General features: G+C 49.6%; 48 protein-coding genes, 1 tRNA gene and 3 pseudogenes (2 of these 52 only partly in view). 21 read left to right on the top strand and 31 right to left on the bottom strand.

Features of this window, described 5'->3' with window-relative positions:
• Positions 1 to 346: the 5' portion of a UDP-2,3-diacylglucosamine diphosphatase gene (gene lpxH / locus ACE15A_RS16395; RefSeq protein ID WP_053508499.1), read on the bottom strand. The gene continues 377 nt to the left of window position 1, outside the view; only the first 346 of its 723 coding nucleotides appear in the window; it begins with the start codon at positions 344 to 346; its stop codon lies beyond the left edge, outside the window.
• A 2-nt stretch (positions 347 to 348) separates the two neighbouring features.
• A complete protein-coding gene (gene ppiB / locus ACE15A_RS16390) occupies positions 349 to 843 on the bottom strand; it encodes a peptidylprolyl isomerase B (protein WP_023246735.1) in 495 nt (164 codons plus the stop codon).
• 172 nt (positions 844 to 1,015) lie between these two features.
• Here ppiB and cysS point away from each other — a divergent pair, with 172 nt between their 5' ends.
• Positions 1,016 to 2,401 carry a cysteine--tRNA ligase gene (gene cysS / locus ACE15A_RS16385; RefSeq protein WP_023246736.1) on the top strand — a complete coding sequence of 462 codons (1,386 nt, stop codon included), beginning with the start codon at positions 1,016 to 1,018 and terminating at the stop codon, positions 2,399 to 2,401.
• A 109-nt stretch (positions 2,402 to 2,510) separates the two neighbouring features.
• Here the strand turns inward: cysS and ybcJ are convergent, their stop codons facing one another.
• Both ybcJ and folD read right to left on the bottom strand, forming a co-directional pair.
• Positions 2,511 to 2,723, bottom strand: coding sequence for a ribosome-associated protein YbcJ (gene ybcJ / locus ACE15A_RS16380; RefSeq protein WP_000190276.1), 213 nt, complete (start codon positions 2,721 to 2,723; stop codon positions 2,511 to 2,513).
• Between the two features lies 1 nt (position 2,724).
• Positions 2,725 to 3,591, bottom strand: coding sequence for a bifunctional methylenetetrahydrofolate dehydrogenase/methenyltetrahydrofolate cyclohydrolase FolD (gene folD, locus ACE15A_RS16375; protein WP_023246737.1), 867 nt, complete (start codon positions 3,589 to 3,591; stop codon positions 2,725 to 2,727).
• A gap of 546 nt (positions 3,592 to 4,137) precedes the next feature.
• Between folD and fimA the strand changes: the two genes are divergently transcribed.
• The 6 genes from fimA to sfmF all read left to right on the top strand — a co-directional run bounded on the left by fimA (position 4,138) and on the right by sfmF (position 10,231).
• Positions 4,138 to 4,695 carry a type 1 fimbrial protein subunit FimA gene (fimA, locus tag ACE15A_RS16370; protein ID WP_129382464.1) on the top strand — a complete coding sequence of 186 codons (558 nt, stop codon included), beginning with the start codon at positions 4,138 to 4,140 and terminating at the stop codon, positions 4,693 to 4,695.
• 73 nt (positions 4,696 to 4,768) lie between these two features.
• A complete protein-coding gene (gene fimI, locus ACE15A_RS16365) occupies positions 4,769 to 5,302 on the top strand; it encodes a type 1 fimbrial protein subunit FimI (protein ID WP_053508495.1) in 534 nt (177 codons plus the stop codon).
• A gap of 43 nt (positions 5,303 to 5,345) precedes the next feature.
• Complete coding sequence (gene fimC / locus ACE15A_RS16360; RefSeq protein WP_023246740.1) at positions 5,346 to 6,038, top strand: type 1 fimbria chaperone FimC; 693 nt, start codon at positions 5,346 to 5,348, stop codon at positions 6,036 to 6,038.
• A gap of 30 nt (positions 6,039 to 6,068) precedes the next feature.
• Positions 6,069 to 8,681, top strand: a complete 2,613-nt coding sequence (locus ACE15A_RS16355) for a fimbrial biogenesis usher protein (protein ID WP_064055899.1) — start codon at positions 6,069 to 6,071, stop codon at positions 8,679 to 8,681.
• Positions 8,682 to 8,694: 13 nt separating this feature from the next.
• Positions 8,695 to 9,702: a type 1 fimbria D-mannose specific adhesin FimH gene (fimH, locus tag ACE15A_RS16350; RefSeq protein ID WP_064055898.1), complete on the top strand. Its 1,008-nt coding sequence runs from the start codon at positions 8,695 to 8,697 to the stop codon at positions 9,700 to 9,702.
• A 10-nt stretch (positions 9,703 to 9,712) separates the two neighbouring features.
• Positions 9,713 to 10,231, top strand: coding sequence for a fimbria assembly protein (sfmF, locus tag ACE15A_RS16345; protein ID WP_053508489.1), 519 nt, complete (start codon positions 9,713 to 9,715; stop codon positions 10,229 to 10,231).
• 45 nt (positions 10,232 to 10,276) lie between these two features.
• Here the strand turns inward: sfmF and fimZ are convergent, their stop codons facing one another.
• From fimZ to fimW, 4 genes are all read right to left on the bottom strand, one after another.
• Entirely contained in the window at positions 10,277 to 10,909 is a 633-nt protein-coding gene (fimZ, locus tag ACE15A_RS16340; protein ID WP_023246744.1) for a fimbria biosynthesis transcriptional regulator FimZ, read from the bottom strand.
• A 603-nt stretch (positions 10,910 to 11,512) separates the two neighbouring features.
• Positions 11,513 to 12,235 (bottom strand): fimbria biosynthesis regulator FimY, encoded by a 723-nt coding sequence (gene fimY, locus ACE15A_RS16335; protein WP_023246745.1) that lies wholly within the window; start codon positions 12,233 to 12,235, stop codon positions 11,513 to 11,515.
• An 18-nt stretch (positions 12,236 to 12,253) separates the two neighbouring features.
• Positions 12,254 to 12,979 (bottom strand): EAL domain-containing protein, encoded by a 726-nt coding sequence (locus ACE15A_RS16330; protein WP_375138896.1) that lies wholly within the window; start codon positions 12,977 to 12,979, stop codon positions 12,254 to 12,256.
• A gap of 164 nt (positions 12,980 to 13,143) precedes the next feature.
• Positions 13,144 to 13,740 (bottom strand): fimbria biosynthesis transcriptional regulator FimW, encoded by a 597-nt coding sequence (fimW, locus tag ACE15A_RS16325; protein WP_053508488.1) that lies wholly within the window; start codon positions 13,738 to 13,740, stop codon positions 13,144 to 13,146.
• 254 nt (positions 13,741 to 13,994) lie between these two features.
• Between fimW and ACE15A_RS16320 the strand changes: the two genes are divergently transcribed.
• Positions 13,995 to 14,071: transfer RNA gene (locus ACE15A_RS16320), tRNA-Arg, on the top strand.
• 15 nt (positions 14,072 to 14,086) lie between these two features.
• Here the strand turns inward: ACE15A_RS16320 and ACE15A_RS16315 are convergent.
• The 4 genes and pseudogenes from ACE15A_RS16315 to ACE15A_RS16300 all read right to left on the bottom strand — a co-directional run.
• Positions 14,087 to 14,215: pseudogene (locus tag ACE15A_RS16315) on the bottom strand (integrase); the annotation flags it as partial.
• A gap of 590 nt (positions 14,216 to 14,805) precedes the next feature.
• Positions 14,806 to 17,919 carry a chondroitinase family polysaccharide lyase gene (locus tag ACE15A_RS16310; RefSeq protein ID WP_053508487.1) on the bottom strand — a complete coding sequence of 1,038 codons (3,114 nt, stop codon included), beginning with the start codon at positions 17,917 to 17,919 and terminating at the stop codon, positions 14,806 to 14,808.
• 121 nt (positions 17,920 to 18,040) lie between these two features.
• Entirely contained in the window at positions 18,041 to 20,269 is a 2,229-nt protein-coding gene (locus ACE15A_RS16305; protein ID WP_023246750.1) for an autotransporter outer membrane beta-barrel domain-containing protein, read from the bottom strand.
• A 102-nt stretch (positions 20,270 to 20,371) separates the two neighbouring features.
• Positions 20,372 to 21,301 carry an OmpG porin family protein gene (locus ACE15A_RS16300; protein WP_053508486.1) on the bottom strand — a complete coding sequence of 310 codons (930 nt, stop codon included), beginning with the start codon at positions 21,299 to 21,301 and terminating at the stop codon, positions 20,372 to 20,374.
• Positions 21,302 to 22,418: 1,117 nt separating this feature from the next.
• On the opposite strand from ACE15A_RS16300, the pseudogene ACE15A_RS16295 reads away from it, so the two are divergent.
• A pseudogene (locus tag ACE15A_RS16295) lies at positions 22,419 to 22,505 on the top strand (hypothetical protein); the annotation flags it as partial.
• A gap of 20 nt (positions 22,506 to 22,525) precedes the next feature.
• Here the strand turns inward: ACE15A_RS16295 and rclR are convergent.
• Positions 22,526 to 23,380: a reactive chlorine-specific transcriptional regulator RclR gene (gene rclR / locus ACE15A_RS16290; RefSeq protein ID WP_053508485.1), complete on the bottom strand. Its 855-nt coding sequence runs from the start codon at positions 23,378 to 23,380 to the stop codon at positions 22,526 to 22,528.
• A 215-nt stretch (positions 23,381 to 23,595) separates the two neighbouring features.
• Here rclR and rclA point away from each other — a divergent pair, with 215 nt between their 5' ends.
• The 3 genes from rclA (at position 23,596) to rclC (ending at position 25,888) form a co-directional block, all read left to right on the top strand.
• Positions 23,596 to 24,921 (top strand): reactive chlorine resistance oxidoreductase RclA, encoded by a 1,326-nt coding sequence (rclA, locus tag ACE15A_RS16285; protein WP_053508484.1) that lies wholly within the window; start codon positions 23,596 to 23,598, stop codon positions 24,919 to 24,921.
• Positions 24,922 to 25,078: 157 nt separating this feature from the next.
• Complete coding sequence (rclB, locus tag ACE15A_RS16280) at positions 25,079 to 25,315, top strand: reactive chlorine resistance periplasmic protein RclB (RefSeq protein WP_053508483.1); 237 nt, start codon at positions 25,079 to 25,081, stop codon at positions 25,313 to 25,315.
• Between the two features lie 12 nt (positions 25,316 to 25,327).
• Positions 25,328 to 25,888 (top strand): reactive chlorine resistance membrane protein RclC, encoded by a 561-nt coding sequence (gene rclC / locus ACE15A_RS16275; RefSeq protein ID WP_023246757.1) that lies wholly within the window; start codon positions 25,328 to 25,330, stop codon positions 25,886 to 25,888.
• Between the two features lie 80 nt (positions 25,889 to 25,968).
• Here the strand turns inward: rclC and ACE15A_RS16270 are convergent, their stop codons facing one another.
• Entirely contained in the window at positions 25,969 to 27,144 is a 1,176-nt protein-coding gene (locus ACE15A_RS16270; protein WP_053508482.1) for a DNA repair protein, read from the bottom strand.
• A gap of 325 nt (positions 27,145 to 27,469) precedes the next feature.
• Here ACE15A_RS16270 and pheP point away from each other — a divergent pair, with 325 nt between their 5' ends.
• Positions 27,470 to 28,864 (top strand): phenylalanine transporter, encoded by a 1,395-nt coding sequence (pheP, locus tag ACE15A_RS16265; protein WP_053508481.1) that lies wholly within the window; start codon positions 27,470 to 27,472, stop codon positions 28,862 to 28,864.
• Positions 28,865 to 28,905: 41 nt separating this feature from the next.
• On the opposite strand, the gene ACE15A_RS16260 is transcribed toward pheP, so the two are convergent.
• Positions 28,906 to 30,153 carry a mechanosensitive ion channel family protein gene (locus ACE15A_RS16260; RefSeq protein ID WP_023246760.1) on the bottom strand — a complete coding sequence of 416 codons (1,248 nt, stop codon included), beginning with the start codon at positions 30,151 to 30,153 and terminating at the stop codon, positions 28,906 to 28,908.
• A gap of 310 nt (positions 30,154 to 30,463) precedes the next feature.
• Between ACE15A_RS16260 and ACE15A_RS16255 the strand changes: the two genes are divergently transcribed.
• On the top strand, positions 30,464 to 32,434 hold the full coding sequence (locus ACE15A_RS16255; RefSeq protein WP_053508478.1) for an autotransporter domain-containing esterase: 1,971 nt from the start codon (positions 30,464 to 30,466) through the stop codon (positions 32,432 to 32,434).
• 342 nt (positions 32,435 to 32,776) lie between these two features.
• Here ACE15A_RS16255 and ACE15A_RS16250 read toward each other — a convergent pair whose 3' ends face one another.
• From ACE15A_RS16250 to ACE15A_RS16230, 5 genes are all read right to left on the bottom strand, one after another.
• Positions 32,777 to 34,216, bottom strand: a complete 1,440-nt coding sequence (locus tag ACE15A_RS16250) for a 6-phospho-beta-glucosidase (RefSeq protein WP_023246762.1) — start codon at positions 34,214 to 34,216, stop codon at positions 32,777 to 32,779.
• A gap of 29 nt (positions 34,217 to 34,245) precedes the next feature.
• Positions 34,246 to 35,919: a carbohydrate porin gene (locus ACE15A_RS16245; RefSeq protein WP_053508477.1), complete on the bottom strand. Its 1,674-nt coding sequence runs from the start codon at positions 35,917 to 35,919 to the stop codon at positions 34,246 to 34,248.
• A 60-nt stretch (positions 35,920 to 35,979) separates the two neighbouring features.
• On the bottom strand, positions 35,980 to 36,291 hold the full coding sequence (locus ACE15A_RS16240; RefSeq protein ID WP_023246764.1) for a PTS lactose/cellobiose transporter subunit IIA: 312 nt from the start codon (positions 36,289 to 36,291) through the stop codon (positions 35,980 to 35,982).
• Positions 36,292 to 36,322: 31 nt separating this feature from the next.
• On the bottom strand, positions 36,323 to 37,642 hold the full coding sequence (locus ACE15A_RS16235) for a PTS sugar transporter subunit IIC (protein WP_053508474.1): 1,320 nt from the start codon (positions 37,640 to 37,642) through the stop codon (positions 36,323 to 36,325).
• 115 nt (positions 37,643 to 37,757) lie between these two features.
• A complete protein-coding gene (locus ACE15A_RS16230) occupies positions 37,758 to 38,081 on the bottom strand; it encodes a PTS sugar transporter subunit IIB (protein WP_053508472.1) in 324 nt (107 codons plus the stop codon).
• Between the two features lie 198 nt (positions 38,082 to 38,279).
• Here ACE15A_RS16230 and ACE15A_RS16225 point away from each other — a divergent pair, with 198 nt between their 5' ends.
• On the top strand, positions 38,280 to 38,978 hold the full coding sequence (locus ACE15A_RS16225) for a GntR family transcriptional regulator (RefSeq protein ID WP_053508470.1): 699 nt from the start codon (positions 38,280 to 38,282) through the stop codon (positions 38,976 to 38,978).
• A 430-nt stretch (positions 38,979 to 39,408) separates the two neighbouring features.
• On the opposite strand, the gene nfsB is transcribed toward ACE15A_RS16225, so the two are convergent.
• From nfsB to ACE15A_RS16210, 3 genes are all read right to left on the bottom strand, one after another.
• Complete coding sequence (nfsB, locus tag ACE15A_RS16220; protein WP_023246768.1) at positions 39,409 to 40,062, bottom strand: oxygen-insensitive NAD(P)H nitroreductase; 654 nt, start codon at positions 40,060 to 40,062, stop codon at positions 39,409 to 39,411.
• Between the two features lie 107 nt (positions 40,063 to 40,169).
• Positions 40,170 to 40,538: an MmcQ/YjbR family DNA-binding protein gene (locus ACE15A_RS16215; protein WP_023246769.1), complete on the bottom strand. Its 369-nt coding sequence runs from the start codon at positions 40,536 to 40,538 to the stop codon at positions 40,170 to 40,172.
• Positions 40,538 to 41,119 carry a TetR/AcrR family transcriptional regulator gene (locus ACE15A_RS16210; protein ID WP_053508468.1) on the bottom strand — a complete coding sequence of 194 codons (582 nt, stop codon included), beginning with the start codon at positions 41,117 to 41,119 and terminating at the stop codon, positions 40,538 to 40,540. Before ACE15A_RS16210 ends, ACE15A_RS16215 begins: the two co-directional genes overlap by 1 nt.
• A gap of 289 nt (positions 41,120 to 41,408) precedes the next feature.
• Here ACE15A_RS16210 and ACE15A_RS16205 point away from each other — a divergent pair, with 289 nt between their 5' ends.
• The gene (locus ACE15A_RS16205; RefSeq protein ID WP_000155633.1) at positions 41,409 to 41,750 is read left to right on the top strand and encodes a RamA family antibiotic efflux transcriptional regulator; all 342 of its coding nucleotides are present in this window, start codon (positions 41,409 to 41,411) and stop codon (positions 41,748 to 41,750) included.
• A gap of 5 nt (positions 41,751 to 41,755) precedes the next feature.
• On the opposite strand, the gene ACE15A_RS16200 is transcribed toward ACE15A_RS16205, so the two are convergent.
• From ACE15A_RS16200 to ACE15A_RS16185, 4 genes and pseudogenes are all read right to left on the bottom strand, one after another.
• Positions 41,756 to 42,004: a DUF1158 family protein gene (locus tag ACE15A_RS16200; protein ID WP_000682500.1), complete on the bottom strand. Its 249-nt coding sequence runs from the start codon at positions 42,002 to 42,004 to the stop codon at positions 41,756 to 41,758.
• Positions 42,005 to 42,070: 66 nt separating this feature from the next.
• Positions 42,071 to 43,189, bottom strand: a complete 1,119-nt coding sequence (locus ACE15A_RS16195) for a YbdK family carboxylate-amine ligase (protein WP_053508466.1) — start codon at positions 43,187 to 43,189, stop codon at positions 42,071 to 42,073.
• 11 nt (positions 43,190 to 43,200) lie between these two features.
• Positions 43,201 to 43,906, bottom strand: a pseudogene (entD, locus tag ACE15A_RS16190) (enterobactin synthase subunit EntD).
• Between the two features lie 47 nt (positions 43,907 to 43,953).
• Positions 43,954 to 46,209 (bottom strand): TonB-dependent siderophore receptor, encoded by a 2,256-nt coding sequence (locus ACE15A_RS16185; RefSeq protein WP_129382462.1) that lies wholly within the window; start codon positions 46,207 to 46,209, stop codon positions 43,954 to 43,956.
• Positions 46,210 to 46,397: 188 nt separating this feature from the next.
• Here ACE15A_RS16185 and fes point away from each other — a divergent pair, with 188 nt between their 5' ends.
• The 4 genes from fes to wzz(fepE) all read left to right on the top strand — a co-directional run bounded on the left by fes (position 46,398) and on the right by wzz(fepE) (position 53,125).
• On the top strand, positions 46,398 to 47,612 hold the full coding sequence (gene fes, locus ACE15A_RS16180; RefSeq protein WP_053508462.1) for an enterochelin esterase: 1,215 nt from the start codon (positions 46,398 to 46,400) through the stop codon (positions 47,610 to 47,612).
• A 30-nt stretch (positions 47,613 to 47,642) separates the two neighbouring features.
• On the top strand, positions 47,643 to 47,861 hold the full coding sequence (locus ACE15A_RS16175; RefSeq protein ID WP_053508460.1) for an MbtH family protein: 219 nt from the start codon (positions 47,643 to 47,645) through the stop codon (positions 47,859 to 47,861).
• Complete coding sequence (gene entF / locus ACE15A_RS16170) at positions 47,858 to 51,742, top strand: enterobactin non-ribosomal peptide synthetase EntF (protein ID WP_064055897.1); 3,885 nt, start codon at positions 47,858 to 47,860, stop codon at positions 51,740 to 51,742. The genes ACE15A_RS16175 and entF overlap by 4 nt, the downstream gene beginning before the upstream one ends.
• Positions 51,743 to 51,988: 246 nt before the next feature.
• Positions 51,989 to 53,125, top strand: coding sequence for an LPS O-antigen length regulator Wzz(fepE) (wzz(fepE), locus tag ACE15A_RS16165; protein ID WP_053508456.1), 1,137 nt, complete (start codon positions 51,989 to 51,991; stop codon positions 53,123 to 53,125).
• A 54-nt stretch (positions 53,126 to 53,179) separates the two neighbouring features.
• Here the strand turns inward: wzz(fepE) and fepC are convergent, their stop codons facing one another.
• From fepC to fepD, 3 genes are read right to left on the bottom strand one after another with little or no spacing between them, the layout of a single operon-like run.
• A complete protein-coding gene (gene fepC, locus ACE15A_RS16160; RefSeq protein ID WP_000140616.1) occupies positions 53,180 to 53,974 on the bottom strand; it encodes an iron-enterobactin ABC transporter ATP-binding protein in 795 nt (264 codons plus the stop codon).
• Positions 53,971 to 54,960 (bottom strand): iron-enterobactin ABC transporter permease, encoded by a 990-nt coding sequence (gene fepG / locus ACE15A_RS16155; protein WP_072158674.1) that lies wholly within the window; start codon positions 54,958 to 54,960, stop codon positions 53,971 to 53,973. Before fepG ends, fepC begins: the two co-directional genes overlap by 4 nt.
• Positions 54,960 to 55,967, bottom strand: coding sequence for a Fe(3+)-siderophore ABC transporter permease (fepD, locus tag ACE15A_RS16150; protein WP_023246778.1), 1,008 nt, complete (start codon positions 55,965 to 55,967; stop codon positions 54,960 to 54,962). Before fepD ends, fepG begins: the two co-directional genes overlap by 1 nt.
• A gap of 110 nt (positions 55,968 to 56,077) precedes the next feature.
• On the opposite strand from fepD, the gene entS reads away from it, so the two are divergent.
• Positions 56,078 to 57,322: an enterobactin transporter EntS gene (entS, locus tag ACE15A_RS16145; protein ID WP_023246779.1), complete on the top strand. Its 1,245-nt coding sequence runs from the start codon at positions 56,078 to 56,080 to the stop codon at positions 57,320 to 57,322.
• A gap of 62 nt (positions 57,323 to 57,384) precedes the next feature.
• Here the strand turns inward: entS and fepB are convergent, their stop codons facing one another.
• A protein-coding gene (fepB, locus tag ACE15A_RS16140; RefSeq protein ID WP_264165272.1) for a Fe2+-enterobactin ABC transporter substrate-binding protein crosses the window boundary here: on the bottom strand, positions 57,385 to 57,671 show its 3' end. 634 nt of this gene lie beyond the right edge of the window; 287 of the gene's 921 nt are visible here — the last part of the coding sequence; the start codon falls outside the window, past its right edge; it ends in the stop codon at positions 57,385 to 57,387.

Genomic DNA, 57,671 nt, shown 5'->3' with positions numbered 1-57,671 from the left:
CGCCGTGCATGATCAACACGTTGCGGCCATACAGGTCGAGGACCTTTTCCTGCGGCAGTAGCGTCATGCCGCTTTCGCGGGCAAACCGCTTGCCAATCAGGAAGTCGCGATTACCATGAATAAAGAAGCAGGGAACGCCAAAATCCACCACCGCTTTGATGGCGGCGGCTATCTCTTGATGTAACGGATTAGGGGAGTCATCGCCAATCCAGGCCTCGAAGAGATCGCCAAGAATATACAGCGCGTCGGCCTGACGGGCTTCCGCGGCTAAAAAACGCAGAAAACCGGCGACGATCGCCGGTTCTTCCGTTTGCAGATGTAGATCGGCAATAAACAGTGTCGCCACGATTACTCGCTGACGGTCACGTTTTCAATGATGACGTCTTCTTTTGGTACGTCCTGGTGCATACCGCTACGGCCAGTGGCGATGCCTTTGATTTTATCTACCACGTCCATACCCTCTACGACTTCCGCAAAGACGCAGTAGCCCCAGCCTTGCAGACTTTCGCCGGAGAAGTTCAGGAAGTCGTTGTCTGCCACGTTGATGAAGAACTGCGCGGTAGCGGAGTGTGGCGCCTGAGTACGCGCCATTGCCAGCGTACCACGGGTATTTTTCAGACCGTTGTTGGCTTCGTTTTTGATCGCTTCTTTGGTGGCTTTCTGTTTCATGCCCGGCTCAAAGCCGCCGCCCTGAATCATAAAACCGTTAATCACACGGTGGAAAATGGTGTTGTTGTAAAAACCTTCGCGGCAATAGTCCAGGAAGTTTTTAACTGTTTCAGGCGCTTTATCGTCAAAGGTTTTGATTACGATATCGCCGTGATTAGTGTGGAAAGTAACCATTTTTGCATCCTGTTCCAATAGAGTGGTGCTTTAGCCCGCAATGGGGCCCATATAGGGGCTTGTTATAGCATAACCGTAAGCTGCGATCACCTTGCAAAGTGTGCTGCTTCGATTACGAATAATATGTATGATACGGAGATTATTACCCACACACGTCTATACGGAATCTTCGATGTTAAAAATTTTTAATACACTGACGCGCCAAAAAGAGGAATTCAAACCCATTCATGCCGGGGAAGTCGGCATGTACGTGTGTGGTATCACCGTTTACGATCTCTGCCACATTGGCCACGGGCGCACGTTTGTCGCTTTTGACATTGTCGCGCGTTATTTGCGTTTTCTCGGCTATAAGCTGAAGTATGTGCGTAACATTACCGATATCGACGATAAAATCATTAAGCGCGCCAATGAAAATGGCGAAAGTTTTGTCGCGCTGGTCGACAGAATGATTGCGGAAATGCATCAGGACTTCGACGCGCTGAATATTCTGCGTCCGGACAGCGAGCCGCGTGCGACGCACCATATTCAGGAAATTATCGAGATCACCCGAACTTTAATCGAGAAAGGGCACGCCTATGTGGCGGATAACGGCGATGTAATGTTTGATGTACCGACCGATCCGACTTATGGGCAGCTTTCTCGTCAGGATCTTGAGCAGCTTCAGGCGGGCGCGCGCGTGGATGTGGTTGACGTGAAGCGTAACCCGATGGACTTCGTGCTGTGGAAGATGTCGAAAGAGGGCGAGCCGAGCTGGCCGTCGCCGTGGGGCGAAGGGCGTCCGGGCTGGCACATTGAATGTTCGGCGATGAACTGCAAGCAACTGGGCAACCATTTTGATATTCACGGCGGCGGTTCCGATCTGATGTTCCCGCACCATGAAAACGAGATTGCCCAGTCTACCTGCGCGCATGATGGTGAATACGTCAACTACTGGATGCACTCCGGCATGGTGATGGTGGATCGCGAGAAAATGTCCAAATCGCTGGGCAACTTCTTTACCGTGCGCGACGTGCTGAAATACTACGATGCGGAAACCGTGCGCTACTTCCTGATGTCCGGGCATTACCGTAGCCAACTGAACTACAGCGAAGAGAACCTCAAGCAGGCGCGCGCCTCGCTGGAGCGGTTATACACTGCGTTGCGCGGAACGGATAAATCAGCGGCCCCGGCGGGCGGCGAGGCGTTCGAAGCGCGTTTCGTGCAGGCAATGAATGACGATTTCAATACGCCGGAAGCCTACTCCGTCCTGTTTGATATGGCGCGTGAAGTCAACCGTCTCAAGGGTGAAGATATGACCGCTGCGAATGCGATGGCGTCTCATCTGCGGAAGATTTCCGGCGTGCTGGGACTGCTGGAACAGGAGCCGGATGTTTTCCTGCAAAGCGGCGCGCAGGCGGATGACGATGAAGTCGCGGAAATTGAAGCCTTGATTCAACAGCGTCTGGATGCCCGTAAAGCGAAAGACTGGGCGGCGGCGGACGCGGCGCGCGATCGTCTCACTGAAATGGGCATTATTCTGGAAGATGGCCCGCAGGGTACCACCTGGCGACGTAAGTAATTGCCGTATTGCCGGATAGCGACGCAAGGCGTCTTATCCGGCCTACCGTTCATCGTATCGTAGACCGGATAAAGCGTTAGTCGCCATCTGGCGCATTCACCGCCGCAACTCAGGCGGTGACTTTTACACTTTGGCCTTCAAAGCTAACGGTTTGCCCGGCGACAATTTTGCAGCGTTTACGCGTTTCAACCGCACCATCAACCTTAACCAACCCGTCGGCAATAGCGATTTTTGCCTGCGCGCCGCTTTCGCTCCAGCCTTCCAGCTTGAGCAGATCGCACAGTTCAACGTGCGGGTGCTTGCCTAAAGAGAATGTCGCCATGTTATTTTCCTTGTGGATCGTGATATTCAATGCACGCCTGCAGCGTGTTTTCGATAAGCGTGGCGACCGTCATCGGGCCGACGCCGCCCGGAACTGGCGTGATGTATGACGCGCGCGCCGCGGCTTCTTCAAACACGACATCGCCAACGACTTTGCCATTTTCCAGACGGTTAATACCGACATCAATCACAATCGCGCCTTCTTTAATCCATTCGCCGGGAATAAAGCCCGGTTTACCTACGGCGACAATGAGCAAATCAGCATGCTCGACATGATGACGCAGATCTCTGGTAAAGCGGTGCGTGACGGTAGTCGTACAGCCAGCCAGCAGCAGCTCCATGCTCATCGGGCGTCCAACGATATTGGATGCGCCAATGACCACCGCATTCAGGCCGTAGGTATCAATGTTGTAACGCTCAAGCAGGGTCACAATACCGCGGGGCGTACAGGGACGCAGGCGCGGTGCTCGCTGGCACAGACGACCGACGTTATAAGGATGAAAACCGTCTACGTCTTTATCTGGCGCGATACGCTCCAGCACTTTAACGTTGTCGATACCTGCCGGTAAAGGCAACTGCACCAGAATACCGTCGATCGTGTTATCTGTATTCAGAGTATCGATAAGTGCCAGCAGTTCGGCTTCGCTGGTGGTTTCCGGCAGGTCATAGGAGCGGGAGACGAACCCCACTTCGTCGCACGCTTTGCGTTTGCTTGCCACATAAATCTGTGAGGCTGGGTTGCTGCCGACCAGCACCACAGCCAAGCCGGGAGCGCGAAGACCTGCTGCGACGCGTGCCTGAACTTTTTGAGCAACCTCAGATCGCACCTGCTGCGCAATCGTTTTACCGTCAATAATCTTTGCTGCCATCAGAGAGAGGATTCCATCTGTTACTTCAAGTCAAAGGGGATAGCGCTATTTTGTCAGAAGCGAGCCTCGCTGTCAGTTAACGTTTGTGTTTCCGATGCGAATACGACGTCTATCTCCTCCGTTGACGACGGTGATACGTGACCCGTGGGTGCGCCACGATTAACCAAAAAGAAACAATTTATCACCCTGTTCATGGTTAACGTTATCCCTCGTCGTTAATAGCACCAGACGGCATAACGCAATATTTTATACAAAATAAGATTAGACCCTTCTTATATCATAATAAGAATTAGCTTAGGTCATTAAAAGAGTTTGCGGCTATTTTTTATTTATCGAAATGTTTAATTTATTACCATGACAAAATGTCATATTCGCAGAAATTAATTATTGCATCTGATACTCAGGGGAGAAACAGAAAGCTAATTAATTTGCGATATCTATCTTTACAGGATGAAGAGATAACTTTTCTGACATGCTATGTCGATAATAATTCAAACGGAGCCGACAGGATGCCGGAACCGGGTGTGTGTAATTCGAGGGAAATCCATGAAACATAAATTAATGACTTCTACCATTGCGAGTCTGATGTTTGTCGCTGGCGCAGCGGTTGCGGCTGATTCTACTCCAGTGAGCGTGAGCGGCGGTACTATTCATTTCGAAGGTAAACTGGTTAATGCCGCCTGTGCCGTTAGCACTAAATCCGCCGATCAAACGGTGACTCTGGGGCAATACCGTACCGCCAGCTTTACGGCGATTGGCGATACGACCGCACAGGTACCTTTCACCATCGTCCTGAATGACTGCGATCCGAAAGTGGCGGCCACCGCTGCCGTTGCCTTCTCTGGTCAGACAGATAACACCAACAATAATTTGCTGGCTGTCTCCTCTGCGAACAATAGCACCACCGCGACCGGCGTTGGGATTGAGATTCTTGATAATACCTCCTCACCGTTGAAGCCGGACGGCGCGACTTTCTCGGCGAAGCAGTCGTTGGTTGAAGGTACCAATACGCTGCGTTTTACCGCACGCTATAAGGCAACTGCCGCCGACACGACGCCAGGCCAGGCTAATGCCGATGCCACCTTTATCATGAAATACGAATAATCCCGTCAGGAGACGCCAGGGAAGGAAGGCGCCTCAATGGAAGAGGCTATCGGGGATAAAAGAGAACATACAGATGATAAGGAAAGGCGCGGCGCTAGTGGGGCTTATTTTGATGTCGCCCGTCATTGCGCAGCCGGTAATTGTGGAGAGCGGGCATGTTCACCTGCGCGGACAACTGGTCAATGGCGGCTGCGCTGTCGCCACTGAAAGCCAGGATTTGCGCGTATTGATGGGACAGTACCGTACGAATACGTTTACCGGTCCTGGCAGCCTCGCTCCCGTCAGCGTTCCATTTTCGTTACGGTTAATCTCCTGTAGCGCGGAGGTCTGGCGTCATGTCGGCATTGCGTTTGCCGGCGTTACGCCTGCGGAAGATCCCCATGTTTTTCTGGCCAGTGGCGAAGGTATCGGTAATGCCGGAATCGGCCTGGCGTTATTTGATGACCAGCAGCGACAAATCATACCTAACACGTTACCGCTTCATTACGCGCCCATTTTAACGCAAGAAATGACTTTGCATTTTACCGCCCGCTATCGGGCAATTTCAGAAAATATGACGCCGGGACGAATTCATTCAGAAGTGTGGTTTACGCTAGTTTACCCGTGATTTTTCTTGCCGACGTGACTCAATGCAAAAGGTATTTTTTACCATGCTGAATAGTATAAAATTAGGGTTTATTGTTCTTCTCACGCTATTTACCTCACTGAACGTACAGGCGGCGGGGGGGATTGCATTAGGCGCCACGCGCGTTATTTATCCCTCGGCGGCGAAACAGACTTCTCTGGCAATCAGTAATAGCGATACTAAAGAACGTTACCTCGTCAATTCATGGATCGAAAATAGCGCCGGGCAGAAAGAAAAAACGTTTATCGTTACGCCGCCTTTATTCGTCAGCGAACCAAAAAGCGAAAACACGCTGCGTATTATCTACGCCGGGCAACCGCTACCCGTGGATCGGGAGTCGTTATTCTGGATGAACGTGAAAGCCATCCCGTCGGTAGATAAAAGTCATATTGAAGGAAAAAACGTTCTGCAACTGGCGATTCTGTCGCGCATTAAACTGTTCGTGCGTCCGGCGAATTTGCCGCAGACGCCGGAGGACGCGCCGACCTTGCTGAAATTTTCCCGTGTCGGCAACCATCTCAAGATAACCAACCCATCTGCTTATTACCTCACTCTGGTCAATATCAGCATGGGTGCGAAAAAGATCGATAACGTGATGATCGCGCCAAAAAGCGACGTGCAAATTCCCTTACCGGCTGGTGCGCAGGGCAGCGTGACATTTCAGACCGTCAATGATTACGGCGCATTGACGACGGCGACAACGGCCAGTCTCGGTTAAGCAGGATGCGTGAAGCCACACGAGAAAACGATGAAGAAGACAACCTGGTTTGCAGGACGATTTCCTGGCTATGTGTCACCGTTAAGCGGCGTAGCGCTGTCGGTACTGGCGACGCTGTATCCGCTGACGAGCCGCGGCGAAAGTTATTTCAACCCTGCGTTTTTGTCGGCGGATACCGCGTCCGTGGCGGATTTATCTCGCTTTGAAAAAGGTAATCATCAGCCGCCCGGTATCTACCGGGTAGATATCTGGCGTAACGACGAATTCGTAGCGACGCAGGATATTCGTTTTGAGGCTGGCACAGTGGGTACCGGCGATAAATCCGGTGGCCTGATGCCTTGTTTTACACCGGAGTGGATTAAACGGCTGGGCGTAAATACCGCGGCGTTTTCGGTCTCAGATAAAGGCGTCGATACCACATGTATTCACCTTCCTGAGAAAATTCCGGGCGCGGAGATCGCGTTCGATTTCGCGTCGATGCGCTTAAATATTAGCTTGCCGCAGGCGTCAATGCTCAACAGCGCGCGTGGATATATCCCGCCGGAGGAGTGGGATGAAGGGATACCCGCCGCACTCATTAATTACAGTTTTACCGGTAGCCGCGGAACAGACAGCGATAGCTATTTTTTGAGTCTGCTGAGCGGTTTGAACTATGGCCCCTGGCGGCTGCGTAATAACGGAGCCTGGAACTATTCGAAAGGGGATGGCTATCATTCGCAACGCTGGAACAACATTGGCACCTGGGTACAGCGCGCCATCATTCCGCTGAAAAGCGAGCTGGTCATGGGGGACAGCAATACCGGGAACGATGTTTTCGACAGCGTCGGCTTTCGCGGAGCGCGTCTGTACTCTGCTGACAATATGTATCCCGATAGCCTACAGGGCTATGCGCCCACGGTCAGAGGGATCGCCCGGACGGCGGCAAAGCTGACAATACGACAGAACGGATATGTTATCTACCAAAGCTATGTGTCGCCGGGCGCGTTTGCGATTACCGATCTCAATCCCACCTCTTCCAGTGGCGACCTTGAGGTGACGGTAGATGAAAAAGACGGTAGCCAACAACGTTACACGGTGCCTTACTCTACCGTTCCGCTATTGCAGCGTGAGGGAAGGGTGAAGTATGACCTGGTGGCCGGGGATTTTCGCAGCGGTAATAGTCAGCAGTCTTCGCCATTCTTTTTCCAGGGAACGGTGATTGCCGGCCTGCCTGCGGGAATGACGGTTTACGGCGGTACGCAACTTGCCGATCGTTACCGCGCCGTGGTGGTCGGGGCGGGGAGAAATTTGGGCGACTGGGGCGCCGTGTCGATCGATATCACACATGCGCATAGCCAACTGGCAGATGACAGTACCCATCAGGGGCAATCGCTGCGTTTTCTGTACGCCAAATCGCTGAATAACTACGGGACTAATTTTCAATTGCTGGGCTACCGCTATTCCACGCGCGGATTTTATACCCTGGATGATGTGGCATACCGCAGTATGGAAGGGTACGACTACGAATACGATAGCGACGGACGCCGCCACAAAGTGCCGGTGGCGCAGAGCTACCACAATCTTAGTTACAGCAAAAAAGGCCGCTTTCAGGTCAATATTTCGCAAAACTTGGGTGATTACGGGTCACTGTATCTTTCCGGCAGTCAACAAAATTACTGGAATACGGCGGATACCAATACCTGGTATCAGTTAGGATACGCCAGTGGGTGGCAAGGCATGAGTTATTCGCTGTCATGGTCGTGGAACGAGTCGGTGGGGATCTCTGGCGCCGATCGCATTCTGGCATTCAATATGTCCGTTCCGTTTAGCGTTCTGACCGGACGGCGCTATGCGCGTGACACTATTCTCGATCGTACTTATGTTACGTTTAACGCCAACCGCAACCGCGACGGCGACAATAGCTGGCAGACCGGCGTGGGCGGCACGCTTCTGGAAGGACGTAATCTGAGCTACAGCGTGACGCAGGGGCGTAGCAGTACCAATGGTTATAGCGGCAGCGCCAGCGCTAACTGGCAGGCGACGTATGGCACGCTGGGCGTAGGATATAACTACGATCGCGATCAGCATGACTATAACTGGCAACTTTCCGGCGGTGTGGTCGGTCATGCGGATGGTATGACGTTTAGCCAACCGTTGGGCGATACCAATGTCTTGATTAAAGCGCCGGGAGCGAAAGGCGTGCGCATCGAAAACCAGACCGGCGTGAAAACGGACTGGCGGGGCTATGCGGTAATGCCCTACGCCACGGTATATCGCTATAACCGCGTCGCGTTAGATACCAACACGATGGATAACCATACCGATGTCGAGAATAACGTCAGCAGCGTGGTGCCGACTGAGGGCGCGCTGGTGCGGGCCGCTTTTGATACGCGGATAGGCGTAAGGGCAATCATTACCGCGAGGCTTGGCGGCCGTCCGTTACCGTTTGGCGCGATAGTACGAGAAACCGCCAGTGGCATTACCAGTATGGTCGGCGATGACGGGCAAATTTATCTGAGCGGCTTACCGCTAAAAGGTGAACTGTTCATCCAGTGGGGAGAGGGGAAAAACGCGCGTTGTATCGCCCCCTACGCCCTGGCGGAGAATAGCCTGAAGCAGGCGATTACGCTAGCCAGCGCGACCTGTATCCGTCCGTCGTCATAAAGGAAAAATAGAGATGAAAATATACTCAGCGCTATTGCTGGCGGGGACTGCGCTCTTTTTCACCCATCCCGCGCTGGCGACGGTTTGCCGCAATTCAAACGGGACGGCGACCAATATCTTTTACGACCTGTCAGATGTTTTCACCAGCGGCAATAATCAGCCGGGACGGGTGGTTACGCTGCCGGAAAAATCAGGTTGGGTCGGCGTAAACGCGACGTGCCCGGCCGGGACAACAGTGAATTATACCTACCGAAGCTATGTATCAGAATTACCGGTAAAAAGCACCGAGGGAAATTTTAAATACCTCAAGCTGAATGACTACCTTCTGGGCGCGATGAGCATCACCGATAGTGTCGCTGGTGTATTTTATCCGCCCCGTAACTATATTCGCATGGGGAGCGACTCTAATGTGTCGCAGCAAAGGCCGTTCGGCGTGCAGGACTCAAAGCTGGTTTTTAAATTAAAAGTGATACGGCCTTTTATTAATATGGTGACAATCCCTCGCCAGACGATGTTTAGTGTCTATGTGACGACCTCTACCGGCGACGCGTTGAGCACGCCAGTGTATACCATTAGCTACAGCGGTAGTGTGGAAGTACCGCAAAACTGTGAAGTGAATGCCGGACAGGTAGTGGAGTTTGATTTCGGCGATATTGGCGCGTCGTTATTTAGTCAGGCGGGGACGGGTAATCGTCCGCAAGGCGTCACGCCGCAAACGAAAACCATTGCCATCAAATGTACCAACGTCGCGGCGCAGGCCTATTTATCGATGCGGCTTGAAGCCGAAAAGGCCTCAGGGCAGGCGATGGTGTCCGATAATCCGGATTTAGGCTTTGTGGTTGCTAATAGCAACGGCACGCCGCTTATCCCCAATAATTTGTCGAGTAAAATTCCGTTTCGTCTTGATGATAACGCCGTCGCTCGCGTAAGTATCCGCGCCTGGCCAGTCAGCGTGACGGGGAATAAACCGACCGAAGGGCCGTTTACTGCGCGCGGCTATCTACGAGTCGATTATGATTAAAGGAGGCGTCATGATCCTTCGGCGCGTTTTCGTCGCTATCGGTTGTGTTTTATTCAGCCCGCTGAGTCAGGCCAATTCATCTCTGGGCGAAGTGAATATTGAACTGCGCGGTAACGTGGTGGATTTTACCTGCGCCGTGATTGGGGGCGACAGTAACAAGTCGGTTAACCTCGGCACCTGGCCGACAAAACAGCTTCACGCTGCCGGTGACGTCACGCAACCGGTAGCATTTAGCCTAAAACTTGAAGGCTGCCCGCCGGGTTCGGCGTCTATAACGTTTTCCGGGACGCCAGCGCCCGGCACTGCATTATTGGCGCTTGCTGATACGGCAATGGCGCAAAAACTGGCGATTGAAATTCGCGATGGCGATCAACGTCGATTGCCACTTGAACAGGCCAGCAAGGCCGTCGATATTGACAATAACGGCAATGCTACCCTGAAATTCTATGCGAACTATATCGCCTTAGCAGATGGCGTACAGCCCGGTCTTGCTAATGCGGATGCGACCTTCATGATCAATTACAATTAATGTACACTGTTGTGGCTCCCGAACGATAATTCGCCGGGAGTATGCTTACAATAATTCGTGTGATTTGGCGTAATCGATAAGCTCAACGATAGAGTGAAGGCCAAGTTTAGAAAATATATTGGCCTTATGCGCACTGATAGTCTTATTACTTAATAAAAGTTGCTCGGCAATTTCTTTGTTAGACATTCCGTTTGCCAGATAACGTAGCACGGTAACTTCGCGGTTAGAAAGTGGCATATCATGGTGCCCGCCTTTGAGCGTACGGGTACTGCTGATGAAATTAAGCGTCTCAGATGGAAAAAAAGAATATCCGGATAAAATCATTTTTACCGCATTATAAATATCATTGAGATCTTTGCGCTTACTCACAAAACCGTTTGCGCCCGCTCTTATTGCTCTTCCAGCATAAAAAGCCTCTGATTTTGACGATAAAAAAAGTATCCGGGTATTTTCCTGGATAGATTTGATTCGTTTAAGTAAGGTAAACCCGTCGGTACCCGGTAATTCAATATCCAGAATGACAAGGTCGACAGGATAAGTGCGCAGATACTCTATCGCTGTTCGGCTATCATCCGTTTTCAGGACAACCTGAATATTACTATTTTTTCCGAGTAAAACTTCTATCGACATTCTTACAATAGGGTGTTCGTCCATAATGATAACAGATGCAGGTTTCATTGATGTATGCCTCAGACTGTTATGCGTCCTTCGTTTTAGAATAAGCGTCAGACACCTTGAAGGTTGTTAAATAGCCAGATCTACACGCCACACAGTGGAGCAATATTAAAGAATGAGACCTCCCTGTTGACTGGCTATTTTGCGTAAGAGCAATAAATATGAGGAATATCCATTTCGCACCAATAAAAAAGAAATTTCTGATTAAGTAAAAACAATATGGATTATACCTGGTCTGATTTCTCGGAAAAGTCTTGCGAAATGCGAATTATGGATGGCGGGTAGGATGTTCTGTTGTGTTATATAGAATCCGCGCATTATAGAATTATTTTCTTTGGAATTAATGCTGGCAAGATTAATTCATTATTTTTAAGCATAAAAATAATATAAAAAACTAATTATTTAGTGTTTGTTATGTAACAAAAGAAAGATGTTTACTCTGAAAACCTCAAGAAACGAGGAGGGACAGGGGATGGCGTAGGGAGAGAATCTTTATCGCTTACCAGGACGAGTTGCAAATATTAATTTTATGTGAAACATTTACATTTCATGGATGTGAAAATAAGTAATTTCTTAAAAAATCTTATTCACCAGAAAGTTAGTTCGTTAAAAAATGTCGGGGAAAGTAACGTTTAGCTGCTGCATTAGCCGAAGAAAGCTTTGCCTGTGGGGAAGGTTAAGGAGGGTGATCAGTTGTTTAAGCCGGTAAACCACACGATGATAAGGTACGCTTTGCTGACGTGCTATTTCTTTTAAAGAGACGCCTTGCGCTAAAGTTTCAATCATCAACCAGTCAGTGTGGCTAAAGCTTTCCGATAAGCGAGGTTCGGCAGTTGATAACAAGGCTTCGCGTAACGAGGCCAGATTTTGTCGTCGCGACAGGACAAAAAAACGCCCAGCCATACGGATAAACTGTGCTATAGCGGGGGTTTTATCTGATACCAGCAGGTAAATCTGTATATCGCTTTGTTGCCAACTGAGCGCACGTAGCTGCTTAAGCGCCTCAACACAGGAGATGGGTAGCGCCTCCATATCTACAATCAGTTGTCTGAGCGAACCCTCTTCGATCCACAAAGAAATGTCGTCTAATGAGCGGAAAGCTGCGGTGCGCTTGCCGGAAAATAAGTAGCGACTCAGCGAATATGCCAGGTAGCTGTCAGTTGTAATGATTGCCTGGGAAATGATACCAACCGGCAAGGCATAATTGAGCTGTTGGTTCAGTAACTCAAGGCAATCAAATATCTGTGGCGTTGGAGAGTGATAACGGCAGGCGCAGTCTTTGGCATTTCTTGAACGGCGGTGTCTTTCCCTGCGTGGTACGCTGCGCATCCTGCTTTTTCCATTGCTTTAATATATATCTGGTAATATTGCTGGCCATAAATAACCTTGTCCCATCGTTGCACCAGCGTAAAAAGCAATGCTTCGTTGCTCTGATGTTTCAATGCCTTCCATCAGCATATCGGCTGCGATCTTATATCCAATGAGAATAGCCTGGCGCATTTTTTGCGGATCAGATACAAGGTTCCAGAATGTTTTTTTATCGAATTTAACTCCGCTTAACCGCCAGTTTTCGTTAGAAAAGGTAGCAAACATTTTTTCATTGATATCATCCAGCCAAACGGGCAGTCCGCTGGTTTCAGGTTGTTGAATTTTTTCATAGAGGCGAAACTGCTGACCTGTACTTAAGGTGTAAAAAGCGCCAGAGTCTTGCTGTTCAATAGTGAGATTTGATGAATGCGAGCGTACTTTTAAAAGTAATACATCAATATTTAACAATACCTTCACCGGTAACTTCAGAAGATATCTACTATTTTGAGGGAAGAAAGGTAGAGTGTCTATTTGTTGGAAAAAGTGATTATGTAACGCCTGTTGACTGAACTGCTGAAAAAAAGCTTTACTATCACTTCCCGACGGAAGTTGAGTCAGGACCTCATAGCCGATTAATTGTGCAGTTGAGAGATGAACGATAGGCTCAAATTTTAACAACCCGTTGCTGTGATATGAATGACGTATTGGCGAAGACATCGGACTCGGGGTATTTATCCTTTCCTTTAATAAAGTATCCTGTGCCACCAAACACTCCTTCAGGTATTTAAGATGCAGCCATATATTTTCGACCCATGAATCTGGCAGGGTATTATGTGCATCATTGTGGCAGTGTTAAAAAAATGCCTGTAGGTATCGTTACTTAATTATTGGTGAGATATTTCGCAAGCCTTGTAAAAAATTAAGTGAGTTTACTTACTGAGTAAGAAATGAAGATTAACTCTAATATACTTTAAAAACTGCTGCTCTGTTTTAACATGTAATTTTCGCATAATGCTCCGTCGGAGTAACCTGGTCTGTTCTTCAGAGAGTGAAAGTAAAGCGGCCGTTTCGCTTAAATGATAACCACTGGCGATCAGTTTTAACAGATGACGTTCTGTTACTGAAAAATGACGAGTCGTGCAGTAGTGGCAAATGGTAGAAGGGACGCTATGTCGAAGCGCTCGCTTATGCAAAATTAATATCATCTTTCGGGTGATTTCTTCAATATCATCTTCCCGGTAAATATGCGGCAGCATATACAGACATGGCCTGAACATGAGCTTTTCTTTATCGGATTCATTACAAATAATCACCCGTAACTGATGTTGGGTATGCATGGGTATCTGGTAACAATCTGCGCTGAACCAATCATCGTCCAGTGCCAGAAAATCGATATCGGCATTATCTATCTCTTCTGGTGGCAGAAAGTAAATTTTCTGCTGCCATTGATTCGCCAGACGCGTCATGATGATTTTTAAACCATGCTCAAAGTGACTGTTTTGTTCCTTAATCGCGATACTCAGCATAAAAAATATCCTAAACGGCAGGTGAATCATGGTGAAATATTAAAGAAACTTATTGATTTTCTAAATACTGGCGGCCTTAATTCCCACTTTACGCATGCTGAGTTGTGTCCAGGCGATTTCCTGGAACCTGCCGTGGCGCCAGAAAAGACGATATTCGTACACTTAGTCAGCAACCGGAACAAAAGCCATTGACTCAGGAGTGCCTGACCGTATAATTCTCGCGTTTCGTCTACACGAAGTCTTCACTTCACAAGGCGCCCTTAGCTCAGTTGGATAGAGCAACGGCCTTCTAAGCCGTGGGTCGCAGGTTCGAATCCTGCAGGGCGCGCCATTATATTTCAGCAAGTTACCTATTTTCTGCAAGTTCCTTATTTTCCAGGTGGGACATATTTTGGACATCATCACTGAAAATTGAGTCAATTTGCCTCGTATGTTCAGTTAAATGGTTCGGTGCAAGGTGAGCATATTCCCGGACAAACAACATCAGACAGCACTGATGAGGTACGGAACCGTCGGCCACAATCTTCTCAACTTCCTTCCCTCCAGTATCCTGGGAGTTTGATGATGGAACGGTGATGTGATGGGGCATATATGGGACATACAAAGCTTTGCATCGGCTGCAAGGCTTTGCATGTTTTTCGAAGATGGGACGTGTGAGCGCAGTGTTGATGGGATAAGTTGTTGTTAGCTAAAGTCGTTCCAGGAACGTCTAAGCCGTGGGTCGTAGGTTCGAATCCTGCGGGGCGCGCCATTTAAAATCAAATAATCATCTCAATAATCTTTACTAATAAAACAACCTGACAGTGCAAACAATAGGGTAAGTTTTAAATTTGCGAGTCACCCACGGCATAAATCGCCGATCCTGGCAGTGCCAAAAATATCTTCAGTCTATGAGTAACAATTAGAAAACCTCGTAGTAAAGCGCCAGAAGTGGAGGGAGTATTAAAGAAAGATCACAGTACGGGGAAAAGATTCAAAAAATCCCCCGACAAAATTGTCGGGGGATTTATGTATAAGAGGCAGAGCTATGTCGGAGGATATTTATTAACGCAATGACTAACCTGGCTACGGCTGTTGCTTCAGAGTTATCTCCTGCGGAATACCAAAATAGCTCGAGAACGTCAACTCCGTGGTACCTCCCGCGGTCCTGACGCTAACCTGCGGGTTCGGGGCGCTAGTCTGCCACTGACCGTTAAGCGTCACTGAAATAGGCACCGGGGTTGCCGCCGTGGTTCGGGTCATGTTCAGGTCTGGTGTAACGCCGCTAACAATAAGTTCTTTGTCTCCCCGTGATTGGGTCATAATTATCGCGGGCTGAGGAATATTTTTCACCACGCCGTCGGCAGGTGTCACCGCACTAAATGCGGTATAACCGATGGTTTGGGTCACATTATCACGCACAATGTGTGCAACATTGTCTTTACGCAATACCTCATACGGTTTCTTGCCTGCGCGATAATCGTTAGCCAACTGTTGCATACTCCCGGGCGTGGCTTCAAGCACCATCAGGTACTCATATTCAGCATCTTGTGGTTTCTTGCCGTGAGAGAGCCACGCCACGCTGATGTCAGCTTCCGTTGGTTTACGGGTTTTATTATTCGCCGAGACCTGATGCTGACGGCGTACTTCTCCTTTCGCGCCGGCCGTTAATAAATAACCGGTACCATGACCGTCGATTAACCAATCACCTTCCCCAAGAGTACGCTGATACGGGAATGCGGTAATGCGTTCGCCGTTCACCCATAGAGCGTGCGCTTTATCCGTGATGCCGTGCTGGAAAAGCGTTGTTTCTGTTGGGTATTTAGTCGTACTGTTGCTAATATTACTGCCTAATAAGACCAGACGATTTTCCGTCTCTAACGCGGTTTTACGGGCAGTAAAGCTGCTATCAAATTTCGGCATTGATGGCGCATCAAACTTAAAGGCGAACATACCATATTTACCCGCCAACGATGAATGACCGCTGAAAGGCTGATCGCCACGTAACATCAGCGTATGCGGGTTAGGGCTGTCCAGCTCGGCTAACGGTAAATGAATCGTGGTGGTCCCCGGATTGCGGTTCCAGTCCCAGCCGTCTTGTGTAAAACCTATCTCTTTCTGGCTACCATAAGGCAGAACCTGAACAGCACCATGACTTTGATAGCGGCCATAACGGTTATCGGCATAGTAAATCTCTGAAGACCAAACATTGCTGTTGTAGGCTTTCAGGGTCACCATTTTGTCGCTAAAACGATGAATTCCGAACGCGCCGCCGTTAAAGGTCCAGTTACCCTGAGGTAAAGAAGCGGGCTTAATTGTCTGACCAAAGAGCGCTTCGCTTTCGCTCTCTGGCGTTCTGGTAATTTGCAGATAGATGGCGGCCAGATCTTTATCCACTTTTTCGCCGGTTTGCGGATTGCCGGTCAGGGCCAACCACCGGAACGAGTCCTGGAATAATTTCACGCTTGATGAATTGAACGGGTGACGACCCGCGAGCCCCATTGAGGTCGCCGGGTTGCTGTAAATCCATGCTGAAACCATCGCTTTTTTCAGCGCAGCACGTCCTTCTTTGCTGACCTCAAACGGCGAGCCTTGCAGCATGTAAACCAGCTGGCTGGCATTTTTAAAAGCCGGGAATGAGTAACCTGGATAGTTGCCTTCGTGACGCCATGCCGTACCGTCAGGACGTAGGCCATCTTGTGCGCCGGGTGGGATTTGCGACAGCGCCACGTTGATATACTCACCAAAACGTTTTAATAATGCAATACGTTTTGCCGGATCGGGCTCAAGCATCAGCAGTGCTAAGTGCTGACGCGAAAGTGTATTAAAATAGTCCAGATCCGAACTCTCGGGCCCCGGTTGCATGTCAAAGTTAGCTTTGAATTCCCGTGAATACCACAGCAGGGCATCAGCGACCTGCTGACGTAACTGATGTTTTTCCAGTTCATCGCTCATCATCATCGCCGAGATATACCACCAACGAGAACTGTATCCCCAGTGGTGGGTCGTAACCAGCGCGCTGCCGTCAACGAATCCCTGATCCAATAAATGTTGGGTCATCAGTATATACATGTCGACCAGTTCCTGACGCTGCGCAGGCACAGTACTGATCTGATAGGCACGGCTGATATTAAACATCAGCGTGGCATAATCAGCGAGATAAACATAATCGTCAAAACGCTGTTTGTCGACGGCGCTCATAAATTCAGGTTGATACAATACCTTCTGTTTATCTGTAATTATATGCCGCCCGGACAATTTACCCTCTGCGTTACGTTTAATACGTAATGCTGCAAATTCACTGCGTAATTTTTCGTAATTATCGACAATGACCAGTCCACTCTCGTCGATTTTCCCTTGGATAAATACGCGTACCAGGGCATCGCGAATGCCCTCAGTAGCGGCTAACTCACTTGCCGTTGGGGTCGGTAATTTTTTAGGTAGCCGGAAATCAATTTCTGGAATGTGAAGCCGCGTTTTTACCTGGTCATCAGACCATTGATAGCGAGCGTCATCGATAGACAACATGATACGGTCGATATAAAAAGTGCCGGAGGGCGCTTTAAGCGGCGCTTTAAAGCGAATGTCATCCATATCACTTTTTGCCCCACTGGCAATGGTATTGCGGGCGCCGCTCTCACCGGCTTCGTTTTCGCTGATGCCCAAGCCTTCAATTTCGCGTCCTTCAAGATCGTTTTGCAGTGAAACGCCGATTGCGCGCCAGCCGCTAAAGTTCATTTTGACTTTAATGCCGGTATCAGGTGAGCCAGAAGGTCCCAGGCCGCGACCAAGATCAACAATCATGTAATCGTCAACCGGACTTTCGTTATAAATCCAAAACGAGAGCACTTGCGTGGCTTTACGACCCCATATCTTAGACGCAACAGAGTCGGGTACTTGTTTGATAGGGTGATGAATCGTCACGGTACTGCCCGCCTGCCAGTCCCATTTAAGCGATTTATTGCCCATGATATAGCGCTCAGGACTCAACGACAGTGTTGAATCTTTACTTGCGGAGACAAAATCAGGGATGCTATTGCCGTCAAAATCAATAATCGACGCCTGCATCAGCATTTTTTTATTGATTTCATTATTTGTACTTTTAGCGTTATTCACTGATGGATGTGATGTACAGGCGGCTGCTCCCAGCAAGGTTGCGACGGTGAGGGCTATAAGTTTAAATCTGAAAGGTGTATACATAATCTTCGCTACTCAATAAAAGGATGCAACAGAGAAATGAAGAGAGGCGATACCCATCGGGATACAGGTCATGCTGTATCCCGATGCGTTATACCTACAAAAGAGTTCTGGCGACTTGCACTTAAAAGTATTTAGAAACGCTCAGACCTATATATCCTTCGTTATAACCATCACGTTTGTAGTAATTCAAATTACCGTCCAGGATAATATTATTTTTTAGCGTTAAAGAAGATTTCAGTGTGGCTTCAAAAATATCATTACCGATGCTATCGCCGGTGATAGTGAAACGGCCTTTGCCTTTACCCTGATCCATCACTAAACCCGCAGTTTCGGTTATGACTTCTGAATCATTTAAATCACGGTATCCCATTAAGGAGAGTGATGGAGTAAATTTACCAAACGCCAAATCGTAGGTATTGAAGGCGGTAAAACCGGCACCCAGGTGTTTCACTGAATAAGACTGCCGATCTACTTCCAGACTGGCTGGTGAACCGCTTTCGGCATAATCTTCCACCCGGAACCACTGATAGTTATATTCTACTCGCGGCTGTAATTTAACGATATCAAGGTCAAATGTTATACCGGCGCTGGCCTGATAACCCATCTGCAAGCTGTTATAGTCGGCTTCAGCCCTGGTATTTCCCTGATAACCATTTAAGGAACCAATATTACGGGTGCTGCTATTTTTATTATAGCCCATATTAATGTTACCGTTAATAAAATAGCGGTCGTTGAACCAACCAGTATAGGCCATAGCTTCATAGCTATTTACATCTTTTGTATTACCATAACCATTTATATTTATATGGCTGTTTTGATAACCGAAAGCGACACCGAATAAAGCTTCATCTCTGAAGCGGCGATCCATACCAATATTTATGCCATAAGCATTAGTTTGATAACCGAAAATATCAGCCTCATTGCCCTGGCGTCCATGCGTATACAGAGTTTGCGCCCAGAAATTCCACGGCGTTGCGGTCTCCTGATTGCGTAAATAGAAGCTACGGTTATTTGCCTGATCACGCATCTTATCGACCACACGCAGGGCGGCGCGGACCTCACTGCCTTCAGCATTCGGGGTTAATTGTTCAACTAACCGGGCAATACCATTGCTGCCGCTGTCAACAACAGATGAATTCGCACCGTCGTCGCCTGTATTACTGTTACCCGCTGAGGTTAACAGTGCCAGGAGTTCACCGCTTCGTACGGACTGAGTTTTGTTGTATTCGGACAGTGCATAGTTAACGATATAACTTGCTGCCTGGAGCCTTTGCTCACTTATGCCACCTTGTTTAGCGATGTTGACAAAATTATCACCGCCTTCGTAGTTCACCCCGTAGCGTACCACCAGTTGATTGCCTTGAATGCCACCATTGACAACCGGATCGGTGGTGGTTATCCAGGAGTCGATTTGTTTTAGCAATGGCGAAAGATCGCTAACCGCGTTTACGCCACCTTGTCCGACCTCAACAGTACCACTCATTCCCCCATTTGATTGAATGAGGATGATATCCTTATTGACGATATCGTTGATGTTACTCCCTACATAAGAGAATAATGCCTTACTTCCTGTATTAAATACGGTCTTGCCTTCAATCAATAATAGAGGTGTGTTTAAATTAGCGGAGTTACCAATCTTAAAATCCAAAATCGCATTTTTTTTATTATTAAAATCACCGCTCCAGAAAATGGTCCTGTCTTTAGCAATGATGCTTAGATTCCCCCAGTTATCTATTTTCTCAACCCCGGAAATAGTATAACCATCAAATAACCCTTGCTGTGCTCCGCCCTGGTAAGCAAAGTTAATCTTATTTCCTTCCAGACCATTGCCTACAATATTCCCGTAGACGTTACCGTTGACATCTATTCTCAGAGCTGTCTTTGCTCCTGAGAAGTCAATGGCATTTTCTTTACCTTTAACCGTCGACCCATCTTTTATTGATATACCTATATTAGGAACGGCCGGTTGTTTAAATGAACCGTCAATTTTAATTGCTGTGCCATTTTCACTGATAATATTAATCCCTTTTTCAAGGTTAATATTATTATTAAAAAACGTATTACCATCGGCGTAGATAGCGTACGCATTTTCTCCGCTAACAGTAATATTTTTACGGATATACTGGGCGACAAATGGCGTGTTGCCAGTATAGGTCAGAGCATTACCTTCGGCAACGTATAAGTCTGACGTTAAGGTCACGGCTTTACCATCGGAGGCAATTATTGCATCACAAGTACTGCCCGCAGGTGTATAAGGTGGACAAACACTCGCAGCTGTATTAAATGCAGTTGATAGTAAAATAGTGGATATACTGACCGCGAGAATTTTTGCCCTAAAATTTTTAGACATAATAACACCTTCCATTTCTCAGGAATGAATCTAATACTGTATTGAAACCCGGAATTATTTAATGCTGGATTTTACGTTTCTATGCCAGGCATAAGTAAATACTCAAAATGTTGCGCGTACACCAACTTTCATATATTTAGATGAAGAGTCTTCTTTACCCATGGTATAGCCTTTTTTATATTTAACATCTTCAATATAGTATTCTGCCTGAAGTCGGAAGCTATCGGATAAAGGGTAAGCCATTTGCAGGGCTAAACGGTTAACTTTACTTTTTGTTTTGGTTTCACTGTATGCCGCGCTTTCGTACCATCCGGACGTTTCACCATAATTAAGGGCATAGCGAACATATGGGGTGAGCACCAGACCAATTGGCGTATTCCAGTTAAAATAGAAACTCATTTGCTGGTTTCTTGAGTTATCGGTCAATCCCCAGGTATCGCCTTTGTCACTGCGTTTACCGGCATTAAAATAGTTCAACGTCATCATGGTATTAGCACTCGACTTGAAACGTACGCCTGGTTCAATTTCCCAGGTTAAGCGATCTGCACGGCGTACAGATTGATTCGATGCCGTATTTACCTCTTCACGTTCAATACCCAGAATCACACTGCTCGCAAATGTAAAACGTTCAGATAACAGACGCTGGCCGGTCAAATGTGCGGTATAAAAATCAATGGTAGTTCGATTGCCGTTATCGTAAGTGGTTAAATCTTCACGAATACGAAAGCTCGGTTGGATCCAACCCTCGTCAAAACGGAAACGATAGCCGACCATAGCCTCAGCACGTTGATAGCGCTGGCGGGAGTCGTGGAATTGTTTACGAAAACCTAAATCATAGTACCAGTTAGAACCGTCAGGATTAAGGTTCATATCCAGGCGCGGACCACTGTAATCATATGGTGTACCGTAATCTCCCGTCACCCAACTCAGTGTTGCATTCACTTTCGCAGCGTGAACGCAGACGGGCAGAAGTGTAGCAATGATCCCCAGACAGACTGCTGTTCCAGAAGTAACTAACAACTTCGCTTTCATAATGATATCTAACCCTTGTAATTATAGAAATACGCTACATTGCAGGATTTATAGGGAGGTTTCCTGCATCTGTAGATCCACTGCCGGAAAAATGTGGTCCGGACATCAGGTATGGGCAATGAGTGTTTGCTGGCTGCCAACTCGCAGATATATTATCTTTTACATGCTTTCGTTTCCTTACGTTAGATCACAAAAAAACATATCGAAAGGATTTTTAAGCAATAAAAGACTTAAAAAGCGATAAAGAAGAAAATCAAAAGGTATCGAAAGTTTTGTTTAAGTGTTATAGAAAATCACGCAGGCTTCATGTTTTTCTAAAATCACTCCGATCAGCCCGGAGCAGGGGATAGGGTGAGGCCTGCCGTCCATATCAGGCGTTTCAATAGGATACTAATGAAAAACGATAAGGCAGCCCCTGTAATCCCTCAATTAACAGCGTAAATTAATTATCGTGCGCTACCCGTATCCGCTGCGCTGGATCAAACTTGGCACGCCAGTTTCCTGTAAGCGTTATCTCTACTGACGATTGAAATCGTGTCGGCTCGCTGATGCCAAATAGCGTTTCTTTGTGTCAGGTGGGGCGCAGGTTCGAATCCTGCAGGGCGCGTCATTTAACCTCTTCAAAATTAGGTTAATCTGTATGCTTCTGCGGCGGCGATGTTGCGCCATCCGCAGTACGTGACGTTAAATATACAAATAACTAGTTGCGTCTAATCTGTTTATGGTGCTCCTCTGCCTGAATCTCATGGGCGAAAGAATGGGCATTATTCATCGATTGATGGACGACCATTGCTTTTTCATAGTCGTCCATTTCAGAAAAGGGGGCGCATTTTGTCGCTGCGCCACGGTTGCCGGGGCGCTGGTTTTCTGTATCTGAGCCATTTGCTGATGTGCGAAGGCGTCACCGTTATTCATCATTTCATGCGCCGTGGTGGATAACTGACGGGATTCCATTTTCTCAGCGGCGTTTACGCCAGCCGAGATAAAAAAACGACAGCTAAAAGGGATGTAAACTTATTCATCTTATTTCTCCGGTGTGGGTTAATAAGAGAAATAATAAAACAGTCGTTGGGTCTGGCGCGTGACGGAATAATGACGATAATGGCAGATTACTCTACTGGTTAACGATCTTAAAAAAGCCATCGCTGAACAGGTACAGCTAAAACCCGGTACCAGCGTGGCGTTTTCCGGGCAGCTCAAACTGCAGGCGGGTTCGGCGTACGTTTATCGTCCGAGCGTGTTGGCCCGTTTGCGGTACTCGCCTGGCGTACAACTGAATTCGCGGACAAAAGCTTTGTGAAAAGAAGATTCGCTCGCATAACCTACCGACTCGGCAATCACCATCACCGGCAGCGCTTCACGTGACAGGGTCTGGGCGGCAATTTGTAGGCGCAGCGTCGTTAACACGGCTAAAGGCGTCGTAGCGGACACGTCGCGAAATAGCTGGGCGAAGCTCGCCCGCGACATGTGTACCCGTTGCGCCAGCGTTTCGACCGTCCAGGGATGTGCCGGTGTTTCCAGCATGTGAATAATCACGCGGCCCAGTCGGGGATGCAGCAATAAATTGAGCACGTTTTTCGCCGTGCCAGCCTGCGACAACCAGTCGCGAACAGCGAGGGTAAACAGAGTGGCGCACTGCTGACTGCATAAGACGTCAGCGCCGGGTAAATGGCGTTCTGACTCCTGCTGTAACAGCAAAATGGCGGCGTTAAACCAGATACTGGCGGGGCTATGCGGCGGCGGGGCAAGACATAACACTTCCGGCAACGCGGTAAGAAAATAACGTGACGTCGTGTGCAGGCGTAGACTACCGCACACGATATGTGTCGGTGCTTCGCCAGACTGGCGCAAACGGTGGGCGGAGTTTTGCGGCAGAATCACCACCCTTCCCGGCGTAAGCGTCATGGCGTCGCCGGTAGGCATTTCCAGTTGCGCTTCGCCCTGCGTAACGGTATGCCAACGAATCACCGATAGCTCGCCAGCGGCGTGCGGCAACTGCCAGTCGCCGCCTAACGGGCAATTCTTGTCGATTGAGCCTTGAGGGTCGTTAAGCATCAATAGCCGACTAAGCGCGTCCATATAGACTCCAGAACAGATTGTTGTTAAAAAATAGGGATAACTATTCCTGTCTATCGTCACTATATTTCGGACTTAATATCATTTCTACCCTTGTTTTCGCCAAACGCTAATTTAGACGATAAGACAAAAAATGGCGCGTTGCGAATAACTCTGTTTTTTCTGACGTTACTTATACTAGGCCTGACAAACAGAGGGTGATTTGGCGGAGAAAGAAGATGACACAGTATCAGGCGCTCATTATTGGTTTTGGCAAGGCAGGAAAAACGTTGGCGGCAACTCTGGCGAAGACGGGATGGCGCGTGGCGATTATCGAACAGTCCGCCAGTATGTTCGGCGGAACCTGTATCAACATTGGCTGTATTCCAACGAAAACGCTGGTGCATGACGCGGAACGTGAGGGCGATTTTTCTGCCGCCATGCAACGTAAAGTGGCGGTCGTAAATTTTTTACGCGACAAAAATTTTCATAATCTTGCCGACCTGGACAATGTCGATGTGATTGAGGGAAGGGCGGAGTTTATTGATAACCATACCTTACGAGTATTTCAGGCGGACGGCGAGCGGGTGTTACGGGGAGAAAAGATCTTCATTAATACTGGCGCAGAGTCGGCGATCCCGGCAATTACGGGCTTAACAACTACGGCGGGGGTGTTCGATAGCACCGGGCTACTCAGCCTGAGCCAGCGCCCGGCGCGCCTGGGGATTTTAGGCGGCGGTTATATTGGCCTTGAATTTGCCTCAATGTTCGCCAACTTCGGTACGAAGGTCACTATCTTCGAAGCAGCACCGCAATTCCTGCCTCGTGAAGATCGGGATATCGCGCAGGCAATTGCCCGCATTTTGCAGGAAAAGGGTGTCGAGCTGATTTTAAACGCCAGCGTACAGGCCGTATCCTCACAGGAGGGCGCGGTACAATTAGAAACGCCGGAAGGCGCGCATCTTGTGGATGCCCTGCTGGTGGCGTCGGGGCGAAAACCGGCGACGACTGGCTTACAGTTGCAGAATGCCGGAGTGGCGGTGAACGAACGCGGTGGGATCATCGTGGATGATTATCTGCGTACCACGGCGGAAAATATCTGGGCGATGGGCGACGTTACCGGTGGGTTGCAGTTTACCTATATTTCACTGGATGATTTTCGTATTGTACGAGACGGTTTATTGGGGGATGGCAAACGCAGTACCCGCGATCGCCAGAACGTGCCGTATTCCGTCTTTATGACGCCGCCGCTCTCTCGTGTCGGGCTAACGGAAGAACAAGCACGGGCGAGCGGCGCAACGGTGCAGGTGGCGACATTACCGGTGGCGGCGATCCCTCGCGCCCGTGTTATGGACGATACCCGTGGCGTACTAAAAGCGGTAGTGGACGTGAATACGCAGCGTATCTTAGGCGTATCATTGTTATGCGTCGATTCTCATGAAATGGTTAATATCGTTAAAACCGTTATGGATGCGGATTTACCTTATACGGTGTTACGCGATCAGATATTTACCCATCCTACAATGAGCGAGTCCTTAAACGATCTCTTTTCTCTCATTAAGTAAAACATAAATAGCATCGCCCTGTTAATCAGGGCTTTTTTTTTGCCTGTTAGGCCATAAAAATACGCCAGGACAAATATGCTGGCGTCTGAAAGAAAAGGCTTTAGTAAGGAGTAACGTATTATAACACCATTGAAATAACCCACGACTGGAAATCACGATGTTAAAAGTTACAACGTTTATTGCCTCATTATTGGCTGCGCCGCTGGCATTTTCCGCCTCCGCCCAGCCGCTAGTTGACGTTGAATATATCAGCGTTTCTGCGGTTTCAGCGACGCCGTCGATGCTTGAAGACGCTATTGCCAGACTGGCGCAAAGTAAACAGGCGTCGTCATGGAAAATTACGTCAATGCGTATTGATAATACGGGTTATGCCACTGCGATTTTATATAAATAAGGAGGGCCTGGTATGGATAAATATCTTCGTCTGTTAAGTCGGGGGGATCGGCTTGGATTAACCTTAATTCGCCTGAGTATCGCCATCGTTTTTATCTGGATTGGATTACTGAAATTTGTGCCCTATGAGGCTGACAGTATTACCCCGTTTGTGGCGAACAGTCCGTTTATGTCATTTTTCTATGAACATCCGGAGGAATATCGTCAGCATCTGACTCATGAGGGCGAATTAAAACCGGAGGAACGCGCCTGGCAAACAGCCAATAATACGTATGCGTTTTCGGATGGTCTGGGCGTGGTGGAATTAATTATCGCGGCGCTGGTACTGGCTAACCCTTTCAGCCGCTGGTTAGGGCTGGCGGGCGGCGTACTGGCATTCCTGACGCCATTTGTCACGCTATCGTTTTTAATCACCACGCCGGAGGCCTGGGTTATGCCGCTGGGCGATGCGCATTATGGTTTCCCGTATTTATCGGGCGCCGGACGGCTGGTATTAAAAGATACATTAATGCTGGCAGGCGCGGTGATGATCATGGCGGATTCCGCCCGTTCGCTACTTTTACAGCGACAGTAGCGACCCTCTTACCCTTTTATGCCACGATTCGTCGGATGGTTGAGCAAGCGTCATCCGACAATCTGTTTATGGCTGATGGACTACCCTGTCAGAAGTTCCTGTTCCACCTGTTGAACCTGCGCCTCCAGCGTATTGCGAATTTCGGTTAGCGCTCGTTCCTGCTCGGAGAAATAGGCCTCCTTATCCGTAACGGAAGAGGCGAGCCGCCAGGCGTTTTCCGCTTCCAGTTGCGTAATCTCTTTCAACAGCGCGTCGATTTGCGTGCGGAGCTGGCGTATTTTATGGCGCAGATGTTCCAGGTTATTTAGCCTGTCGCTTGCCATCATCGGTTCCAGACCGCTTTGCAACTGCGTCAATAACGCGCGAATTGCCGCCAGATCGGCATTCTGCCGCGCCTGATTAAGCTGTACCATCATCTGGTGCGCTTTTTCTTTCAATTCATCGGCGACCACATCCGGGTGGCACAAGCGGCTGGCCTGGCGCCACAGACGTTTTAATTCACTGCGTTCGTCAGCCGACAAACGTTGATCGCGGGCGTAGCGAAATTGCGCTTCCTGCTGCTGCTTCCGGTACTGGTGATAGTCCTGTTCCGCGTCTTCCTGCGCCTGGCGGGATGTGCTGTCGTCCTGATGGGAAAAATCCGCTTCCAGCTCGCGAATTTCCTCCAGCAACGCGGTGATTAACTCCGTCTGCTGCTGGATTCGCTGACGGATGCCCACCGCTTCCCGCGAGGCGGCATTCAATCCTGTCCACTGCTGTTTTAGCGTTGCCAGTTGATCCACGGCCTGGGAAATAAATTGCAGGCAGGATTGATAATCCTTTTCCCGGCGTTTTATTTCAGCTTCTTGCTTACGCTGCATACTTACAGCGAGCTGTTTACGCAACTCCAGAATACGGCTCATCAACGGCCCGAGACGCAGATGATAGAGGTCGTTGAAATCGTCGAGGATTTGTACCCGCGCATTTCGTTTGTCAATCAGATCGCGAAGTTGGGCTTCAAGCGCTTTCAGCTCCAGTTTACTGGCGGCGATAGAGGGATCTTGCCACGTCGAGAGCGCCCGTTGGGCCTGTAGCCAGGCGGAGATCTCTTGCATGGCGTCACTGAAACGACGGGCTTCAATCGCCTGGGCAATCGCGCTGATTACAGCATCCTGCGGCTCATTTTTCAGGTAGATGAGCTGCTGACGGATAATCTCTTCGTCCTCAAGTTCGATGGCGCTTTTGATGATCTCTAAACGTTTAATGATCTTATTCATGACGTTGATGCCTGGCGTGGCTCAAAAACGGATAACAGATACCAGGTCTGATTCACCTTTTTGAAAATACTGAAAAAATACTAAATGTATTCTGTAGGGTGTCGTACTTTTCGTCCAGAGTTATTCACACATTTTATACTCGTCGTCTTTCACCCGTAACTCTCTATATCGGCGCGCATTCTTTTCTTTTTACTCCCCGCGATATCTTTTTTTACACGATAACGTTAACGTCCGGGGCTGAACCGTGACAAACGATTGCGCCTTGCGGCAGCGAGAACGAAATGTTAAAAGGTGCCCCTCAATAAAAACGATACAGGGGTAGGACGTGAAAAACGCGTCAACTGCATCCGGCGCCAGCGTGTCGGATGCCGCGTCGAAGAATGAACCGACGCTTCAGCGGGGGTTGCAAAACCGTCATATTCAGCTAATCGCGTTGGGCGGCGCCATTGGCACCGGACTGTTTCTGGGTATCGGCCCGGCGATTCAAATGGCGGGGCCGGCTGTTTTGTTGGGCTACGGCGTTGCCGGGATTATCGCTTTTCTCATTATGCGCCAGTTGGGTGAAATGGTCGTGGAAGAGCCGGTTTCCGGATCGTTTGCTCACTTCGCCTGGAAATATTGGGGGCCGTTTGCGGGCTTTTTGTCGGGCTGGAACTATTGGGTTATGTTTGTGCTGGTTGGGATGGCGGAGCTGACCGCGGCGGGCATCTATATGCAGTACTGGCTGCCTGACGTACCAACGTGGATATGGGCGGCGGCGTTTTTTATTATCATTAATGCCGTGAATCTGGTGAACGTTCGTCTGTATGGCGAAACGGAATTCTGGTTCGCGCTGATTAAAGTGCTGGCGATTATCGGCATGATAGGTTTTGGTCTGTGGCTGCTGTTTTCCGGCCACGGCGGCGAACATGCCAGCATTGATAACCTCTGGCGTTATAACGGTTTCTTCGCTACCGGTTGGCATGGTTTGCTTCTGTCGCTGGCGGTGATTATGTTTTCTTTTGGCGGACTGGAGCTGATCGGCATTACTGCGGCGGAAGCGCGCGATCCGCAAAAAAGCATCCCGAAAGCGGTTAATCAGGTGGTATACCGTATTTTGCTGTTCTACATCGGTTCGCTGGTGGTTCTGCTGGCGCTCTATCCGTGGGGAGAGGTGAAATCCAATAGCAGTCCTTTTGTAATGATTTTCCATAATCTTGACAGCAATGTGGTGGCTTCGGCGCTGAATTTCGTTATTCTGGTCGCGTCGCTTTCGGTGTATAATAGCGGCGTTTATTCGAATAGCCGAATGCTGTTCGGCCTGTCCGTACAAGGCAATGCGCCGAAATTTTTAACCCGCGTCAGCCATCGCGGTGTGCCGGTGAACTCGCTGATGCTTTCCGGGGCAATTACCTCTCTGGTGGTGTTGATCAACTATCTGCTGCCGCAAAAAGCGTTTAGCTTGTTGATGGCGCTGGTTGTCGCGACACTGTTGCTAAACTGGATAATGATTTGTCTCGCGCATTTACGTTTTCGCGCGGCGATGCGCCGTAAAGGGCGCGAGACGCAATTTAAGGCGTTGCTCTATCCCGCCGGGAACTATTTGTGCATTGCGTTTCTGGCGCTGATTCTGGTGTTAATGTGTACGATGGACGATATGCGATTGTCGGCGATTTTGCTGCCAGTATGGATTGTTTTCCTGTTTATCGCGTTTAACGTTTTGCGCCGTAAGGCCCATTAACTTTTTTGCCCGATCCCATGCTCATGCGATCGGGCAATCCATTAATGCCTCAACGTCCCTGACAGCGCACGAATATCGCTGCCGGTCGGCGTCTGATGAATACGTAAGCCGAACTCTTCCACCACGGCAAAAATATGGTCGAAAATATCGGCCTGAATGCTCTCATATTCCAGCCACACGACGGTATTGGTAAAGGCATAGATCTCTATCGGCAAACCATGATCATCAGGCGCCAGTTGGCGCACCATCAGCGTCATATCTTTACGGATGCGCGGATGGTGGCGTAAATATTCGTTCAGATAGGCGCGAAATGTCCCGATATTGGTCATTCGGCGGTGATTTAAGGCTGATTCTGGCGCATCCAGTTGTTTATTCCATTCATCGATTTCCTGATGGCGGCTGGTAAGGTACGGCTTTAACAGTTGCGCGGTTAACAGTCGCTGTTTTTCATCGTCATCCAGAAAATGGATGCTGGTCGCGTCAATATTAATGCTGCGTTTAATCCGGCGTCCGCCGGACGCAGACATGCCGCTCCAGTTTTTAAACGAATCGGAAACCAGCGACCAGGTGGGAATGGTGGTGATGGTATTATCCCAGTTGCGCACTTTTACCGTAGTTAAACCAATATCAATGACCGCGCCATCTGCGCCATATTTCGGCATCTCCAGCCAGTCGCCCAGTTTGAGCATATCGTTGGCGGAAAGCTGTATACCGGCAACCAGTCCAAGAATCGGGTCTTTAAAGACCAGCATTAATACCGCAGCCATCGCGCCCAGACCGCTGATTAAAATCGCCGGTGACTGGCCAATCAGCAGTGAGATCATCAAAATGCCAACGATAATCGCACCGATGAGCTTAATGCCCTGGAATATTCCTTTTAGCGGCAGTTGAGAAGCGGCGGGCCATTTTTGCGACAGATTGAAAATCACGTCCAGCAGGGAAAACAACGACAGCAGGGCGTAGGTCATAATCCATAACTGTGCGCAGGTCGTCAGGATATCCGCAGCCTCACTGCCTTTTTGCAGCCAGAGCGCGGCCTGAATATTGACAATGATGCCTTGTAGCGTAAAAGCCAGACGATGGAATAATTTATTCTGGGTGATAATTTGCAGCCACAGGCGGGAACTGGCGCTGACGCGTTTTTCAAAAGCGCGCAGTACTATCCAGTGCAAAATAATATGCACGACAACAGCCGTCAGAAAAATAATACCAAATATCACCACCAGCGACGTGGTGTGATTCATTTCAATACCCGCTAAATCTTCTACCTGGGATATCAATTCCTGCATAATCTCTCCTTTATAAACAGCAGCCTATGATGACTGCTGAATGGCATTTATGCAAATCAGGATGCCTGCGCTTCAGGCATAAACAGCGGGAGACGGATAAAAATGCTTTTGGATTTATCCATACGCTATATTTTATTCAGCGCCCCACAAACGTCATTATTTTACGCCGGCCCCCCTTTTTTAACAGGCGCCAGTCCGTAAACAATGGATGAAAACATTTTAACCAGAATGCTTAAAACGATTGCAATGTCTCTGTCGGATGATGATTAGCATCGTCGTACCTACCAACAATAACATTAAGGAACATGGGATGACTCAAAAGCGTACCCTGGTAAAACACCACATACTCTTGCTGGCGCTGGCCACGCCATTATCCGCCTGGGCGTTTGACTCTCTTACGGTATTTGGCGATAGCCTTAGCGATACCGGGAATAACGGTCGCTGGACCTGGGATGGTGGTCAAAATAAGCTCTACGACGAACAGTTGGCCGAGCGATATGGGCTGGCATTAAGCCCCTCCAACAAAGGCGGTTCTAATTATGCCGCCGGCGGCGCGACGGCGACGCCGGAATTAAACCCCCAGGATAATACGGCGGATCAGGTACGGCAGTGGCTTGCCAAAACGGGAGGAAAAGCCGATCACAACGGCTTGTATATTCACTGGGTCGGTGGAAACGATCTGGCGGCGGCCATCACGCAGCCAGCTATGGCGTGGCAAATAGCCGGTAATAGCGCCACTAACGCGGCGGCGCAGGTAGGGCTGCTAGTGGATGTAGGTGCCGGGCTGGTCGTGGTACCAAACGTACCGGACATTAGTGTGACGCCAATACTCCTGGAGGCGGTAATCACCGCCGGGCTGGGCGCCGCTGCGCGCCCGGCGCTAAAGGCGGCGTTAGATGCGCTGGCGATGGGGGAGACGCCTGATTCCGCCAGTCGGCAGCAGGCGATCCGCAAGGCGTTGCTGGCGGCGGCTGTAACGGTAAGCAGTGACCCGTCTATTCAGCAACGGATCGTTGAGCAACTGCTGGCGGGCTATAAAACGGCGGCAGGCCAGGCGTCAGATCTGACCGATTATTATAATCAGATGGAAGAGAAGGGGCTGGAGCAACACGGTGGTAATATTGTCCGTGCCAATATTAACGGTCTTTTTAAGGAAGTTCTCGCCAATCCACAGGCGTTTGGTCTGACAAATACCGTGGGTATGGCCTGCCCGCCGGGCGTATCCGCCTCGGCATGCTCTTCGGCAATGCCGGGATTTAATGCGTCGCAGGACTATCTGTTTGCCGATCATTTACATCCCGGTCCGCAGGTCCATACCATTATTGCGCAATATATCCAGTCGATTATTGCCGCGCCGGTACAGGTGACATATCTGAACCAAAGCGTTCAGTCGATGGTGCGCGGCAGTCGTGACACGCTTGACAGCCGTTATCAGCAGCTTCGCCAGGGGGAAAACCCTGTCGGTTCGTTGGGCATGTTCGGCGGATACAGCGGCGGATATCAGCGTTATGATAATAACGAGGCCGATGGCCACGGTAATCATAATAATCTGACGGTTGGCGTCGATTATCAGCTTAACGAGCAGGTACTGCTGGGAGGGCTGATAGCCGGTTCTCTGGATAAGCAACGTCCTGACGATAATTATCGTTATGACGCCCGCGGCTTGCAGGCCGCCGTGTTCAGCCATTTACGCGCCGGGCAGGCGTGGCTGGATGGCGATTTACACTACCTGTCCGCTAACTTCAGCAACGTTCAGCGCAGTATAACGCTTGGTGCGCTAAGACGCGTGGAAGAGGGCGAAACCAACGGCCGGCTGTGGGGCGCCAGGTTAACCAGTGGTTACGATTTTGTTCTGATGCCGTGGTTAACGACTGGACCAATGTTGCAATATGCGTGGGATTATAGCCACGTTAATGGTTATAGCGAGAAACTCAATACCAGCACATCAATGCATTTTGGCGACCAAAACGCCCATTCGCAGGTGGGTAGCGCTGGTTGGCGTCTGGATATCCGCGATAGCGTCATTCATTCCTGGGCGCAGATTAATTATCGCCGCCAGTTTGGCGATGATGCGTATGTGGCAAACGGCGGCCTTAAATCGACCGTGCTGACGTTTAGCCGCGCCGGGAAAACGCAGGATAAAAATTGGATCGATATGGCGGTTGGCGCAGATTTTCCGCTGTCGACAACGATGTCAGCCTTTGCCGGGTTGGCGCAAACGGCAGGGCTAAGCGATGGCAATCAAACCCGCTATAACATCGGGTTTAGCGCACGATTCTGATGACACGCCAGGGAGGGCTGCCCGGTTCATTCGTGTAACGTTAGACACTGAAAAAAATAAGTTTTTTCACAGAAGTGGGCGAAGCCAGTGACGCCAGTTAAATTTATAATCAGTAGTTTGAATTTTAAATATTATAGGTTTCTACATGATGGTATAAGTATCTAAAGTTACAAGTTGATAAGAAGTTTACCAAATCGATTAACATTAGGATTTAGAGTTGAATCATTTTTATTGGTAGTTAGTATCTCAATACAGATTGGCATGTTTATCATTATCTAACGTCAAATAAAGGGGCTCCGGTGGAGTCCCTTTTGAATTTAAATTAAAAAATCAAAGTAAAAATTAAATATTATTACCATTCTGAGAAATCAATTCTTTATACCAGTAAAAAGAATTTTTACGACGCCGTTCGAGAGTACCATTCCCATCATTATCTTTGTCCACATAAATCATCCCATAACGTTTTTTCATTTCTCCAGTACCAGCAGATATTAAGTCTATACATCCCCATGGGGTATATCCTATTAAATCAACACCATCTTCAACAACGGCTTTTTTCATCTCACGAACATGCGCAGCGAGATAATCGATGCGATATTGATCGTCTATTGTTCCATCATGTTGAACAAAATCAACGGCTCCGAAACCATTCTCCACAATAAACATTGGTAACTGGAAACGATCCCAGAACCAATTGAGGGAATAACGTATGCCACAAGCATCTACTTGCCACCCCCAGTCTGAAGTTTGAATATATGGATTTTTAACCAAATGATGCGGTTCAACATAGTTGAAATCAGGGTTATCTTCCGTAGATTTAGTTACAAATGACATATAGTAACTAAATCCGATATAATCCACACAGCCATATTGGAGAATATTAAGATCATTTTCGGTAATATCAAGATGAAACCTCTGTTTATCGAAATAGTTGAGCATGTATTGTGGGTAATAGCCACGTACATGCACATCAGTGAACCAATAACGGCGATGCATCGCACTTACAGACATCATCATATCTTCAGGAGTGCAAGTAAGAGGATAGATGGGGCACATAGCAATCATGCAACCAATTTTAAAATCTGGATTGATTTCATGCCCGACACTAACGGCAATGGCACTGGCGACCAGTTCGTAATGTACAGCCTGATACATAATTCTTTCTCGGTCATGTTCCCCTTCATCATCAGAATACAGAATTCCAGAATTAGTAAACGGGCAGAGACTTTCACGGAAATTGACCTGGTTATTTATTTCATTAAAAGTCATCCAGTATTTTACTTTCGACTGATAACGGTTAAAAACTACTTTCGCAAAGCGTGTGAAAAATTCAATCATTTTGCGATTACGCCAACCACCATATTCAGTCACCAGATGATATGGCATTTCAAAATGAGACAATGTGATTACAGGTTCGATATTGTATTTGAAACATTCATCAAATACCGCATCGTAAAATTGTAACCCCTCTTCATTAGGTTCAATCTCATCCCCATTAGGAAAAATTCTGGTCCAGGCTATTGATGTGCGAAAACATTTAAAACCCATTTCCGCGAAAAGTTTAATGTCATCTTTATAGCGATGATAAAAATCAATTGCTTCATGATTGGGATAATTACGACCCTCTATTATTCCTGGGGTGATTTCACGCGAAACACCATAAGCTCCAGCCGTCATAACATCTGCAATACTAATCCCTTTTCCCCCTTCGTTCCAGCCTCCTTCCAGTTGATGTGCAGCAACAGCTCCCCCCCATAGAAAATCACTTTTAAATCCTGACATAACCTTGCTCCTTAATGAGAAATTTTAAATTACCACCAAACTTCAGCCTGAACACCAGCCATAAATTCGTCTTTGCTATTATCGTTAAAATTGAAATTAGATAATTCATTATCCAGAATGTTAATGTATGTTCCATAGAAACGGATTTCCGGTCTTGAACCTAAAATACTGGTGCCAACTTTAAAAGCATGATAGAGCGTAGTTTTATAGGCTGACTCATCCAGACTAATACCTTGCTGAGTTTTATTTTTTTGTTTAAACCAGCCTAATTCTATCCCCGTCTGGTTCCAGGTATTCCAGATCCATGCTGGACGAATAACGGTACGTATGCTATCAAAATCGCTATGTGCGCCACTCTCATAGCTATAAATATCTTCCCCGTGAGAATAAACAAGGGCATTTGCAATAATGATCTTATTACCAAGATACATTTCCCCCTGCGAAATTAAACGCCAGGCAATACCATTTGTATGATCACCATAATAATAACGACCATGAGACATAGTATTGCTTGCATCAGAGAAACTAGAAAAACTGCTGGCAAATGAATTATTAGCAATTTGTAATGTGAATTCGTTAAAGGCATCCCGGTCAAGATTTTGATGAATAATTGAAGTTAACATCCAACTATCTTTCATTTCAAAATAACTATCATTATTTTCATTGTCTTTTTGCTGATCGGTTTTATTCGGGGAAGAATATTTAGCCATTAATGATAATGTGCCATCTTTCCATAAAGGAATATTTCGATAACGTAAGTCAATAGAGTTTGTGTTCATTTGAGTAGTATGCTCAAAATTACGAGAATATACATCAACATCATCACGACTTAACGAAACATCAAGCATCCCCGGCCCTAAGAGCCAATTTTCAATACCAACCCCCGCAGCCACATCTGCTGTGAGAGTTTTCCAGTCAAGCATCTGAATTTCATATTGTGGTAATTTATGTTTACCAACCCAAAAATCAGCATCAGGAGCAAATGGTAAAAATCCTCGAGTGGTCAGAAAAATATCGCTGAACTGCATGATATTTTCATTATCACTATCGCCAAACCATGCATCATTGTATTGTTCACCAACGTTACCATCATACGTGACAACAGCAGTAGCTGTTTTACCGTCCTGGTTATAAACACGCTGGTTTAGCGTTAAATCGAACCATCCGCTTGTTTCGTTACCAAAGCGTCCTAGTGATCCGGCGGCATAGGTTTCCGGGGAACCATGATTACCCGTCGCCCAGCCAGAACGGAAGTAGCCCTGATAACTAAAGCCAATATCATCTTTTACATATTTACTGATATCTTTTAGAGTAACGCTTTCAATAGTTGTATTTTTGCCATTGCTGTCTATTACTGCTACTTGTTGTGTGCCTTTGACTGGAACATGGGAACCAGATTGGTTGATTTCACCGTTTTCATTGTTAATGTTTTCAGAAACAGGTGATGTGGCCGTAATATCTGGAATGGCAGTATTACGATAGCTATTTTCAGCAACACTTTTCTGTAAGGTCGCAATTTTATTTTTATATGTGCTAAGTTCATATTTTGTTTTCTGCAATTCTTTTTTATTTGCAGATAATTCAGATTCCAGAAGTTCGAGCCGTTGCTCAACCGTTAATTTACTGGCAAGAACATCAGCAGGATATAACGCCATGCCAATAAATATGCACAACAGGCTGAGTTTTACATTTTTTGCTTTCATTTAAATACTCTTGACAGGTAGAAGTAAGTTCCTCCAGCTTTAACTGGAGGAAAAAATTTATTAACTGGTTAAATCCCTTCTGAGGGAAATAATTTCTTTTGCCAAATCCTGGCACAATATGGCAGTCATTAAATGATCCTGAGCATGTATAAGAATTAAATTGACACTAATTTTCCCGCATCCTTCATCCTGACCGATTAAAGCAGTCTGAATTTTGTGAGCATTCAGACATGCTTCTTCCGAGCTTTTCATTAGTCTGGTAACAGAATCCCAGTCTTTCAATCGTGCATATTTGATAGCTTCCATTGCATCAGAGCGTGCTTGACCAGCATGAATTAATAATTCCATGACAGTTTCTTCATCAGCAAACATACAACACTCCTGAATATTAATTAAAAATCTGTTAATCAGTCATCGCGGTATTGACTTTATTTGACGCAATGACAAACGGTAAATAAATTAACGTAGCAACTCCCAGACACAGGAATCCGACAAGCAAAGCTAACCAGTTCCCCCCCGTTCCGAGAAATGCAATCAATGGTCCGGGTGTTGTCCAGGGAACAGCATAAGCAACTGGAGGAATGATCTTCATTGAGACAAAGAAATAACCAATTGTACAGTTAACGATTGGCACAAGAATAAATGGAACCATCATAATCGGGTTCAGAACAATAGGTAATCCAAACATGACAGGCTCATTGATATTAAAAATACCAGGGATAAATGACATCTTTGCCAAATCCCTATACTCAGCACGACGAGAAGCTATCAGAATGGCTATTAGTAGTCCTAATGTCATACCTGAACCGCCGCAATTTGCAAACGCATCATTAATTGACGTCCAGGTTATTGGATAAGGAGCCCCCCATGTTGATCCGTGTTGTGCAGCCCATGAGAGATTTTCAAGATTAGCTTCGGAGAATACCGTTTCACGAATTGCAGATGTCGTGTTAGGACCATGTATCCCAAGTACCCACAAAAAATTGCCGACCGCGCCAAGAATAATCACTGCAAATATGTTTGTTCCCATATGTTTTAGTGGTGCCTGAATTAATGTATAAATAAGATCATTAAGCCCATTAGGTGAAATTAATGATAATAAATAATTCAGTGCAGAGAAGAACACCATCACAAAAAAGATAGGCAATAACACCTTGAATGAGCGAGCAACAGCGGGTGGAACAGCCGCTGGCATAGTTATCGCAATTTTGGGATTTCTTGCCATTCGACAAAAAATTTCACTTGTTAATAATGCCACAATTACTGCGACAAAAAGCCCCTGTGCGCCTAAATATTTTGTTGTCAAAAATGCCTGATTATCAATCAGTTGATATGGCGTGTAGACAATAAAAAATGCACCTATAGCGGTCAGTCCGCACAAGAGATCGTCTTGTTCGTAACTGATAGCCATGTTGCGGGCTACAAGAAACGCAATCATTATAGACATTATGTTTACAGAACCATTCATTACAGGTGTAAATATGGCCTGTGCTTTTTCCAGATGAGGGAAAACACTACCAAGATGTAATAGTCCTGCTATAAATCCGTCAGGCGACAATATTGCAAAGTTGATTAAGATAATTAATGAACTCGCCATAATAATAGGGAATGTATAAACAAATCCATCCCTGACAGCTGCTACATGCTTCTGTGAATTCAGTTTTATTGCTATTGGAACAAGAAAGCGCTCCATCCCACGTTCAAAGGAATTCATTAATCCCATTGTAATCACCTGCAATTATGAAAAACTTATTTTTTGAATATGAGGATTCGTTCCTGATTATGATCAGAACTAACTTTCCAGTTTTTTTCAGGAACAAATCTATTAATGGATAATGTTATTGGTTGTATTGTTGTTCAAGAAGCTTAAAGGCAAATTCAAGAACTGATTTACCATTCATCGCCCCATAATCTTTCATGTCAATCACTGCTACAGGGATTCTTCCCTGAGCAACGCCTTCAATTTCAGATTTCTGGAAGCGGACTTGTGGGCCTAACAAAACAATATCCGCTTCATTGTTTTTAATCTTGTTTTTAGCCTCTGCAATTGCCAGTGCATTGATATTGACCTCAGCATTTATAGTTGCAGCGTACTCACACATGCGTTTAACCAGCATACTGGTAGACATACCAGCCGCACAAACCAATAATATATTTTTCATATGCATCCCTCTTTAGTATATTAAATCTCAATCAGCGCATTTTATGTTATTTATTCCTTGGTTTATTTTTTGTTACATTGGTCACAATAGATTTTAATAAATAGGTGCATTTTGAGGTGGAAAAGTGAACCATTGGTGAGAATTGGTTTTTTTTGATGCATAACTTATTGTTTTTAATGATTTTAAAGAGGTGCAAAAGTGGTATTTCAGGACATTGCAAGAAAGCTAAAAGATAATATTAATGGATACACATATAATGTAGGGGATCTGCTACCAACCGAAATCCAGCTTTCTCAGACTTATAACGTATCACGTAACACATTACGAAAGGCATTAGATATTTTAGAAAAAGAAGGTATGATCGAACGTAAGCATGGGGCTGGAACTTATGTGAGAAGAAAGAGCTTCATTGCACATGTAGAGCATATGAATTGTCTGAGTGAAATAGCTAAAAATAGTGGTAAAGAAATTGTTAGCCAGATTATGAGATTTGAAGTGCAGGGAGCTACACATCTTATTTCAAGGGAACTGAATATAACAGAAAATGAACCAGTGTATTATATAAAACGATTGCGTATTATTGATAATAAACTCGCGCAGTTAGAAGAAACCTGGCTATCTGTAGGGCGTTTCCCGGAACTAACAGTCTCACATATGAAAAAATCTAAATTCTCATATATTGAAAATGAATGTAATGTTAAAATTATTGGTACTTTTGAAACATTTTCTCCAATATTTCCAACACCTGAAATTGCAAGTGTTCTTCATATAAGTACTAAAGATCCTATTTTAAAAATTCAGACGCAAGCAATTGATGAGAAACATCAACCAATTGATTATTCAATTCTGTATTCTAATATATTAGAATTTCAGGTTAAATATTTCTTACCGCGATGAGTGTATATTGTATATATATCCGCGATAATCGTGATTATTCGCCATGAAAATTTCCCTCACTGACAACAAAAAGCGGACTTGAGCGCCTGCATGGTTCCAGTTGTGATGGGCGAGCCAGGATTCGTATTAAAGCTATCTTTCTGGCTGGCGTTCGGCAATGCTGGCGCCGCCAGCAAGCGGCCCTTACGATGCGCAAATATTAATACTCAGCCTTTCACATATAGCAGCGGGTAGTCAGTGGATGGTTACGGGCCGACACTGCGTTGCTGTAAAATAAACGGCGTACCAGGTTTAAATGTTATTCTTTTTCAGTGTATTACAGGAATAAGTTAACACTAGTGATGTAAAACCTGGCACTTCGCGCCATTTATCATTGGGGAACCTGGCAGAAAGTGAAAAAGCCGGACGGGCGTCCGGCTTAGGCAGAGGTTCAGACTTCCGTCAGTGTGGTTTCAAGCGGCAGACGTGATTTCGGCAGCCCGGCATTGAAATCCTCGACGCTATGATGGCCGACCGGCACCACCACCAGACTGGTATAGCCTTTTTCTTTCAGACCAAATTCGGCGTCGAGCACGTCAGCGTCGAAACCTTCAATGGGGACGGCGTCGAGACCCATCGCGGCGACGCCCAGCAGAAAGTTGCCGACGTTCAGATAAACCTGTTTCGCCATCCATTGATGGTCATCTCTTAGCGAGACGCGGTGCATATCGGCGAAAAAGCGGCGACCTTTATCATTTGCCGCTTTAGCTTCCGGCGTAGCGAAACGGCCATCGGCTTCCTCCTGATCGACGACGCGCTCAAGCCATGCGTCATCCATTGCGGTTTTTGCGCAAAACACGACGACATGGGATGCGTCCAACATTTTACGTTCGTTAAACACATAATTGGCGGCAGCGGATTTTGCGACGCGCGCTTTGCCTTCTTCCGTACTGGCAACAATAAAGTGCCACGGCTGGGAGTTGGTGCTGGAGGGGCTGTACTGTAGCAGTGTTTTTACTTTATCCGCTTCTTCGGCGGTCAGTTTTTTGCTGGGATCGAACGCCTTGGTGGAGTAGCGTTTTAAGGCGACAGAAACGATGTCCATAAATGCTCCTGGTTGGTTTAGTACCCTTTTGTATCAGCAGGGTACCGGGTTATCGGCAAAAAGATAAGGGTGGAAAATGCGAAACGATTATTGCGACGAGTATTGCATCAGCGCGGCCGCAGGCGCTGTTGCTCTCGTTTGGGTAACCCATCTACCACCAGATCCCATGAGTCATTTATCAAATCGTTGAGTAGCGAGACGGTGATATCCTCGCCTGCATAGACTGAAATCCAGTGTTTCTTATTCATGTGATAGCCAGGCACAATACTGGGGTAAATTTGCTGATTCAACAGAGATTTTTGCGGGTCCGACTTTAGGTTCACCAGCGGACGGCAGTGATGTTCAGTGAAAAGCATGAATATTTTGCCGCCGACTTTAAACACATCGTACTGTGGGCCGAAAGGCCAGCAGTGTTCGGTAAAAGGCAGTTCCAGCGCAAAGCGTTTTGCACAGGCGTGCAGTGTGTGACCGTCCATTATTGCTCCTCGCGAGTCAGCGCGCGCCACATGGCTTCGAATCCCAGCGCAATAAATTCGCCAGCGCGAGCGGGATCGCGCGCGGCGAAATCCATTGTCGTTTCGGCCAGTGCCAGAAAAAGGCCGTCGCCGAAGGCGCGGTACTCATCTGACATAAACACCATCAAAACGGAGCGATGACATAAATCGCGCAGTTCGGGGAACATATCGTCGGCCTGTTGTTCCGTCTCTTTGGTGATCTTTTCGCTGACGGCCAGTTGACGGATCGCCCGGTGCCGTGCGGGATAGTTCAGGCCCCAGTTGATATAACTGTTCCAGATAAAACGGGTCATCGTTTTGGCATCGGTAATGGATCGATCCAGCTCCATGATCATTGACCGGCAGAGATCCTGCTTTAAATGCAAATACAACGTGTTAATCAGCTCATCTTTGGTCGCGAAATAGCGAAACAATGTTCCTTCTGCAACGCCTGCGTTACGCGCAATCACCGCCGTTGAGGCGGCGATGCCGGATTGCGCTATTGCCTGGGTTGCCGCTTCCAGTAATGCCTGTTTTTTATCTTCACTCTTCGGACGAGCCACTACACGTTACCCTTATGTCTGTAAAAACACGATTGAATCATGCCCGTTCTCACGTCGCAACGGTGAATGTCAACCTTTGAAAAGTACCTTGACGGCGTATCTTTGCTTTCTATAATGAGTGCTTACTCACTCATAATCAAGGGCTATCCGCGTGAAGTGGTGGAAAAGCGTATTGCAGGCCATGCCATAAGCCATCTCACAATTTGTGTGGTTATTACTATGCTTATTGCTATTGCAGTAAATGTGCGGTGTGGGAGCCGTTGACGAGTTTGATAGAGAGGAGAGCACGATGACCATTTCCGCTCAGGTTATCGACACGATTGTCGAGTGGATTGATGATAATTTGAATCAGCCGTTACGTATTGATGATATTGCCCGTCATGCGGGGTATTCCAAGTGGCATTTGCAGCGCCTTTTTATGCAGTACAAAGGGGAGAGTCTGGGGCGCTACGTGCGTGAACGGAAGCTAAAACTGGCGGCGCGCGATCTGCGCGACACCGACCAGAAAGTGTATGATATTTGTCTCAAGTATGGTTTTGATTCGCAGCAAACCTTTACGCGCATTTTTACCCGCACGTTCAACCTGCCGCCAGGCGCTTATCGCAAAGAAAAGCATGGCCGTACGCATTGAAATGTTTAATCGGCCAGCGAAAACCAGCGCCGCCAGATAAAGCGAATAACATAATATTCCAGCGTGCCGAGCAGCAGAAACCATAAACAAAACAGCAAAGTATAAAGCTGGTTGAGATCCATAAGATGAAAGATCCCGACCAGCTTTTGCGCCAGCGCAAGGCCGAGCGAAGGGGCGGGCAATAGCAGGCTGGAGAGCAACGCCATCAGCAAAATACCGGCAGCGGTCATCAATGATTCAAGCGGGTGTTTCATGGTTTTGTTAAACGTAAGTTAAAACACCATTGTCCGGGATATCGCCTGGTAAGGCAAATATGCTGTCTATTGTCCCGCCCAGATTTCACAATGTTTTTGTACCAGGCCTATCAGCGATCCGCCGTCGGCAATAAACTCCCGCATATATTGCGCTTCGTTACCGCCTTTTTTCACCTGCAGACGTAGCGCGTCAATTGCGCTGTCGGCGCCCAGCTTGCGTGCAGAGGGGGTAACGTTGTCCAGCAGATGCAGCGTATCATCTGCCAGCCGACGGCGGTCGCTGGTATAGACATCGGTTAGCACGCCCTCCAGACCATAGCGGCAGGCCTGAAAACGGTTGAATTTATATAACAGATAGTCTTGCTCCTGCGGTTTAAAGGGACGTTCGGTCAGCAGCCAGTGAGCGGTCGCCTGAATCAGCCCTGCCATATTGATAGCATGATCAAGGGTGAGCGGCGTATCCATCACCCGAACTTCTACCGTGCCAAAGGCAGGGCTGGGGCGGATATCCCAGTGCAAATCTTTGATGCTGTCAATCATCGTGGTGTAAGACAGACGACGAAATAATCCGGCAAATTCTTGCCAGTTACTGACCCACGGCATGGGACCGTTATCGGGAAAAGCGGAAAAAATATTCAGACGCGCACAGGCAAAACGGGTGTCAGAGCCTTGCATATAGGGGGACGCGGCGGAGAGCGCAATAAAATGCGGCACAAAACGCGACAGCCCGTGTAAAAGGTAAATCGCATCGTCGCCATTCGCGCAGCCGACGTGGACATGTTGGCCGAAAACCGTCGCCTGTTGAATTAAGTAGCCGAAATTTTCCAGCGTGCGCTGATAGCGCTCATTATCACAGACCTCCTGACGCTGCCATTTTTGAAAAGGGTGCGTACCGCCGCCGCAAATGCCGAGATGGTGTTCCGACGCCGCCTGTAAAATAACGTGTTGTATGGCAGAAAGCTGGGCCGCCGCCTGGTCAATGTCGCGGCAGACGTCCGTGGCCATCTCCAGCATACTTTCGGTGATATCGTGTTTAATTTCTCCCGCAGTAACTTGGGGCTTAACGGTGTCAATCAGCGTAGAAGAGTCCTGACTTAAATCGTAGCCTGGCGGGTTGACCACCTGCATCTCCAGCTCAATACCAAGCGTATAAGGTTCAGAAACGTGAAAATCATTCAGCACCATAGCGATCTCATTTATCGGGTTATTGCGCTAAGTATAGAAGCGGGAGCGCTCCTGTCGTGGGGAAAGCGCGTCATTCCAGGAGCAGAGCGTAATAACGCTATTATCACGCTGGAACCACCCTATATGGACGATACGTTCAGCCATCGTGGTGACAAAGGCTGGCAGCAGATTTAACGAGATTTGCGTGGCGGTAAGCGAAGTAATTTTTGCGCTATCGAATCCCGGTAGTGTGGCGTGGTCTGAAAAGGCTTTATAAACGCTCTCCTTGGCGGAAAAAGCCAGCGTCAGGGCAAGCGGAAAAGGGAGCGAGCTCGCCTGGAGAATTTGGCGCTCATCGCTATCAATAATGGATGACGCCAGTTCTGTCGCGGTATGCTGACTCATGATTTTTTCTATATCAACGCCGATGCGCTGTCGGGATATGACTGCCAGCGCCGTTGACGCGCAGTGGCTGATGCTGCCAAATACGCCGTCCGGCCATAGCGGCTGTCGCTTATCGCCAATACCGGGCGCCGTCCTGACACCCACCTTGCGTAGCGCATGAACGGCGGCGATGCGGCCTGCTAAATGTTCAGCTTTACGCTTGCGTCCGGCAGACCGGAGCCGATCGTGATGAGGAAGCCATAACAGGTCGTGTTCATGAAAGCTGCTCGCATCAAAGTCGACGATATGCAGCCTGTGTTCGGCAAAGGGAAGGGAAAAATGGGATGTCAGCATGGTCTCTTTCAAACTCCCTCCCCCGAACGAGGGAGGGAAGATTGGCATCAGAAATGGGTATTAATGCTCATATACCACGTACGGCCCGGTTCGTTATAGGTGTACGCGCCAGCGCCTGCCATATAGGCGCCAGTTTGAGTATCTCTAACGGTTTGCGCATTACCTTCACGCCACAGACGTTTGTCAAAGAGGTTATCCACGCCGCCGGTCAGGCTGACGTTTTTGGTCACGTCCCAGGTCGCGCTCAGGCCAACAATACTGTATGGGCTGACCGCTTGCTTATCTGTTCCGGTAACGGGTTTCCCCTGATAATCATATTTCTTCGGCTCTTGTTTGCCGTACCAGGTGAAGGTCGATTGCAGAGAAACGTCCTGACGTACCTGCCAGCTCAGGGTTGAGTTAAGCGTGTACTGTGGAATAATCGACAGACGTTCGCCGGTCTCTTTGTTTTTGCTCTGCAGCATATACGTAACGTTATTTGTCCAGTTTACGGTGTCGCTAACCGGTACGTTTAACGTGCCTTCCAGACCTTCAACGACCGCTTTCGGCACGTTCTCCCACTGATAGACATCCGTTTTGCCGTTGTTGATACGCTGCAACGGCACCGTACCCGCTTCAATCTTATTGCGGTAATCATTGCGGAACCAGGTGACGCCGGCCAGCCAGCCATCGCGTTTAAATTCCAGACCAATCTCTTTGTTGATGCTGGTTTCGGCTTTCAGATCATCGTTGCCCATCATATAGCAGCCGATGCCGGTGCCAGCGCCAGTCGCGTAACAGCCCTGACCTTTACTATACAGAATATAGTTCGGGTTAGTCTGGTACAGACTCGGGGCTTTATAAGCGCGGGCGATACCCATTTTCAGAGTAAAGTCATCCCCCAGACCTTGCGACAGGTTCAGCGACGGGCTCCAGTTATCCCCCACAATACTGTGATGATCGAAACGTAGCCCCGGCGTCAGCATGGTGCTGTCGGTCAGTTCCATGTTGTTTTCGGCAAACAGAGAGAAAATTTCCGCTTTTGAATAGGGGCTACGATTGGTACTGCTGTAACCCGGGATATTTCCCCCCATAAAGGTTTGCGAGTTGGAGAGCATGTCTTTCATACGCTGTTGGGTCCATTCGGTACCCAGCGTCAGGTTTTGATTGACCAGCAGATCAAAAGGAATGCTCACTTCGCTGTGTAGGGTGACGTCATTCAGATCGGCATCGGTATATTTTTGCGACGCTTTTGGATCGAAAATCCCTTCGGTGCCGCCTGCTAAGCCTTCCGGCATACGGGAGTTACGGGTATGTTCGTATTGCACCCAGTTACTGGTGGTTACGCCATTATCCCAGCCGCCGTTCCAGGTCAGAGAGTAGTTTTGCCGATAAAGACGATTCGTCTCTTTTCCGTAATTATCTTTCACCAGTTGGTTCGTATTGGTGTTCTGAGTATCGCCGGCATAGAGGTTGCCCTGGCGACTGTAACCGGCCTCCAGCTCCAGAGACTGAAGCGGAGCAAAATCCCAACGAACCACGCCGTTGATATCTTTGTTAATTACCCCCTCACGCCCTGCCGGTAACGTGTCGGCGTAACTCCCGGTACGTTCAGATTGATGCCCCTGGTTAATATTATGCGCATCAGCCTGCGTTTTATCGAGGTTGCCATACAGACGGAAACTAAAATCCCCGCCCAGCGGGCCGTTCAGGCTAAAGTTAGTGCGTTTGGTCGCGCCTTCGTCTTTATGTTCCGGCGCGTTGAAATACGTATTCCAGGAACCGTGCCACTCGCTACTGCCTTTTTTGGTAATGATATTGACCACGCCACCCGCTGCGCCGTTACCGTAACGTGCGGCGGCAGGACCACGCAGCACTTCAATTCGTTCGATCATCTCCGGCGGTACCCACGCGGTATCGCCGCGGGTATCGCGTTCGCCGCGCCAGCCCAGACGTACCGAGTTACGGCTGGTAACGGGTTTACCGTCAATCAGGATAAGGGTGTTTTCCGGCCCCATGCCACGAATATCGATTTGGCGATTATTCCCGCGCTGACCGCTGGTGGAGTTGCCGGTCAGGTTCACGCCCGGCATGGTGCGGATGATTTCTGATACGTCGCGCGCGGGCGGATTTTTGCGGATCTCATCGGCGGTGATGGTGGATACGCCTGGCGCCTGTAGGTTTTGCTGGGCGGCAGTCACCACGATGGTATCTTCATTGTTGAGCGCAGCGCTATCGGTTTTCTCTTCCGCCATCACGGGCAGAGCGGCCCCGTAAATCCCTAAATTGGCCAGTAAGGCCAGGGAATGAATCTTCTTGTTCATTGTATATCCTGCTTTTCTTTAGCCACATAAGCCCAGGCGCCCGTCAAAGGCATTGGTCGGGTGGTGAAATTGTGTTCGCGCTTCCCATAGCGCGACAATACGCTATTGCAAATGCAAATTGTTATCAATAATATTATCAATATATTTCGCTATTCATATGCAAAATTCATAATAAACATAGGGTTATAATGGAAGAGGCGCTGGCGACGGGAAGTGAGGCCTGGTGGAGGACCAAAACCGGGCCGGAATGGGTACGGGAAAAAAACGGAAATTATCGGGTCACTTTTTGGTGGCGCGACCCGCAGGGAAATGAAACACACTCCCCGATACGGCGTGTCTGGGTCTACATCACTGGCGTGACCGATCATCATCAAAACGCGCAGCCTCAGACGATGGCGCGTATTGCCGGAACGGATGTCTGGCGCTGGAGCACGGTGCTTAGCGCTAACTGGCGCGGCAGCTACTGTTTTATTCCTACCGAACGCGATGACGTTTTTGCCGTTTTTGCGCCGGGCGAAACGCCCGATCGAAACGTACTGCGTGAAGGCTGGCGACAGTTATTACCGCAGGCGATTGCTGACCCGCTTAATTCACAAAGCTGGCGGGGAGGGCGTGGTCATGCGGTTTCGGCGCTGGAAATGCCGGATGCGCCCCTTCAGCCGGGATGGGATCGCCCTGAAACGCCGTATTCACCGCCTTTGAGGATGCAGTGGCATAGCGAACGTCTGGGCAACTCCCGCCGCGTATGGATATTGACGACCGGAGATGAGGCGCCGGAAGAAAGACCGTTGGCTATTCTGCTGGACGGTCAATTCTGGGCGGAAAGTATGCCCGCCTGGCCCGCGCTCGCCTCGCTGACTCATCAACATCTTCTTCCCGGCGCCGTCTATCTGCTGATTGACGCGATTGATACTCAACACCGTAGCCAGGAGTTGCCCTGCAATGACGACTTCTGGCTGGCGGTGCAGCAGGAACTGTTGCCGCAAGTCAGAGCGGTGACGCCTTTTAGCGATGATGCCGGGCGAACGGTGGTTGCCGGACAGAGTTTTGGCGGCCTGTCGGCGCTGTATGCCGGCCTGAACTGGCCGACGCGTTTTGGCTGTGTACTGAGCCAGTCAGGATCTTTCTGGTGGCCCCATCGCGTCAACTCGCTGGAGGGGGAGGTGATTACCCGACTGAAAACCGGCGCATTATGCGCGCGCGGACTGCGCATCGTACTGGAAGCCGGCGTGCGTGAGCCGATCGTTTTTCAGGCGAATCAGGCGCTTTATGCCCAACTGAATACCTCGCAGCAGTCCATTTTCTGGCGTCAGGTTGACGGCGGACACGATGCGCTTTGTTGGCGCGGCGGGCTAACGCAAGGGCTGATGCTGCTTTGGCAGCCGCTTATCGACACGCTTTAATCGGGCACATGTCCACGACAGGAGTTGAGTATGGAATTCAGTAATCCCTTCGATAATCTGCAGGGACAGTTTTATATGCTGCAAAATGCGCAGCGTCAATTCAGCCTTTGGCCAGCAGAGTGCGCGCTTCCCGCAGGCTGGGACGTGGTATGCGAACCGCAATCGCAGGACGCGTGCCAGCAGTGGCTTAATACGCGCTGGACAACACTGAATCCGGCGCATTATGCCGATAAGCAGGAGGCGAAATGACGCAGCGTTTACCGTTAGTCGCCGCCCAGCCGGGGATCTGGATGGCGGAAAAACTCTCTGATTTACCCTCCGTCTGGAGCGTGGCGCACTATGTGGAACTGAACGGCGAGCTGGATGCCGCCTTGCTGGCAAAAGCGGTAGCGGTAGGGATGCAGCAGGCGGATACGCTACAGATGCGTTTTACCGAAGAGAATGGCGAGGTCTGGCAATGGATCGATCCCGAGCGCACGTTCGGCGAGCCCGCGATTGTCGATTTACGCGACCAGGCCGATCCGCATCACGCGGCGCTGGCGTTAATGCAGGCGGACTTACGGCAAAACCTGCGCGCAGATAGCGGTAAGCCGCTGGCGTTTCACCAGTTAATACGCATTGATGATACCCGCTGGTATTGGTATCAGCGCTATCACCATTTGCTGGTGGATGGCTTTAGTTTCCCGGCGATAACCCGCCAGATTGCGACGATTTATTGCGCCTGGCAGAGCGGCGCCCCTACGCCGGATTCGCCTTTTACCCCCTTTGCGGATGTGGTTGAAGAGTATCAGCGCTATCGCCAGAGCGAGGCCTGGCAGCGTGATGGCGCCTTCTGGGCGCAGCAGCGTTGCGAGCTGCCGCCGCCAGCGTCAATTTCTGCCGCGCCGTTGCCGGGGCGATCGGCGAGCGCGGATATTCTGCGTATGAAATTGAGCGCGCCGGAGGGGGCGTTTCGCCAACTGGCGGCGCACATGCCTGAGATACCGCGAGCGGATCTTGCCCTGGCGCTGGTGACCTTGTGGCTGGGACGATTGTGCGGGCGGATGGATTACGCCGCCGGATTTATCTTTATGCGGCGGATGGGCTCGGCAGCGTTAACGGCGACCGGGCCGGTCCTTAACGTTTTGCCGCTGGCGATTAACCTTAATGCGACGGAAGACCTGCCAACGCTGGCGAAGCGTCTTGCGGCGCAGTTAAAGAAAATGCGCCGCCACCAGCGTTACGACGCCGAACAGATTGTACGCGATAGCGGGCGAGCCGCTGGGGAGACTCCGCTATTTGGTCCGGTGCTCAATATAAAAGTGTTTGATTATCATCTGGATCTTCCTGGTATACAGGCGCAAACCCATACCCTGGCGACGGGGTCGGTTAACGATCTTGAACTGGCGCTCTTCCCGGATGAAAACGGTGGTCTGGATATTGAATTGCTGGCGAATGCACAGCGTTACGATGACGCCACGCTCTCCCGCCATGCCTTACGGTTGATGGCGCTTATCACGCAGTTTGCTGATAACCCGGCGCTGCGCTGTGGCGATGCGCAAATGCTGCTGGCGGAAGAACAAACGCAATTAACACACCTTAATAATACGGCGGTAACTATTCCCGTCGCCACGCTCAGCGATTTGGTGGCGCAGCAGGCGCAAAAAACGCCAGAGGCTTCCGCACTGGTAGATGCGCATTATCACTTTACCTACCGTGAAATGCGCGAACAGGTTGTGGCGCTGGCGCACGCGCTGCGGGAACGCGGCGTTCAGCCTGGCGATAGCGTGGCGGTGGCATTGCCGCGGTCGGTTTTCCTGACCTTAGCGCTGCATGGTATTGTCGAGGCGGGTGCCGCCTGGCTGCCGCTGGATACCGGTTATCCTGACGATCGGCTACGAATGATGCTGGAAGATGCGCAGCCGAAACTGTTAATTACGACTCAGGCGCAGCTGGCGCGCTTTCACGATATTCCGGGGATGGAATATTTGAGCTATAGCGAACCGCTACCGATCAGTGACGCGACTCCGCTGGGGCTGTCGTTACCGCATCATACCGCTTACATCATTTTCACCTCAGGTTCGACGGGCAGACCGAAAGGGGTGATGGTGGGGCAAATGGCGATAGTGAACCGGCTGCTGTGGATGCAGGATCACTATCCGCTGACGGCGGATGATGTAGTGGCGCAAAAAACGCCGTGCAGTTTTGACGTCTCAGTATGGGAGTTTTTCTGGCCGTTTATCGCCGGGGCGAAACTGGTGATGGCCGAGCCGGAAGCGCACCGCGACCCGCTCGCGATGCAGCGGTTTTTTGCGCAATACGGCATCACGACCACCCATTTTGTACCGTCGATGCTGGCGGCCTTTATTGCCTCGCTAACGCCAGCGTCGGCTGAAAAAAGTTGCGCTTCCTTAAAGCGGGTTTTCTGTAGCGGCGAGGCGCTGCCGACGGCGCTGTGCCGCGAATGGGAGACGTTAACCGGCGCGCCGCTACACAATCTGTACGGGCCGACGGAGGCCGCGGTGGATGTGAGCTGGTATCCGGCCTGCGGTAATGAGCTGGCGGCCATTGACGGCAACAGCATCCCGATTGGTTATCCCGTCTGGAATACCGGCTTGCGTATACTCGATGCGCATATGCAGCCGGTGCCGCCGGGCGTGGCTGGCGATCTCTATCTCACCGGTATCCAACTGGCGCAGGGCTATCTGGGGCGTCCGGATCTTACCGCCAGCCGTTTTATCGCCGATCCTTTTGCGCCAGGCGAACGAATGTACCGTACCGGGGATGTGGCGCGCTGGCTGGATTCCGGCGCGGTGGAATATCTGGGGCGCAGCGACGATCAGCTCAAAATTCGTGGTCAACGTATTGAACTGGGTGAGATTGACCGCGTCATGCAAACGCTGCCGGATGTTGAACAGGCGGTAGCGCATGCCTGTGTCTTTAATCAGGCGGCGGCGACGGGCGGAGATGCCCGGCAACTGGTCGGCTATCTGGTTTCTCACTCCGGTTTGCCGCTGGATTTACCGGCGCTGCAGGAAAAATTACGCCAAAAACTTCCCGCGCATATGGTGCCGGTTGTGCTGTTGCAACTTGCCAGTTTACCGCTTAGCGCTAATGGCAAGCTGGATCGCAAAGCCCTGCCGCTGCCGGACCTGACGCCGCGCGTGAAAGGGCGTGCGCCGCAGTCCGCAACGGAGATTGCTGTCGCAGCGGCGTTTTCCCGCCTGCTGGGCTGTGAGATTAACGATGTTGAAAGTGATTTCTTTGCGCTGGGCGGACACTCGCTGCTGGCGATGAAACTGGCCGCACAGCTAAGCCAGACGTTTAACCGCCAGGTGACGCCGGGACAGGTGATGGTGGCATCTGACGTGGCGCAATTGAGCAAGCTGCTCGATACTGACGATGATGAATGCTCGCGCAATCTGGGGTTCGGGCCGCTGTTGCCGCTGCGTGAAAGCGATGGTCCAACGTTATTCTGTTTCCATCCGGCGTCGGGGTTCGCCTGGCAATTTAGCGTATTATCACGCTATCTCAGCCCGTCGTGGTCGATTATGGGGATTCAGTCGCCGCGCCCCGCTGGCCCTATGCAAACCGCAACCACCCTTGATGAGGTATGTGAACATCATCTGGCGACATTGCTCGCCCGGCAGCCGCATGGCCCTTATTATTTATTAGGCTATTCGCTGGGTGGGACGCTGGCGCAAGGGATCGCCGCCCGGTTGCGCGCGCGCGGCGAAACGGTGGCGTTTTTGGGATTACTGGACACCTGGCCGCCGGAAACACAAAACTGGCGGGAAAAAGAGGCGAATGGCCTTAATCCGGACGTGCTGGTGGAAATTGAACGCGAACGCGCGGCGTTTGTCGCCGCTCAGCAGGGAAATGCATCCGAAGCCTTATTTGCCGCTATTGAAGGCAATTATGCTGATGCCGTCCGTTTGCTGACGACGGCGCATAGCGTACCGTTTGATGGACATGCTACGCTTTTTGTGGCGGATAAAACGGTGCCGGAAGGCGTATCGCCAGAACAGAGCTGGTCACCGTGGATAGACTCTTTGGCTATTTATCGCCAGCCGTGCGCGCATGTGGATATTATTTCGCCCGCCGCTTTTGAAGCTATTGGGCCCATCATATGTAAGCTAATTAATAAATAACGGGCATTGCTTTTGCTTTTAACAAATTAAATCGCGAAACCCATAATAATTAGTAATTATGGGTTTTTTATTGCAACTATTAATTCATTTAACATAAGTGATACATGCTGCAGGCAAGTTCAATTCCGAGTATTGTGCTTTTCTGACGCTGGCGTGCAAAGATTGTTTCAGATAATTCTTACTTGCTGTTAGAATCTCCAACAGGAAGGTGTTTTTTCATTAGATAAAGTTTTCAGGTCATACGGCATGTCATCTCTTAATATAAATCAAGAAAAAAATCAGCAATTTGCAGGTTACCCACTGCCGCCCGCCAACAGTCATGAAATCGATTTGTTTAGCCTTATGGATGTGTTATGGCAGGCGAAGCGTCGTATTCTTGTTACCGTTTTTGCCTTCGCGTGTATGGGGTTGCTCCTGTCCTTTCTGCTGCCGCAAAAATGGACCAGCCAGGCAATTATCACACCGGCGGAATCGATACAGTGGCAGGGACTGGAGAGAACGTTGACCACGCTGCGCGTGTTGGATATGGATGTAAGCGTTGATCGGGGCGGTGTATTTAATCTGTTCATTAAAAAGTTTAGCTCGCTGTTGCTGCTGGAAGAATATCTTCGTTCTTCTCCGTATGTCATGGATCAATTAAAAGGTGCGAAAATAGACGAGCAGGATCTTCATCGGGCGATTGTCGCGCTGAGCGAAAAAATGAAAGCGGTGGACAGCAATGTCGGCAAGAAAAATGAAACGTCGTTATTCACGTCGTGGACGTTGAGTTTTACCGCACCGACGCGGGAAGAAGCGCAAAAGGTGCTGGCTGGCTATATTCAGTACATCTCTGCTATCGTCGTGAAAGAGACGCTGGAAAATATTCGTAACCAGTTGGAAATCAAAACCCGCTATGAGCAGGAAAAGCTGGCGATGGATCGGGTACGCCTCAAAAATCAACTTGATGCCAATATTCAACGTCTTCATTATTCGTTGGAAATAGCCAATGCCGCCGGAATTAAGAAACCGGTTTACAGCAATGGCCAGGCGGTAAAAGATGATCCGGATTTCTCTATTTCCCTCGGCGCGGATGGTATTTCCCGCAAACTGGAAATTGAAAAAGGGGTAACGGACATAGCCGAGATCAACGGTGATTTGCGTAACCGTCAATACCATGTTGAACAACTGGTGGCAATGAATGTGAGCGACGTGACGTTTACCCCGTTTAAATATCAACTGTCGCCGTCTCTGCCAGTGAAAAAGGATGGCCCGGGTAAAGCGATCATTATTATCCTGGCGGCGCTAATTGGCGGTATGATGGCCTGTGGCGGCGTATTACTGCGTCATGCGATGGTCTCGCGTAAAATGGAAAACGCGCTGGCGATAGATGAACGGTTAGTCTGATTTACACCAAAAAGCCGGATAGTGATTATCCGGCTTTTTCATATGTGTGGGTGACTATTGCCGCCCCAGCGGTACAACCAGCGGCGTACCGGCAACCGGATCGTCGATAATCATACAGCGCAGGCCATAGATTTTTTCGATAAGCTCCGCGGTAACAATCTCTTTCGGCGCACCCTGCGCCACAATGTTACCTTCGCGTAATGCAATCAAATGGGTGGCGTATCGGCAAGCCTGATTCAGGTCGTGCAGGACGGCGGCGAGCGTATAGCCTTTTTCGCGGTTGAGATCGCTTAACAATTCCAGCAAATCAATTTGATGGCTAATATCCAGCCACGTCGTCGGCTCATCCAGCAGCATGATGGACGTTTCCTGCGCCAGCACCATGGCTATCCACGCCCGCTGGCGTTGGCCACCGGACAGAGTATCTACGCTTTGCGTCGCCAGTGAAGTGATACCCGTTGCACGCATGGCATTAGCGACGGCGTCGGCATCTTCCTTACGCCAGCGGGTAAATAAGGGCTGATGTGGATAACGCCCCCTGGCGACCAGCTCTTGTACGGTGATATCGCCCGGCGTGGTGGCGTTTTGCGCCAGCAAACCGATTCGCCGCGCCACCTCTTTACTGGCGTAACGCTGTATTTGTTCGCCATCCAGCCAGACATGGCCGTCAATGGGCGTCATTAGACGGCTTAGCGTGCGTAGCAGAGTTGACTTGCCGCAGCCGTTAGGGCCGATGATGGCGGTAAAATGGCCGTCCGGAATCGAAACGTTAAGGTTTTTTGCGACGGTATAGCTGCCATAACCCAGAGTTAACTGGTCGCCGCGCAAACGGGCTACGGATTCGGTCATTTTTTGCGGGACTCCTGAATTAACAAGACGATAAGGTAAATACCGCCGAGGCTGACGGTGACCACGCCCACCGGAAGCTGGTAAGGCATAAACAGTTGCTGCGCGCACGCATCGGCGGCCAGTAGTAATAAGGCGCCACACAGCGCCGACTGGGTTAATCCCCAGCGAGCTGTGCCGCTAAGGCGGCGGGCGATGTGCGGCGCGACAAGGGCGATAAACGAGATGGGGCCAGCCAGCGCCGTTGCGGCGGCGGTGAGAGCCACCGCCACCAGCATCATCATCAGGCGTGACCGTTCCACGCTAACACCCAGCGCGCAGGCGCTGTCATCGCCCATCTCCAGCAGCCGCATGCGACGTACCAGTAGCGCGGCGCCTGTCAGCATCACAATAATCAGCGGCGCCGAAGGCCAGGTTTTCGCCCATGTCAGACCGTTGAGCGACCCGGCGTTCCATAAGCCGGCGGTGAGCGCCGTTTCCAGCGATGCCTGCAACAGAAGCCAGGTATTAAAGGCGACCAGCATAGCGCGGATGCCGATACCGATGATAATCAGCCGGAAGGTTTCAATCCCGTTACGCCAGGCCAGCAGCCAGACAATCAATGACGTGACGATACCGCCTGCCATTGCCGCCAGCGCGATCGCGGTAAGATGCTGGCCAAACAGGACCATTGCGACCAGTACGCCGCTCCAGGCGCCGGTATTAAAGCCCATCACATCAGGGCTGCCTAGCGAGTTACGCATCAACGACTGGAAAATCGCTCCGCTGACGCCAAGCGCAGCGCCAATCAGCAGCGCCATTAATACGCGCGGTAGCCGCCATTCGGTTACGACAAGGGTGATGTTACGCGGCGCGTCGCCCAGCAGCGCGGCAATAATCTGCCCGGTATCAAGAGGCACGGCGCCGCGCTGCAAACTCCATAAGCCAATGGCCAGGCAGCCTGCCGCCAGAAGCAGGCAGCTTACGATAAGCCGACGAGAAAGAAACATCACAGGCCGCCTCCGCCTGATTTACGGCGTACCAGAAAAATAAGTACCGGCGCGCCGATAAACGCGCTGACGACCGATACGCGGAGTTCGCCCGGCACCAACAGACGTCCAATAATATCGGCGAAAAGCAGCAGAGCAGGGGTCGCCAGTAGCGTCACCGGCAGCGACCAGCGGTGGTCGGCGCCCACCAGCCAACGCGCCATATGCGGCATCATCAGACCAATAAAGGCGATAGGGCCAACCAGCGCCGTTGCGCTGCCGCACAGGACGGTAATCGCCAGTAAACCGATAAGTTGGGTGCGCGCCACTTTACTACCCAGCGCCGTCGCGGTATCACTGCCGAGGCTCAGGCTGTTCAGCGCACGGCTCAGAAATAGTGCCACGATCCCGGCTATAACCACGGGCGCGAGCGCGACTTTCAACGTTTGCAGGCTGCGAATGTCCAGCGATCCCGCCTGCCAGAAGCGAAGCTGGTCATAGACCTCTGGATTTAACAGCGCGATGCCGCTGGTCAGTCCTTCCAGTACCGCGCCAAGCGCCACGCCCGCCAGTGTCAGGCGGACCGGGCTTAACTGACCGCCGCCCTGACTGCCGGTGAAGGCGACAATCAGCGATGCGATAAGCGCGCCGCTAAATGCCATGAAAAGCTGCTGCAGCGGCGTGGAGAAACCAAACAGCACCGCGCCCAGTACAATGGCGAAACTGGCGCCGTTGTTAACGCCCAGAATCCCCGGATCGGCGAGCGGGTTACGGGTGAGCGTTTGCATGAGTGCCCCGGCAAGACCCAAAGCGCCGCCTGCCAGTAATCCGGCCAGTGTTCGCGGCAAACGCGCATCCAGGACGATGGTGCAATCGGCGCTTTGGCAAACACCGGTGAACGCGTCCAGCACGACGGCGGCAGGCAGCGGTTTCGCGCCAATGACCAGACTTAAAACCGCGGCGAGAATCAGCAATAACAACAATCCGGGCACGGCAAACGCGCGCGTCACGGAAAACGAGCATGGCATAATAACTTCCCTGATAATGATAGTAATTATCGTTATCTATCTTATTTGGTTATGTTAGCATGTGCAGCCATTGAATGGATATTTAAAAAAACTCGCATTAAGGCGTTGTAATGAATCGACAATCCTGGCTGCTCAATCTCAGCCTGTTGAAGACGCATCCTGCATTTCGCGCAGTATTTCTGGCCCGATTTATTTCTATTGTCTCGCTGGGGCTGCTTGGCGTAGCGGTTCCGGTACAGATCCAAATGATGACGTACTCCACCTGGCAGGTGGGGCTGTCGGTAACGTTAACCGGCGGTGCCATGTTTATTGGCTTAATGGTGGGCGGCGTACTGGCCGATCGTTACGAACGCAAAAAGGTGATTCTGCTGGCGCGCGGTACTTGCGGTATTGGTTTTATTGGCCTGTGCGTGAACGCGCTGTTACCGGAACCGTCATTGCTGGCGATATATCTTCTTGGCCTGTGGGACGGCTTTTTCGCGTCTCTGGGCGTGACCGCTTTACTGGCGGCGACGCCAGCACTGGTCGGAAGAGAAAATCTGATGCAGGCCGGTGCGATTACCATGCTGACGGTACGTCTGGGATCGGTTATTTCGCCGATGTTGGGGGGCATATTGCTTGCCAGCGGCGGCGTAGCCTGGAACTACGGGCTGGCGGCAGCCGGGACGTTTATCACGTTACTGCCGTTACTGACATTACCGCGACTGCCTGTTCCTCCGCAGCCGCGGGAAAATCCTTTTATCGCGTTGCTGGCGGCATTTCGTTTTTTGCTCGCCAGTCCGCTTATCGGCGGTATTGTGCTACTTGGCGGTCTGGTGACGATGGCAAGCGCGGTACGCGTACTCTATCCGGCGCTGGCGATGAGCTGGCAGATGTCGGCGGCGCAAATCGGTTTACTGTATGCGGCAATTCCGCTGGGGGCGGCCATTGGTGCGCTAACCAGCGGACAACTGGCGCATAGTGTTCGTCCGGGACTCATTATGCTGGTTTCGACGGTCGGTTCCTTTCTGGCGGTGGGACTGTTCGCCATCATGCCGGTCTGGATCGCGGGTGTTATCTGTCTGGCGCTGTTTGGCTGGCTGAGCGCCATCAGCTCGTTATTACAATACACCCTGCTGCAAACCCAGACGCCGGAAAATATGCTGGGGCGAATGAACGGCCTGTGGACCGCGCAAAACGTCACGGGAGACGCTATCGGCGCGGCGCTGTTAGGCGGTTTTGGCGCAATGATGACGCCGGCCGCTTCCGCGAGCGTGAGTGGATTTGGACTGGTGATTATCGGTTTGCTGCTGCTATTAGTGCTGGGCGAGCTACGCCGTTTTCGCCAGACGCCGCCGGTTAGCGATGCTGGCTGATGACGACGCGTTTATCCGACCGACAAAATCTGTCTGGTCGGTCGGATAAGACCCCGGCAACGCTAAAATAGGGCGGCAAGCCGGTTAAGCAGCAACGTTGCGCTGTAATAATCCAGACGGAACGTCTCCGTACCCAGCGCATAGACGCGCTTATTTTGCACCGCTGGCAGGTGCGCCAGCAGCGGATTGGCGTAAAGGGCCGCGACATCTTTGCTGTCGCCGGCAAACAGGAAGAGAGATTCACCGTTTAACCCGGCGGCCAGATTTTCACCGCCAAGCTGAATGATATCGTGGCGCTTACCCTGGCTTTTGCTGGTTTGCAGCCCACGGGGCAATGTTGCCAGCGTAA

The sequence above is a fragment of the Salmonella sp. HY31 genome, assembly GCF_042604575.1.
GTDB classification, from domain to species: domain Bacteria; phylum Pseudomonadota; class Gammaproteobacteria; order Enterobacterales; family Enterobacteriaceae; genus Salmonella; species Salmonella diarizonae.
Note: the sequence above shows the minus strand (reverse complement) of the source record. Positions and strands in the feature narration are given on the sequence as shown.

Bases quoted from the DNA above. Each gene is read 5' to 3' on its own strand.
- ACE15A_RS16250 (WP_023246762.1), bottom strand. From the start codon at position 34,216: ATGTCAGGATTTAAAAGTGATTTTCTATGGGGGGGAGCTGTTGCTGCA.
- rclC (WP_023246757.1), top strand. From the start codon at position 25,328: ATGGATAAATATCTTCGTCTGTTAAGTCGGGGGGATCGGCTTGGATTA.
- ybcJ (WP_000190276.1), bottom strand. From the start codon at position 2,723: ATGGCGACATTCTCTTTAGGCAAGCACCCGCACGTTGAACTGTGCGAT.
- ACE15A_RS16305 (WP_023246750.1), bottom strand. From the start codon at position 20,269: ATGTCTAAAAATTTTAGGGCAAAAATTCTCGCGGTCAGTATATCCACT.
- ACE15A_RS16260 (WP_023246760.1), bottom strand. From the start codon at position 30,153: ATGCAGGAATTGATATCCCAGGTAGAAGATTTAGCGGGTATTGAAATG.
- ACE15A_RS16175 (WP_053508460.1), top strand. From the start codon at position 47,643: ATGGAATTCAGTAATCCCTTCGATAATCTGCAGGGACAGTTTTATATG.
- fimI (WP_053508495.1), top strand. From the start codon at position 4,769: ATGATAAGGAAAGGCGCGGCGCTAGTGGGGCTTATTTTGATGTCGCCC.
- nfsB (WP_023246768.1), bottom strand. From the start codon at position 40,062: ATGGACATCGTTTCTGTCGCCTTAAAACGCTACTCCACCAAGGCGTTC.
- folD (WP_023246737.1), bottom strand. From the start codon at position 3,591: ATGGCAGCAAAGATTATTGACGGTAAAACGATTGCGCAGCAGGTGCGA.
- entS (WP_023246779.1), top strand. From the start codon at position 56,078: ATGAATCGACAATCCTGGCTGCTCAATCTCAGCCTGTTGAAGACGCAT.
- ACE15A_RS16270 (WP_053508482.1), bottom strand. From the start codon at position 27,144: ATGAATAAGATCATTAAACGTTTAGAGATCATCAAAAGCGCCATCGAA.
- fimY (WP_023246745.1), bottom strand. From the start codon at position 12,235: ATGCGCAGCGTACCACGCAGGGAAAGACACCGCCGTTCAAGAAATGCC.
- ACE15A_RS16245 (WP_053508477.1), bottom strand. From the start codon at position 35,919: ATGAAAGCAAAAAATGTAAAACTCAGCCTGTTGTGCATATTTATTGGC.
- rclR (WP_053508485.1), bottom strand. From the start codon at position 23,380: ATGGACGCGCTTAGTCGGCTATTGATGCTTAACGACCCTCAAGGCTCA.
- ACE15A_RS16240 (WP_023246764.1), bottom strand. From the start codon at position 36,291: ATGTTTGCTGATGAAGAAACTGTCATGGAATTATTAATTCATGCTGGT.
- ACE15A_RS16200 (WP_000682500.1), bottom strand. From the start codon at position 42,004: ATGAAACACCCGCTTGAATCATTGATGACCGCTGCCGGTATTTTGCTG.
- rclB (WP_053508483.1), top strand. From the start codon at position 25,079: ATGTTAAAAGTTACAACGTTTATTGCCTCATTATTGGCTGCGCCGCTG.
- fepC (WP_000140616.1), bottom strand. From the start codon at position 53,974: ATGACCGAATCCGTAGCCCGTTTGCGCGGCGACCAGTTAACTCTGGGT.
- rclA (WP_053508484.1), top strand. From the start codon at position 23,596: ATGACACAGTATCAGGCGCTCATTATTGGTTTTGGCAAGGCAGGAAAA.
- ACE15A_RS16205 (WP_000155633.1), top strand. From the start codon at position 41,409: ATGACCATTTCCGCTCAGGTTATCGACACGATTGTCGAGTGGATTGAT.
- ACE15A_RS16310 (WP_053508487.1), bottom strand. From the start codon at position 17,919: ATGTATACACCTTTCAGATTTAAACTTATAGCCCTCACCGTCGCAACC.
- fepG (WP_072158674.1), bottom strand. From the start codon at position 54,960: ATGTTTCTTTCTCGTCGGCTTATCGTAAGCTGCCTGCTTCTGGCGGCA.
- fimA (WP_129382464.1), top strand. From the start codon at position 4,138: ATGAAACATAAATTAATGACTTCTACCATTGCGAGTCTGATGTTTGTC.
- ACE15A_RS16215 (WP_023246769.1), bottom strand. From the start codon at position 40,538: ATGGACGGTCACACACTGCACGCCTGTGCAAAACGCTTTGCGCTGGAA.
- ACE15A_RS16300 (WP_053508486.1), bottom strand. From the start codon at position 21,301: ATGAAAGCGAAGTTGTTAGTTACTTCTGGAACAGCAGTCTGTCTGGGG.
- ACE15A_RS16185 (WP_129382462.1), bottom strand. From the start codon at position 46,209: ATGAACAAGAAGATTCATTCCCTGGCCTTACTGGCCAATTTAGGGATT.
- ppiB (WP_023246735.1), bottom strand. From the start codon at position 843: ATGGTTACTTTCCACACTAATCACGGCGATATCGTAATCAAAACCTTT.
- fepD (WP_023246778.1), bottom strand. From the start codon at position 55,967: ATGCCATGCTCGTTTTCCGTGACGCGCGCGTTTGCCGTGCCCGGATTG.
- ACE15A_RS16355 (WP_064055899.1), top strand. From the start codon at position 6,069: ATGAAGAAGACAACCTGGTTTGCAGGACGATTTCCTGGCTATGTGTCA.
- fimH (WP_064055898.1), top strand. From the start codon at position 8,695: ATGAAAATATACTCAGCGCTATTGCTGGCGGGGACTGCGCTCTTTTTC.
- ACE15A_RS16230 (WP_053508472.1), bottom strand. From the start codon at position 38,081: ATGAAAAATATATTATTGGTTTGTGCGGCTGGTATGTCTACCAGTATG.
- fimZ (WP_023246744.1), bottom strand. From the start codon at position 10,909: ATGAAACCTGCATCTGTTATCATTATGGACGAACACCCTATTGTAAGA.
- fes (WP_053508462.1), top strand. From the start codon at position 46,398: ATGGAAGAGGCGCTGGCGACGGGAAGTGAGGCCTGGTGGAGGACCAAA.
- fimC (WP_023246740.1), top strand. From the start codon at position 5,346: ATGCTGAATAGTATAAAATTAGGGTTTATTGTTCTTCTCACGCTATTT.
- ACE15A_RS16195 (WP_053508466.1), bottom strand. From the start codon at position 43,189: ATGGTGCTGAATGATTTTCACGTTTCTGAACCTTATACGCTTGGTATT.
- fimW (WP_053508488.1), bottom strand. From the start codon at position 13,740: ATGCTGAGTATCGCGATTAAGGAACAAAACAGTCACTTTGAGCATGGT.
- ACE15A_RS16235 (WP_053508474.1), bottom strand. From the start codon at position 37,642: ATGGGATTAATGAATTCCTTTGAACGTGGGATGGAGCGCTTTCTTGTT.
- ACE15A_RS16255 (WP_053508478.1), top strand. From the start codon at position 30,464: ATGACTCAAAAGCGTACCCTGGTAAAACACCACATACTCTTGCTGGCG.
- entF (WP_064055897.1), top strand. From the start codon at position 47,858: ATGACGCAGCGTTTACCGTTAGTCGCCGCCCAGCCGGGGATCTGGATG.
- cysS (WP_023246736.1), top strand. From the start codon at position 1,016: ATGTTAAAAATTTTTAATACACTGACGCGCCAAAAAGAGGAATTCAAA.
- sfmF (WP_053508489.1), top strand. From the start codon at position 9,713: ATGATCCTTCGGCGCGTTTTCGTCGCTATCGGTTGTGTTTTATTCAGC.